Annotated in this window: 36 protein-coding genes and 1 pseudogene; 12 read left to right on the top strand and 25 right to left on the bottom strand. The window is 64.9% G+C overall.

The window, feature by feature from the left end:
• Nucleotides 1–180 (bottom strand): hypothetical protein (locus tag VGE27_RS06800; RefSeq protein ID WP_331048888.1); only part of this gene is annotated, 180 nt, incomplete at its 3' end.
• A 311-nt stretch (nucleotides 181–491) separates the two neighbouring features.
• Complete coding sequence (locus VGE27_RS06795; protein WP_331048887.1) at nucleotides 492–686, bottom strand: hypothetical protein; 195 nt, start codon at nucleotides 684–686, stop codon at nucleotides 492–494.
• Nucleotides 687–829: 143 nt separating this feature from the next.
• Here VGE27_RS06795 and VGE27_RS06790 point away from each other — a divergent pair, with 143 nt between their 5' ends.
• Nucleotides 830–1,066, top strand: a complete 237-nt coding sequence (locus VGE27_RS06790; protein ID WP_331048886.1) for a hypothetical protein — start codon at nucleotides 830–832, stop codon at nucleotides 1,064–1,066.
• A 21-nt stretch (nucleotides 1,067–1,087) separates the two neighbouring features.
• Here the strand turns inward: VGE27_RS06790 and VGE27_RS06785 are convergent, their stop codons facing one another.
• From VGE27_RS06785 to VGE27_RS06775, 3 genes are read right to left on the bottom strand one after another with little or no spacing between them, the layout of a single operon-like run.
• On the bottom strand, nucleotides 1,088–1,621 hold the full coding sequence (locus VGE27_RS06785) for a DUF421 domain-containing protein (protein WP_331048885.1): 534 nt from the start codon (nucleotides 1,619–1,621) through the stop codon (nucleotides 1,088–1,090).
• A gap of 37 nt (nucleotides 1,622–1,658) precedes the next feature.
• Complete coding sequence (gene ligD, locus VGE27_RS06780; RefSeq protein WP_331048884.1) at nucleotides 1,659–3,524, bottom strand: DNA ligase D; 1,866 nt, start codon at nucleotides 3,522–3,524, stop codon at nucleotides 1,659–1,661.
• Entirely contained in the window at nucleotides 3,521–4,450 is a 930-nt protein-coding gene (locus VGE27_RS06775; protein WP_331048883.1) for a Ku protein, read from the bottom strand. The genes ligD and VGE27_RS06775 overlap by 4 nt, the downstream gene beginning before the upstream one ends.
• A gap of 216 nt (nucleotides 4,451–4,666) precedes the next feature.
• Between VGE27_RS06775 and VGE27_RS06770 the strand changes: the two genes are divergently transcribed.
• Entirely contained in the window at nucleotides 4,667–5,137 is a 471-nt protein-coding gene (locus VGE27_RS06770) for a hypothetical protein (protein ID WP_331048882.1), read from the top strand.
• Nucleotides 5,138–5,199: 62 nt separating this feature from the next.
• Here the strand turns inward: VGE27_RS06770 and VGE27_RS06765 are convergent, their stop codons facing one another.
• Entirely contained in the window at nucleotides 5,200–6,114 is a 915-nt protein-coding gene (locus VGE27_RS06765; protein ID WP_331048881.1) for a LysR family transcriptional regulator, read from the bottom strand.
• Between the two features lie 161 nt (nucleotides 6,115–6,275).
• Between VGE27_RS06765 and VGE27_RS06760 the strand changes: the two genes are divergently transcribed.
• A complete protein-coding gene (locus VGE27_RS06760; protein WP_331048880.1) occupies nucleotides 6,276–7,598 on the top strand; it encodes a DUF1343 domain-containing protein in 1,323 nt (440 codons plus the stop codon).
• Between the two features lie 58 nt (nucleotides 7,599–7,656).
• On the opposite strand, the gene VGE27_RS06755 is transcribed toward VGE27_RS06760, so the two are convergent.
• From VGE27_RS06755 to VGE27_RS06740, 4 genes are all read right to left on the bottom strand, one after another.
• The gene (locus VGE27_RS06755; RefSeq protein WP_331048879.1) at nucleotides 7,657–8,592 is read right to left on the bottom strand and encodes a sirohydrochlorin chelatase; all 936 of its coding nucleotides are present in this window, start codon (nucleotides 8,590–8,592) and stop codon (nucleotides 7,657–7,659) included.
• Nucleotides 8,593–8,597: 5 nt separating this feature from the next.
• Complete coding sequence (locus VGE27_RS06750; RefSeq protein ID WP_331048878.1) at nucleotides 8,598–10,790, bottom strand: TonB-dependent receptor; 2,193 nt, start codon at nucleotides 10,788–10,790, stop codon at nucleotides 8,598–8,600.
• On the bottom strand, nucleotides 10,787–11,851 hold the full coding sequence (locus VGE27_RS06745; RefSeq protein WP_331048877.1) for an HmuY family protein: 1,065 nt from the start codon (nucleotides 11,849–11,851) through the stop codon (nucleotides 10,787–10,789). Before VGE27_RS06745 ends, VGE27_RS06750 begins: the two co-directional genes overlap by 4 nt.
• Nucleotides 11,852–11,948: 97 nt before the next feature.
• On the bottom strand, nucleotides 11,949–12,236 hold the full coding sequence (locus VGE27_RS06740) for a hypothetical protein (protein WP_331048876.1): 288 nt from the start codon (nucleotides 12,234–12,236) through the stop codon (nucleotides 11,949–11,951).
• A gap of 196 nt (nucleotides 12,237–12,432) precedes the next feature.
• On the opposite strand from VGE27_RS06740, the gene VGE27_RS06735 reads away from it, so the two are divergent.
• The gene (locus VGE27_RS06735) at nucleotides 12,433–13,308 is read left to right on the top strand and encodes a hypothetical protein (RefSeq protein ID WP_331048875.1); all 876 of its coding nucleotides are present in this window, start codon (nucleotides 12,433–12,435) and stop codon (nucleotides 13,306–13,308) included.
• On the opposite strand, the gene VGE27_RS06730 is transcribed toward VGE27_RS06735, so the two are convergent.
• From VGE27_RS06730 to VGE27_RS06720, 3 genes are all read right to left on the bottom strand, one after another.
• The gene (locus VGE27_RS06730; RefSeq protein ID WP_331048874.1) at nucleotides 13,286–15,460 is read right to left on the bottom strand and encodes a hybrid sensor histidine kinase/response regulator; all 2,175 of its coding nucleotides are present in this window, start codon (nucleotides 15,458–15,460) and stop codon (nucleotides 13,286–13,288) included. The genes VGE27_RS06735 and VGE27_RS06730 overlap by 23 nt on opposite strands.
• A gap of 102 nt (nucleotides 15,461–15,562) precedes the next feature.
• The gene (locus VGE27_RS06725) at nucleotides 15,563–16,348 is read right to left on the bottom strand and encodes a sulfite exporter TauE/SafE family protein (protein WP_331048873.1); all 786 of its coding nucleotides are present in this window, start codon (nucleotides 16,346–16,348) and stop codon (nucleotides 15,563–15,565) included.
• A 54-nt stretch (nucleotides 16,349–16,402) separates the two neighbouring features.
• A complete protein-coding gene (locus VGE27_RS06720; RefSeq protein ID WP_331048872.1) occupies nucleotides 16,403–16,771 on the bottom strand; it encodes a DUF423 domain-containing protein in 369 nt (122 codons plus the stop codon).
• A gap of 73 nt (nucleotides 16,772–16,844) precedes the next feature.
• Here VGE27_RS06720 and VGE27_RS06715 point away from each other — a divergent pair, with 73 nt between their 5' ends.
• Nucleotides 16,845–20,408 carry an amidohydrolase family protein gene (locus tag VGE27_RS06715; RefSeq protein WP_331048871.1) on the top strand — a complete coding sequence of 1,188 codons (3,564 nt, stop codon included), beginning with the start codon at nucleotides 16,845–16,847 and terminating at the stop codon, nucleotides 20,406–20,408.
• 83 nt (nucleotides 20,409–20,491) lie between these two features.
• Here VGE27_RS06715 and VGE27_RS06710 read toward each other — a convergent pair whose 3' ends face one another.
• Together VGE27_RS06710 and VGE27_RS06705 are read right to left on the bottom strand one after the other, a co-directional pair.
• Nucleotides 20,492–22,699 (bottom strand): S9 family peptidase, encoded by a 2,208-nt coding sequence (locus VGE27_RS06710; RefSeq protein ID WP_331048870.1) that lies wholly within the window; start codon nucleotides 22,697–22,699, stop codon nucleotides 20,492–20,494.
• Nucleotides 22,700–22,794: 95 nt separating this feature from the next.
• Complete coding sequence (locus VGE27_RS06705) at nucleotides 22,795–23,091, bottom strand: helix-turn-helix domain-containing protein (protein ID WP_331048869.1); 297 nt, start codon at nucleotides 23,089–23,091, stop codon at nucleotides 22,795–22,797.
• An 83-nt stretch (nucleotides 23,092–23,174) separates the two neighbouring features.
• On the opposite strand from VGE27_RS06705, the gene VGE27_RS06700 reads away from it, so the two are divergent.
• The 3 genes from VGE27_RS06700 (at nucleotide 23,175) to VGE27_RS06690 (ending at nucleotide 24,550) form a co-directional block, all read left to right on the top strand.
• On the top strand, nucleotides 23,175–23,540 hold the full coding sequence (locus VGE27_RS06700) for a VOC family protein (protein ID WP_331048868.1): 366 nt from the start codon (nucleotides 23,175–23,177) through the stop codon (nucleotides 23,538–23,540).
• 120 nt (nucleotides 23,541–23,660) lie between these two features.
• Nucleotides 23,661–24,092 carry an OsmC family protein gene (locus VGE27_RS06695; RefSeq protein WP_331048867.1) on the top strand — a complete coding sequence of 144 codons (432 nt, stop codon included), beginning with the start codon at nucleotides 23,661–23,663 and terminating at the stop codon, nucleotides 24,090–24,092.
• Between the two features lie 140 nt (nucleotides 24,093–24,232).
• A complete protein-coding gene (locus VGE27_RS06690) occupies nucleotides 24,233–24,550 on the top strand; it encodes a metalloregulator ArsR/SmtB family transcription factor (protein ID WP_331048866.1) in 318 nt (105 codons plus the stop codon).
• A gap of 21 nt (nucleotides 24,551–24,571) precedes the next feature.
• Here VGE27_RS06690 and VGE27_RS06685 read toward each other — a convergent pair whose 3' ends face one another.
• From VGE27_RS06685 to VGE27_RS06665, 5 genes are all read right to left on the bottom strand, one after another.
• The gene (locus VGE27_RS06685) at nucleotides 24,572–24,775 is read right to left on the bottom strand and encodes a YgaP-like transmembrane domain (RefSeq protein WP_331048865.1); all 204 of its coding nucleotides are present in this window, start codon (nucleotides 24,773–24,775) and stop codon (nucleotides 24,572–24,574) included.
• Nucleotides 24,775–28,011 (bottom strand): efflux RND transporter permease subunit, encoded by a 3,237-nt coding sequence (locus VGE27_RS06680; RefSeq protein ID WP_331048864.1) that lies wholly within the window; start codon nucleotides 28,009–28,011, stop codon nucleotides 24,775–24,777. The genes VGE27_RS06685 and VGE27_RS06680 overlap by 1 nt, the downstream gene beginning before the upstream one ends.
• Nucleotides 28,012–28,013: 2 nt before the next feature.
• Nucleotides 28,014–29,114, bottom strand: coding sequence for an efflux RND transporter periplasmic adaptor subunit (locus VGE27_RS06675; RefSeq protein WP_331048863.1), 1,101 nt, complete (start codon nucleotides 29,112–29,114; stop codon nucleotides 28,014–28,016).
• Nucleotides 29,115–29,118: 4 nt separating this feature from the next.
• Nucleotides 29,119–30,543, bottom strand: coding sequence for a TolC family protein (locus tag VGE27_RS06670; protein WP_331048862.1), 1,425 nt, complete (start codon nucleotides 30,541–30,543; stop codon nucleotides 29,119–29,121).
• A 144-nt stretch (nucleotides 30,544–30,687) separates the two neighbouring features.
• Nucleotides 30,688–31,770 carry an alpha/beta hydrolase family protein gene (locus tag VGE27_RS06665; protein WP_331048861.1) on the bottom strand — a complete coding sequence of 361 codons (1,083 nt, stop codon included), beginning with the start codon at nucleotides 31,768–31,770 and terminating at the stop codon, nucleotides 30,688–30,690.
• 179 nt (nucleotides 31,771–31,949) lie between these two features.
• Here VGE27_RS06665 and VGE27_RS06660 point away from each other — a divergent pair, with 179 nt between their 5' ends.
• A complete protein-coding gene (locus tag VGE27_RS06660) occupies nucleotides 31,950–32,534 on the top strand; it encodes a hypothetical protein (protein WP_331048860.1) in 585 nt (194 codons plus the stop codon).
• Nucleotides 32,535–32,560: 26 nt separating this feature from the next.
• Here VGE27_RS06660 and VGE27_RS06655 read toward each other — a convergent pair whose 3' ends face one another.
• From VGE27_RS06655 to VGE27_RS06645, 3 genes are all read right to left on the bottom strand, one after another.
• Nucleotides 32,561–33,532, bottom strand: coding sequence for a hypothetical protein (locus VGE27_RS06655; protein WP_331048859.1), 972 nt, complete (start codon nucleotides 33,530–33,532; stop codon nucleotides 32,561–32,563).
• 74 nt (nucleotides 33,533–33,606) lie between these two features.
• Entirely contained in the window at nucleotides 33,607–34,749 is a 1,143-nt protein-coding gene (locus VGE27_RS06650) for a hypothetical protein (protein WP_331048858.1), read from the bottom strand.
• 8 nt (nucleotides 34,750–34,757) lie between these two features.
• Entirely contained in the window at nucleotides 34,758–35,534 is a 777-nt protein-coding gene (locus VGE27_RS06645; RefSeq protein ID WP_331048857.1) for a DUF1028 domain-containing protein, read from the bottom strand.
• A gap of 199 nt (nucleotides 35,535–35,733) precedes the next feature.
• Between VGE27_RS06645 and VGE27_RS06640 the strand changes: the two genes are divergently transcribed.
• Complete coding sequence (locus tag VGE27_RS06640; RefSeq protein ID WP_331048856.1) at nucleotides 35,734–38,667, top strand: M14 family zinc carboxypeptidase; 2,934 nt, start codon at nucleotides 35,734–35,736, stop codon at nucleotides 38,665–38,667.
• Between the two features lie 112 nt (nucleotides 38,668–38,779).
• On the opposite strand, the gene VGE27_RS06635 is transcribed toward VGE27_RS06640, so the two are convergent.
• Nucleotides 38,780–40,264: a serine/threonine-protein kinase gene (locus VGE27_RS06635; protein WP_331048855.1), complete on the bottom strand. Its 1,485-nt coding sequence runs from the start codon at nucleotides 40,262–40,264 to the stop codon at nucleotides 38,780–38,782.
• A gap of 120 nt (nucleotides 40,265–40,384) precedes the next feature.
• Here VGE27_RS06635 and VGE27_RS06630 point away from each other — a divergent pair, with 120 nt between their 5' ends.
• Together VGE27_RS06630 and VGE27_RS06625 are read left to right on the top strand one after the other, a co-directional pair.
• Nucleotides 40,385–41,530 carry an alpha/beta fold hydrolase gene (locus tag VGE27_RS06630; RefSeq protein WP_331048854.1) on the top strand — a complete coding sequence of 382 codons (1,146 nt, stop codon included), beginning with the start codon at nucleotides 40,385–40,387 and terminating at the stop codon, nucleotides 41,528–41,530.
• Entirely contained in the window at nucleotides 41,527–41,967 is a 441-nt protein-coding gene (locus VGE27_RS06625; RefSeq protein ID WP_331048853.1) for a DUF983 domain-containing protein, read from the top strand. The genes VGE27_RS06630 and VGE27_RS06625 overlap by 4 nt, the downstream gene beginning before the upstream one ends.
• An 81-nt stretch (nucleotides 41,968–42,048) precedes the next feature.
• Here the strand turns inward: VGE27_RS06625 and VGE27_RS06620 are convergent.
• Nucleotides 42,049–42,255, bottom strand: a pseudogene (locus VGE27_RS06620) (hypothetical protein); the annotation flags it as partial.

The following is a 42,255-nucleotide window of genomic DNA, read 5'->3' as shown; positions in this document are numbered from 1 at the left end:
AGCCGATTCCTGCGCTTGGCGCTCGGCGCGAAGAAATTGCGTCAGTTCCGTATCCGATGCGAACGGACGAAGTGATTGCTTGGAAGATGCTTGTGCTTGTGCTCTTGCCGAGACCATGATCAATAGGCCGATGGTCAAGAGCCGGCAATGACGTGTAACAGAAGGCGAAAGAGGAATCATCGATCACAATCCGCAATTGGTGAGGGATTCGACGAGCACGTTAACCGATATCCCATCTTCTTGCCGTTTCGTCCTACGTATCATTTGTCATATCGAAGACCAAGGCCTATGGCTTCGCTCTCTCCGTCACGTGAAGCGTGCCATCCGTCCATTGATACTCGATCTCCGGCCTGATGGATTCGAGAATCGTGAGCACCTCCGGTCGCACCCGAGCGACCAGCGGCCCCGCGACCTACGGCCAGAAGGAGAATGACGTGAACAACGGACAATAGAGACCTTGAAGACTCCCGGTGCCAATCAGGGTCGGTCGATCAGGGCTCTTCTGACGGGACTGTTGGTGTGCCTTGCCCGATCATGCTGCGAATGCCCATGGCGACCTGGTCGAGGAACGGCCGCTCCCACGTCTGCTTGGCCGTGAGCCACAGGGAACCGAGCAGCGCGGCCTGCTCGGCGTCGCGGCAATGAAGGAGCGGACCTCCGTCCTGCAAATCCACGACATAGCGCATCCGGACACTCCTGGAACGGGGAATCCCTACAGCCATTGGTCTTGATGTTGATACCCATCAGCCAGGGGCAGGTGTCCGCCTATATTGTGGGCGACCCGAGTCACCCCTCGGTCCCCAGTCGCCCTCGAATCTGCCGAGCCTTCATGGCGCACCTGTTTCGCATCACCGACGTTCGCTGGACCGATCCCGACACGGGCCCCGACGCGATGGGCAGGACTGGCCCGCGCGAGATGGCCAGCGTTGAAGCGGAGTGCCGCAGCTGCAACTACCCGTTCTCGGCGTCATCCATGAACCGCTGGCTGTCCGTGAACGGCACCAGCGCTGTCGTCATGTGCCCCAAGTGCCACATGACCGAGGTCATTTCGGGGTCACCGGACTAAGCCGACCACGCCGGGACATGTTCACGGCACACCGCGTTGCCGGTCGGTGACGGGTGTATCGTCCGGATCGAACTTCACGACACTGAAGTTGCCATCGGGTTCGAGGAAACATCGGCGCACCTCCCGCACGTCACTGATGCCGTGCTCCCGTAGCTGCTGATAGATGTCATCGCGCGTGAGCAGCTCCTGGCGCATGTTGCGGAACTGGAGCTGCCCGTCTTTCACCAGCAGTCGCGGCGGTTCGTGAAAGAGATGACGGAATACCGGCCAGTGAAACGCGAGTTTGTCGAGCGCATAGTTCCAGAAGAACAGCGTGCCGACCAACACGGCACCTTCGGTCAATGAGTTGTACTCGGCCGACATGCCGTTCTGCGCGGCGTCGGCGATCATGATGAGCACCAACATGTCCGCCGAATTGAGGGCGCCCTTCTGTCGGGGCAGGATGCGCATGAGCAACAGGACGCCGATGTACATGGCACTGCCGCGCAAAAACAGTTCGGCCAGGCCGACCGTTGGCGTGAACATGGCGTGCCAATCGATGTGCAGAGGAGACATTGGCGAAGCGCACGGAAGGGTGGTGGCTCAGAAGAAGTCAGTCGGGTGTGGCGCCCAACTGTGCCAGCATGGATCGCGTGATACGCTGCCTGGTGTGGGCGTAGTCCGCCCACGGGTCTTCGCGTTGCTCGTCCAGCCATTGGGCTACCGATCCGATATGCAGTGAGGCCGGATCGTCGAGCATTTCGAGAATGTCCCAGTCTATTGGTACCGACACGGGCAGTCCCGGGCGCGCCCGCACGGAAAACGCCGATACTGTGCTTGATCCACGGCCATTGCGCAGATAGTCCACGAAGATCCGCTTCACGCGGTTCTTCGGGCCCGACTTGGCCACGAAGATCCCGGGCAGGGTGCGTGCAGCATGATTGGCCACGGCCCGTGCGAACCCCTTGAGATACTCCCAGTCTTCGCGGGGGGTGAGCGGCACGATCACATGCAGGCCCGCACCGCCAGTGGTTTTCACAAAGGCCCGAAGATCGAGCGCGCCGAGGAGCTCGCGGATGAGCGTCGCGGCCCGTCGCACGTGATCAAAAGGCAGGGCGGTATCGGGGTCGAGATCGAAGATGAGACGGTCGGGGCGCTCGATGCGCCTCTCGGTGGCATTCCAGGTGTGCAGCTCGATAGTGCCCATCTGCACCGCGCTCACCAACGCATGGGCACTGTCGATGGCCAGCAGTGGTGGGTGCTCCGGATCGAGAGCGGCAGGCAGCAGTCGCACGCCGGGCATGACACGAGGATCGGCATGCTTCTGAAAGAACGTGCCGCCGCCCACGCCGTCCGGTGCACGCAGAAGGGCCACCGGTCGGTGCGCGAGATGCGGCAGGAGGAATGGGGCGATATCGCGATAGAACTGCGCGAGGTCACCCTTCGTGGCACCGCTTGCGGCATCGATCACCCGATCGGCATTGGTGATGCGCACATCTTCCATGGTGTCGTCTCCGGGCAGTGTACGGACGGGAGCACTGCGGCGCACGCTGTGCGTGGTACGGTCTGGCCTGATCCCGACGAACGATGCTTTGCGCACCATGCCCGCAGCGGTGAATCCTGCATGCTCGACGTCCACCACCAGCGTAGGTGTCACCCATTGCACGCCGCGTGCATCGGCGGGCCTGGCGGGTAGCGGCATCTCATCGGCATGCAGCCTGCGCAGTGAAGCAGAGAGATCGGCCAGTGTGCGGTTGGAGAACCCGGTCCCCACTTTGCCGATGTAGCGCAGCGCCTGGCCTTCGCGCACGGCGAGCAACAACGCGCCCAGCCCCGCGCGCGACCCTTTGGGCGACGTGTAGCCCACCACGATGCCTTCCTGCCGGTTCGCGAAGGTGAGCTTGATCCAGTGATTGCTGCGGCCCGAGACATAGGTCGAACCGGAGCGTTTGCCGATCAATCCTTCGTAGGATCCTTCTCGTGCCGCCTCGAGCAGTGCGGCGGCATCTCCGTCGACCCAGGTGCATGGGACGATCAGCGGCGACCGGTTGCGGGTGAGCAAATCGGTCAGCAATGCCCTTCGCACTTCGATGGACATGCCCCGCACGTCGCGGCCGCCGGCAAAGGGCAGGTCGAATACCACGTAGCGGATGTGGGTCTCGTCGCCGCGCGAGAGGGCATCCTGCAGCGCGCCGAAGTGCGAGACGCCGGCGGTGTCGAACACCACGATCTCGCCATCGAGGTAGGTGCCCCGTCGCCTCAAGTTCGCCAGGGCCTTGGCCAGTCGGCCGAGCTTCCCCGTGTAGTCGACGCCGTTGCGCGTGTGCAACTGCACGACTGCCCCATCGAGACGCGCCAGCAGGCGATAGCCGTCGAGCTTGATCTCGTAGTGAAACTCGCCGGCGGGTGGACTGGACACCCAGGTGGCGAGCATCGGTTCGAGCTGGGACGGTAGTGCCCCGCGCGGCGTGTCGTTCACGCGGAACGCCGGGTTCGTTTGGCCGTCTTGGTGACCTTCTTGGTGGACGTCTTGCGCGATGGGGTCTTGGTGGCGGACTTCTTGCGCGGCGTCGTTTTCGGCGAGGTCGACTGGCGGGTACTCGCCGGCACCGCACGCAGGCTGTCTTTGAGCAGCGCCGTAAGCTCCGCGGTAGACGTCGGCGCGGGCAGTCGCTTCTGTGTGGACGTGCCGCCATCGTCGATGACATGCGTCTTGCCTGACTTCACTTTGCGGGCGATGAGACCTTCCACGTCTTCGCGAAACCGGTCGTGATAGTCGGCCGGCTCCCAGTCGACAGTCATCTCGCCGATGAGCTTCTCCGCCATCTGCAGCTCGCGCGCCGTGAGCGCTTCGGATTTTCCGCCGGCGGGCAGATCCAGTGAGCCCGCATCAATCACCTCATCGGCCCACCGGAGCGTATTGAGCACCAGCAGCTTGCCCAGCGGCACGATCGCCGCGAGATGTTCCTTGGTGTGCAGCACCACCTTGGCAATCCCGATCTTTTTGCTGCGCAGCAGGGACTCGCGCAGCAGCGCGTACACCTTGGCGCCCCGTTTCTCCGGCGCGAGGTAATACGGTGTCTCGAGATACAGGAATGGCACCGATGTCCCATCCACAAACGCCACGATATCCACCGTCTGCGTGGACTCGGCGTTGGCGCTCTTGATCTCCTCGTCGGAGAGCATCACGTAGTGCCCCTTCTCGTACTCGAAGGCGCGCACGATGTGCTCATTGTCGACGTCCTTGCCGGTGGTCTTGTTGTACTTGCGGTAACCGATGGGGTCGGCCGAGCGCTTGTCGACGAGGTCGAAGCTGAGCCCACGATGTGCTGATGCGGCGTGCAACACCACGGGGATGTGCACGAGGCCGAAGCTGATGGCGCCCTTCCAGATGACACGTGGCATATGACGATGAGCTTGCAAGGGGCAGGCCAATGCGGGATTCCGTGATCGGGGGCACCAGATCCCGCGCGTGAATAGCGCACACTCATGCGATACACGTCGCATTCCGATTTGTTGTGGCCTGCTTGCTGCACGCAAAACCGATGGACGGAGCGAACCCGCACCGTCGGTGTATCGCCAGTGCTTCACAATTCAGGAGGCCAGGTCATGAGACACCCCATGGAACCAATGCATCGTTCGGGCAGTTTGCTGCTGGTCGCATTTGCCCTGGTGATGATTCAGGTGAAGGTCCTGCCGGCGCAGGCATTGCCGGCCTCACAGGTCATTCGCGACTCGGCGGCCGGTGTGCTGGTGCCCGAGGATACATCCAGTTCAGCCCGGTTCAATCGTCTGATGGCTTCGGTGGAGCGCATCGGATTGCCCACCGCCCGCCCGGATCCGACGCTGAACGCCCGGCACTTCATGCTGGTGGACGTACGTCCATTGCTGACCGGTGAGAACCGGGCACTGCTGAACGAGGCGCTCAAGAAGCAGGAGCGTGAACTGACGGCATTGCGCAGCGCCCTGCAGGCGCACTTCGAGCTGCGTGATGCATTGGTCGCCAGGAACGTGCCCATGTCGCACGTCATCGCCGTGGATGCGCTGACATCGGCTGGTCATGCCACGGTGTACTACTTGCCACCGCAGTAACGTTGTCGAGCGACGTGGCATCACGCGACGGGCCACGCGATTTGTTCCGCGTGGCCCGCTGATCAACCTTTTCGCTTGCGCGCCGCCTTCCGTGTCACACGCAGACGGTCGATGAACGCACGCAACGCCGCCGATGCCTGACGTTTCTGCGGGTAGTGCAGGTAGAAACCCGGGAACGATGTGCAGTAGTCCTGGAGCATGGGGACCAAGCTACCCTGGGCCAGGTCATCCTTGACGTGAAAGTCGAACAGCATCGCCAGGCCGACCCCTTCACGTACCATGCGCAACAGCATGTTGCCGTCGGTAGTGAGCAGGCGTGAGCGCACGGCCACCGAAAAATCACGGCCGTTCTCCGTGAACTCCCACCGATACGGTGGCGCATCGGACGACGGATGCCAGTTGATGCAGGCATGAGCCGCGAGATCGCGCGGGTGCATGGGCATGCCATGTTGTGCCACATACGCCGGCGTGCCCACCACCACCAGCCGTAAATCGCCTGACACGGGCACGGCGATCATGTCGCGATCGATGACTTCGCCCAACTGGATGCCGGCATCGAAGCCTCCCGCCACGATGTCCACAGCCGCGTCTCCCACCGTGATGTCGAGCTCGATGTTGGGATGTGCATTCAGGAACGACGCCAACACCGCGCCACTCAAAAACCCATCGGCAGCTCCCCCGGCGTACAAGCGCAGGCGTCCGCGGGGAGCATCGCTGAACTCGCCGATGGCGGTCAGGGCACTCCGAACATCGTCGAGGGCGGGGCGTACAGCGGCGTAGAGGCGCTCACCCACGTCCGTCAGTCGGGCGCTCCTCGTGGTGCGCTGAATGAGCGCCACGCCAAGACGGTCTTCGAGACGGCGCAGCGACTGACTCACTGCGGACCCGGTCACCCCCAACCGATCGCCGGCAGCTCGCAGGCTACGGTGTTCGGCGACGGCCACGAACACGTTCAGGCTGTCGAGTTCATCAGGCATTCGTAAGGATGGTCTCTTCGGGCAGACATGGCCAGCCGGGGTCCTGCAGACAGTTGTGCGACGAGTGATCGGACGATAGGCATAGAGACGTTCCTGGAAGGCGTTCCTCCCTCGTGCGAGGAGCGCCTTCCGGTCCTTGCCTCCCGCCCCAGAGTCTCGCCGTGTCTCCACGTTTCGTCACCACCGCATCACGGCTTCTGCCGCCGCTGGCCGCTGCCCTGATGCTGGGCATTGCCGCCACTCCCGAGCGTCTCCCCGCGCAGGCTGCTGCCGCGCGTACGCCGGCCCGCGCGCCGCTGGTCATGGGTGCAGACCGCCTGTTCACCGAGTACGGTCAGCTCATCCGCGGCAAGTCGGTGGCGCTCGTGTCCAATCACAGCGGTCGCCTGGCTGATGGCACGCACCTCGCCGACGCCCTGCACTCCGGTGCCGGCAAGCAGCTTGGTGTGCGTCTCAAGGCGCTGTTCGGCATGGAGTACAACATCCGCAGCAACGACTATTCCCTCGCACGCGATCCTGAGCATGCGGTGGACAGTGCGACGGGTGTGCCCAAATACAGCCTCTACGGCGAGATTCACAAGCCAACGCCGGAGATGCTGGAAGGCGTGGAAGTGATCGTGTACGACATTCAGGAAGTGGGCGCGCGCTTTTACGAGCACGTGAACATCCTGGGCTTCGTGATGGAGGCAGCCGCCGAAAAGAAGATTCCGGTGGTGGTGCTCGATCGTCCCAATCCGCTCGGTGGACGTGGTGCCGATGGCTTCGTGGCCGACACCGCGTCGTTCTATCGCTTTGGTTCGTACACGGCCATTCCGGCGTTGCACGGCATGACACCGGGCGAACTTGCGCGCTTCTACGACGGCGAGCGTCTGCTGCGCGGCGGCGTGAAGGGTACCGTGCATGTGGTGCCCATGAAGGGGTGGACGCGCGACATGTGGTTCGACGACACCGGACTGCCGTGGAGCAAGCCGTCGCCGAATCTCGTCGCGTTCTCGTCGCTGGTGGCGTATGCCGGCACCTGCCTGTTCGAATCGCTCAACCTCTCCGAAGGCCGGGGCAGCGACAATCCGTTCGAGTTGATCGGTGCGCCGTGGCTCGACAATCAGCGTGCGGTGGCGATGCTCAATGGGCTCAACCTGCCCGGCACGCGCTTCACAGCGGAGCAGTTCACGCCCACGCAGCGTCCATTTCATGGGCGTCCGCCGGCCTTCTCTGGTCAGTCGCTGGCGGGCATTCGATTGCATGTGACGGATCGTGCCACGTTCAAGCCGTATCGCGCCGGTGTGGCGCTCATGTGGGCGGTGAATGCCCTGCATGCCGATAAGCTGGAGTGGAAAGACGCCGTGATCGATCGCCTGGCCGCTACACCACGCCTCAAGAGCATGATCGTGGCCGGCAACACGCCGCAGCAGATCTTTGCCGCGTGGACACCGGAGCTCACGCGCTTCCACCAGCGGGCCGACAAGTATCGCCTGTATCGCTGAGAACTGTTCGCAACGCAAAGACAAAGGCCCCGGACGGATGTCCGGGGCCTTTGCAATTTCAATGAGCCTTCTGCGCCGTCTTCGCGGGCGCCTTGCCGGCGTCGCGCACACGCATCTCCACCCAGCGTGACATCGCGTCGTGCGGCAGCAATGGTTCGCCCGAATACACCGACGGCGTGCCCTTGATGTCGGCCGGCACCTTGTCGCGGCTCACACTGCCCTTGGAAACCAGTACCGGCACCACGATCACTTCCTTGCCGGTCGCCATCTGCTGCAGGTCGATGAGTTCACGCACACGCTTCACCGCCTCGGCGCGCACCGCCGCGGGCGCGTCATCACGCACGAGCTCCACGCGCACATCGCGGAAGCCCGTCATCGCCTTCACCGTGTCGGCGACCTGACGCAGGTTCTCCATCCACGAGGCGTAGTCTTCGGCCGAGTTGGGGCCGTGACCGACGATCAGCAGGGCACGCTCCTTCGGATTCGGCGCGAGGGCCTTGGCACGGTCGGCCAGCACCTGGGCCACCTGCGGCGCGTTGTCCATCGCCGGCGTGACGATGATCGGCAGTGATGTCTTGGGCTTCTCGATGCCGGCCATGTGCAGGTGATGCGCCATCTCCTTGTCGAGTTCGATCGGCTCACCGGCGAGGTAGCGGATCTGGTCGTAGTGGCCGCTGTGGCTCGAGACCAGCATCGGCACGACGACGATGCGCGACACGCCCTTCGCTTCGAGCTTGGCGACCGCGTCCTGGAAGCGGGCCTGGGCTGCGCCGAAGCTCATGAGGAAGCTGACTTCGACCGGTACGTCGGTCTTGGCCTTGGAGGCCGCGTCCTTCACGAGGGCGTTCCACAGCGAGTCGCCGCCGTGGGCCACGACCACGACACCGGTCTTGCCGGCCTGTGCGGAGAGGGTGGTCGCGGAGAGCGTCATGGCCGCGAGGCCCATGACGACAGTCGCCGATGAACGGCGGAGAGTCGAACGGAAAGAAGACATGGCGTTCATCGCGCGGGGGTGCGGTTGAAGGTCCAGGAGAAGGACGTGTAGATGTGACGACGGTTGAAGCCAGCCCACTGCGCGGGCTGTGTGTCGAAGGCGTTGTCCACGCCCAGGACGAGTTCCGGGGCGCCCATGAGCGAACCCAGACGCCGCGCCGCGCGCAGGTCGAAGCGCGGGAAGGCATCGCGCCAGCCGGTGATGGCACCGGTGGTTTCATCGCGTGACATCGGTGTGCGGCCGGTGTACACGCCCGTCACGCTGAAGCGCACGTCGAGCAGGGCGGGGAGCCCCATGGTGGCGCGCGCCGAGAACTTCGGGCGGCTGAGCAGCTCACGGCCGGTCGCATCGTCACGCGTGGTCAGCATCGAGATGCTGCCTTCACCGCGGAAGCCGGCCAGCGCAAAGCCACTCTCCACATCCATGCCCTGCGTGGAGCCATCCGAGATGTTCGCGTACTGATAAATGGCCGGTTCACCGGGGCGGCTCACGGCCTGCGTCTCGATGAAGTCCACGAAGTCGTTGCGGAACGCCTGTAGGCGCACATAGCTGCGCGGTGTGGCCCACTCCGCGCCGCCCATGAAGTTCGTCGAGGATTCGGGGCGCAGATCGGGATTGCCGTTCACGGCGTAGCCGGCGCTGGAATTCACGAAGCGCATGTACAGCTCCTTGAAGTCCGGCGCGCGGAATCCCGTGCCGTACGACGCGCGCAGCGTGACGTGCTCACCCATGCGTTGACGCGCCGCGACGCGCGGCGTCATGTGCGTGCCCCACTGCGAACTCTGCGTGAGGCGCACACCCGGCACCACCGACAGGGTCGGGGTGAGCGCCGCTTCCATCTGCGCGTAGGGCTCGTACAGCGTGATGTTGCGACGGCCGCCAAGCACGCGCTCCGTTTCCACTTCGTCGCGGCGCACCTGCGTGCCCACGTCGAGCGCCACGGCATCGGTGAGTCGGCCGTTGTAGATCGCGTCGAGCTGGTACACACTCTGGATCTGCCGCGAGCCCGTGTCGCCGGCGATCGGTCGCGTCTCGGAGCTGGCGCGCTGCAGGTGATCGTAGTGCGAGCCGGACACGGTGAGACTCACCCGATGACGACGCGCAGCATCCGGTGACATCGTGCCGTTGAGGCGACCACTCCACTGCCGGTTGTCACCGAAGTTGTAGAGCGAACCGGCCAGCCAGCGCTGACGTTCGTCGAGACCCAGCACACTGGCCTCGAGCGACTTGCCGCTGTCGGGGGCATAGCGGAGCTTGGCCGCCACATCGCTGCGTGCGGTCAGCGCGCCAGCCGTCCCCGACATGCCCGGCGTCATTTCTGTTTGACGGCGCGAGAAGTCGGTGGTGGCACTCAGCGCGCCCTGTGAAAACGTCAGGTTGGCTGCGCCATCGGTGCGGGCCTGCGAGCCGAACGTGCCTCGCACACCCACACCATAGAATGCGCCATCGTTCTTGGGTGCCGTGCGGGTGATGATGTTCACCACACCGCCCATCGCATCCGTGCCATACAGCGTGGACTGCGGGCCGCGCACCACTTCCACGCGCTCGATCATCGTCACGGGAATGCGTGAGATGTCGAACACGCCCGAGATGCGACCGGCGACCGGCTGGCCATCGAGCAGCACCAGCACCCGCTCGGAGCCAATGCCTTGCAGCATGACTCCCGTGCCGGCCGGATGACCACCCTGCAGTTCGATGCCGGTTTGCTCGAGCAACACCGCGGCGATATCCGTGGCGCCGGTGCGCTCGATATCGGCGCGGCTGATCAGCTCTGTAGTGACGACGGCGTCCTTGAGGCGCTGTTCACGCCGGGCGGCGGTGACCACGACCTGGTCGAGTGCGAGCGGCGTCGCGTCGAGCGCGATGGTGCGTTCCACCTTTTGATCATCGGCCACATCAATGGTGACGCTGGAAACGGCATACCCCAGCACACGCGTCCGTACGGCGTAGCGGCCCGGACGTACGCGCGGAGCATGCCAGGCACCACGCGCATCCGTGCGCAGTGTCAGTGTGTCAGGGCCAAGCAACTGCACTTCCGCACCAGCGATCGCATGACGGTCGGAAGCGTCAACGACACGCCCGGATGCGGAACCGGGGCCGGGCAACAGCGCAAAGGCCGAAGCCGATGGCGCGAGCAGGCATGCGCCACCGGCAACGAGGAAGGTCAACCACGACACGGTCTTCGGGACGGTCTTCATTCGGACAGCTGCGCGTACCGGAACGTGACGACGCGCGGACTGCCGGTGGCGCTGTAGTAGTTGATGATCTGCAGCTTGTACGTGCGCGTGCCGCGACGGATCAGGTACACGTCGAACGTCGGCGAAATGCGATTGTCGCCGGCGAGGTTGTAGCGATAGTAGCGCGCAGTGTTGAAGATCCCGGCGTAGACGTCGGCGCGGTACGCGTTGGCGACCGTGCTGGCCGGTGTGGCCGTGGCGAAGGTGAAGTCGGTGATCTTGGCGGCGGCCGACTTGCCCGGACCGCTCGCACCACCGTTCACGCGCACCGTGTAGCCATCGAAGCGCAGCTCCCAATCGGTGGCGCTCGTCGTCACCTGACCGGTGTTCAGGTCGAAGTTCTTGGCACCGGACGCGACATCGATCTGCGCCGTGCGTGTCGCGCCGAACGCCGCGTCGGCGTTGCCGGCGAGTGTGTATTCAATGGTGACGGTGCCGGGCGATGCGGCTGTCGGCGTGGTGAGCGCCGTGACGTGCACCTTCGCGAAGCCGGTGCTGTCCGCGTAGCGCACGAAGAACACCGAGTCGGGGCTGGCCGTCGCGGTGGTGCCACTGCCGCGATAGATGCCACTGACCGCCGGGGTCAGCTGATCAGAAACGAAGGTCGCGCCCGACGGTGTGCGGGTGAGCGAATCGAACGTCGCCTTCTCGCCCGCCGGCGTCATCGCCAGCCACTCGGTGTTGCTCGGATTGCGCGCCGTGTTCTGACAGACGCAGAAGCCTGTCACGCCCCCGGGACCAGCCTGACCGCCGTTCAGCATGACGTTGGTGGCGTTGAACGCGATGTCCCATGCCGAGGACTGTCCGCTGGTCGGGGTCGGCGTCACCACGGCGCTGTCGGCCAGGCTGACGTACACCCACTGCGTGGTCGCATCGACGGTGAAGGCGCCGCCGGCGGGAAGCGGGGCCGACGTGACATCGCTGGTGGAGCAGGCGGCCACCGTCGCGGCGGCAGCGGCAAGGGCGAGGAGGCGGCCGATGGGGCGCCAGACTCGCCGGGCGTTCAGGATCATCATGGACATCGCTCGAGCTAGATGAGAATCGTTCTCGTTTAGTGCAACACGAGAAGTCTAGTCGAGATTGCAGACACAATCAATCGGAATTGACCGACGATGCGGCCTAGGACCCCCCAGCCGCCCGGAGAAATCGCTCGGCCAGCTGCTCCAGACGGTCGTCCCGATCGGTCTGCGCCTGCGCCAGGATGAGACGCACCTCCGGCACCAGCTCCGGTGAACCCCATGGCAGACCCGTCGCGTCTTCCGCCCCTACCGTGTCACCGGCCCGCGCGCCCGCCAGCAACGCCTTGGCGGCGGCGGCCGGAAACTCCACTGCATCCCGCGGTGGCAGATCGTAGTCCGGACGTTGCTCCGGCGGGCCGGCATCCTCGTTCACAAAGGCACGTGACATGCCGGAATCTCGCCCAGGCAAGGATGTGACGAAAGCGTCGCATGCAGAGTACCCCCGAATGCTGCACTTTCTCTGAAACCTGTTCCAGGACTGCGCACGTAGAGGGTGACTCAATCGCACCATCGTGCTGCGACGCTGCCGATGATTGCAGTCATTCAGAATTGCGGCGCAGCTGAACTCTTGTCTTGAGGCATCGATGTCCCATTCCTTGCGTCTCGCCACCGCGTCGATCAGCGTGGCAATCCTTTCCACCTCACTGTCTGCACAGGCAACTCGCACGCCGGCGCAGGCCGCGGCACCTCGCGCAATGGCCACCGCGTCCATTCCGGCCGTTGCGGGCGCCAACGTCGTCTCCGTGGTCGCCAACGACTACGCCTTCGACATGCCCGCCAGCATCCCGGCCGGCCTCACGACCATGCGGTTCGTGAACAAGGGTAAGGAGCTGCACCACCTCTATCTGGTGAAGGTGGAGAAGGGCAAGAAGCCGGATGACGTGCTGGCCTGGTTCAAGTCCGGTGGCCCGCCGCCGGCGTGGATGAAGCCCGTGGGTGGCCCCAATGCATCGGCCACCGAGACGGTCTTCACCAGCACCCTTGAAGCCGGTGAATACGTCGCGCTGTGCGTGATTCCGAGCCCGGGCGGACCGCCGCATGTCATGAAGGGCATGATCAAGGCGCTCACGGTCACGCCGTCGACGAACAAGGCGCCGGCGCCCACCGCCGATGTCACGCTGACGCTCTCCGACTACGACTTCGCGTTTTCGAAGCCGCTCGCGCCGGGCAAGCATATCATTGCCGTGAAGAACACGGGCAAGCAGCCGCACGAGTTCTTCCTCGCCAAGTTGCTGCCGGGAAAGACGCCGATGCAGATGGCGCAGTTCGCCGAGAAGCCGGAAGGCGCACCGCCGGGCATCCCGTTCGGTGGTATCACCGACATCCTGCCGGGTGCTACGGTCTACCTGTCAGTGGATGTGCCGGCTGGCGAGTACGCGATCATCTGCTTCACGCCGGATGGCAAGGACGGCAAGCCGCACCTCGCACATGGCATGATCAAGCAGGTGTCGGTGAAGTAAGATCGGCAATCGCGTCCATCAGCAGCTGACGCGGCACCGGTTTGTCGAGCACATGCGCAATACCCAGCGCATGTGCTCGCGCCGTAGTGGCATCGTCGAGATAGCCACTCACGAGCACGATAGGCGGCGCATGCGGCAGCGTCTGAACGGCTTCCGCGAGCTCGAGACCGCTCATGCCCGGCATGGTGAAGTCAGTGATCACCACGTCGTAGCGCGCCGGGTCAGTGCGTAGCACCTCGAGTGCCGATGCGGCGGAGGGATGTGCCTCCACCTCACACGACGAATGACGCAGGATGCGACTCACCGCATCGCGCACATGCTCGTCGTCATCCACGAGCAGGACCCGCACACCTCGCCCGCGCCCGCCCGCCACGCCGACACCATCGTTCAACCGGGGTGAGGCAATCGGTGCACGCGGCAAGGTCACCGTCACCGTGGTGCCTTCGCCGGCGCGGGATGTCATGGCCAGCTTGCCGCCCAGTGTCTCCACGATGCCGTGCACCACGGACAGTCCCATGCCTGTGCCTTCACCGACAGGGCGTGTGGTGAAGAACGGCTCGATGGACCGCTCGAGCACCTCAGGGGCCATGCCCACGCCGTTGTCGACAATCGTCAGGGTGATATCGGCTTCCACGCGCGCCACGCGTACGCGCAGCTCCGATCCCTGTGTCGCCATCGCATGCAGGCCGTTGCTGGCGATGTTCACCACCAGTTGATGCAATTCCGTGGGGTCGGCCAGTACATCGGTCTCGCCGCGCGGCAGCTCCACCACGATATGCACGTGGGGCGGTGTTTGCGGGCGCAGCAGCTGCACCACTTCGCGCACCGTGTCCACCACCGACACCACCCGCGGCTCCCGCGTTTGACGCCGTGCGAACTGCAGTACGCGACGCACCAATGACGCGCCGCGCTGTGCAGCCGTTTCGATGGCCGTGAGGTCCTCCTGCAACGTCTCCTTGCCGTCGGCCTGCTGACGCGCCAATTGCGCATAGCTGCTCACCGCGGCAAACACGTTGTTCAGGTCGTGTGCCACGCCACCGGCCAACGTGCCCAGCGATTCGAGGCGACGGTTCTGCGCCAGCGCCTGCTCGGCCAGGTGCCGCCGCGTGACATCGACCGCAAGACCGCGACCGCCGCCCATCACGGCGGCATCACCGTCCCCACGCGAGAGCACCTCGCCGCTGATGGCGAGCCAGTGAATGGCCCCGTCGGCCGCACGTACACGAAGCTCGAGATCTCCAAGTGCCTGGCCCGACGTCGCCGCTCGCCGCGCAGCGGCAATCGCCATCGCGCGATCCTCCGCGAGGACGAGGGACAGCGCCCGTCGGCCGATCACCGATTCATGCGGCAGCTCGAGCAAGTCGAATCCCGATTGCGAGCAATAGCGCATGCGCCCCTGGGCATCGACCTCCCACACGATGCCCAGCGACTGATCGGTCACGCCCCGCAGCCGTCGTTCCGCCGTCTCGCGCGCTGCGGTAGACCGCCGCAGCGCCGCCGCGACCACCACCGCGAGAATCGTGAGCAGGATGCTACCGACCAACAACACCGCCGATGTGTTGGTTGATCGACGGCTGCGTGCCGTGAGGCGGTCGGCGCTCACTGTCATCGCGTCGCGCGTGACACGCGTGAGGTTGGTGAGCGCTACATAGGTGGACTCACGTCCGCGGAAGGCGGCCATCGCCGCGCTGCCTTCACCTGTGGTGAGGCTGCGCGAGGCGTAGTGCTGCCGGCGATACATGTTCCACAGGCGCTGCAGTGAACCGGACTGCTCGGCATCGGACGGTGACGCCGAGAGCGCGGTGACACGGACCAGTGCCGTCTCGCAGCGTTCGCGCAGCATCTCCAGCGAGTCGACATGCACACCGCTCCACGATGGGCCGCCGCTCAGAGCGAGGCGTGCCTCCTGCTGCCGAAAGTCGCGCAGGCCATCCTGCAGCGCACCAAGGCTGGCGGTACGGGAGATCCACGAGTCGGCGAGTGACTGTGCATCATTGCCGATGCGCACCAACTGGCGGGCCACGATCACATTCAGCGTGATGGCCAGCACGCCAATACTCACCGCAGCAATGAATCCCGGGCTCGCCAGCCAGCCCGGACGCTGCTCTTCCGACCCAGACACACGTCGCCACAGGGATTGCCAAGAACTCATGGCGCCAAAGAAAGGTGCATGACCACCCTCGCGCCAGTGTACTGCGGGCACATCATCGTACAGGTGCAAGCATCATGCACCGCGAGATGCGAAACGTTTGCCCTATCGTGTGAGAAACAACCAGAGCGCGCTGGCGAATCCGATGCAGGACACCGCGGCACGCACCCACGACTGTGGCACGCGTTGCGCGAGGCCGGACATGAGATACCCACCCACACTCGAACCAATTGCCATCACCAGTCCGATGGGCCAGTTGACCAATCCCATCACCGCAAATGTGATCGCCGCCACACCGTTGAAGCAGAGGCCGTTGAAGTTCTTGAGGCCGTTCATCTGATGAATGTTTGTCAGCCCCATCAGACCGAAGACGGCGAGCATGACAATGCCTGCTCCAGCACCGAAATATCCGCCGTAAGTCCCTACCGCGAACTGCGCGAGCAGCATGGCCATACTGGGATCGATGGGCCGCTCGCCGTCACCTTCCGTGATCATGCGCTTGCGCAGCCAGCGCATCACCGGCCCCTGGACCACGAACAACACCGTCGCACTCAGCACGAGCCACGGCACGATGGTGCGAAAACGCTCTTCGCTGGTCACCAGCAGCAACCATGCCCCGAGACATCCGCCAAGCACACTCGGAATGGCGAGGCGGAGCGCCCATCGCTCCGCGCCAACCAGCTCACGGCGATAGCCCAGCATGCTGGCCAGTGAGCCGGGCCAGAGCGCCACGGTGCTCGTGGCATTGGCCGAGACGGCGGGGATACCCATACCCAGCAGGGCAGGGAAGGTGAGCAGCGTACCGCCGCCGGCGATGGAATTGGCGGCGCCGCTCACGACGGAGACCGCGGCAATCGCGCCCAGCTGCACCGCACTGACGGCAACCGTCATCGGCAGGAGGGCACGGGGGTGGAGTCCGGAGCGTTCAGGGGTTGGCCGTGACGATCAGATGTTGCGCGCCGTAAGCGCGAGGCAAATCCAGCCCAGGATGAAGCACACGCCGCCAATGGGCGTGATCATCGCCAATACGCGCGTTCCCGTGAGCGTGTAGCCGTACAGGGAGCCCGAAAAGAGCACTGTGCCGGCGACGAACAGCCATCCGCTGGCGTTGGTCAGCGAACCGGGCCAACGGCTGGCCGCCCACGCCACCGCGATCAGTGCGAGGGCATGGTACATCTGGTAGCGCGCCGCCGTCTCGAATACCTCGAGCTGCCGCGGTTCGAGCTTCGCGCGCAGGCCGTGGGAGCCAAAGGCCCCGGCCGCCACGCTGATGGCGCCGGAGAGCGCCCCGATCATGAAGAAGAGTCTGTCCATTCCAGATAATCTAAGGACACGAATGAGGGTGTCCCATCGTAGAATTCGGTGTTGGCCACTTCCTGGAGATTGCATGACAGTTCCCGTCCCACCCCGTACCGCTCGGCCTCTACCGGCAGCGGCTCGGAACACGCTCGCACCGGCTGTCGTGGCCGCGGCACTGGGTGTCGCAGGCCTCGTCGCGCCGGCTGCCTCATTGAGCGCGCAAGGCACCCCGGCCGCGCCGACTGCCGCCACGCTCCCCCTCAAGACCGCCCGTACCCACACCTTCACCACGACCAAGGGTACGTGGATGTCGGTGGACGTGTCGCCCGATGGCCAGCAGATCATTTTCGACCTGCTCGGCGACCTGTACACGCTGCCGATTGGCGGCGGCAAGGCGACCCGCCTGACCAGCGGCATGGCCTACGACGCGCAGCCGCGCTTCTCGCCCGACGGCAAGAAGGTGGTGTTCATCTCCGACCGCTCCGGCGGCGAGAACGTGTGGCTGATGTCGCTCGACAAGAAGGACACCACGCAGCTCACGCGCGGCAACAACAACATGTACGTGTCGCCGGAGTTCGATCCGGACGGCAAGTACGTGATCGTCTCCCGCGGCGGTGGCCTCGGTGGCGCCGCCAAGCTGTGGATGTATCACGTCGATGGTGGCAACGGCGTGCCCCTGTCCATCCTGCCGGCCCCCGCGGCCACCCAGAAGCAGTTGGGGGCCGCATTCGGTTCCGGTGGTCGCTACCTGTGGTACGCCACGCGCACAGGGGACTGGCAGTACAACGCCATCGGACCGCAGTACCAGCTGGCCGTGTGGGATCGTGAAACCGGCCGTGCCTCGCAGATGACCACGCGCTTCGGGTCTGGTGCGCGTCCCGCGCTGTCGCCCGATGGCACATGGCTGGTGTATGCCACGCGCTTCGAGACCAAGACTGGTCTGCGCATCCGCAACCTGCAGACGCAGCAGGAAGAGTGGCTGGCGTTCCCGGTACAGCGTGACGACATGGAATCGCGCGCGCCGATGGACGCCTATCCGGGTTACAGCTTCACGCCCGATTCCAAGGCCATCGTGGTGACCTACGGCGGCGAGATCTGGCGCGTACCGGTCGATCGCTCAAACCCGACCAAGATCCCGTTCGAAGCAGAAGTGAAGCTCGAGATGGGACCGGAGGTGAAGTTCGCCTACAAGATCGACACGACGGCGACTTTCACGTCGCGACAGATTCGCGATGTGCAGCCGTCGCCCGATGGCAAGCAGCTCGCGTTCGTGGCGCTGGATCGTGTGTGGACGATGAACGTGGCGGACAACAAGCCGGCACGTGTCTCCAATGCCACGGTGGGTGAGTTCAGCCCGGTGTGGTCGCCCGATGGCAAGTCGATCGCCTACGTGACGTGGGAAGACAGCCGCGGTGGTCAGATCATGCGCGCTGATGTCGATGGCACGCGTGGCTGGCGCACGCGCACGCTGTCCACCATCGGCGGCTTGTACACCGACCTCGCGTGGGCGCCCACGGGCAATCGCATCGTGGCGACGCGTGCGGCGGCGCGTGAAGTGCAGGAAGCTGGTGCCGCGTTCTTCGGACCGGCGGCGGCCGATCTCGTGTGGGTGCCGGCCACCGGTGGCGCGGCCACACTGATCATGCCTGCGGGTGGCATCAACACACCGCACTTCACCAAGGACAGCACGCGCATCTTTGCGTACAGCGGTGGTGGCGGCCTGCAATCGTTCCGCTGGGACGGCACCGATCTCAAGACACACCTGCGTGTCACGGGTCCGCTGCCGCCGGGCGCTGGTGCCAATCTCGACGCGGCGCTTGTCGCGAAGGAGTCGCAGTTCAACTTCGGCGGCCGGTCGGCGCGGCCGGTTGGCGCTGGCACGCACCTCGACGACGCGGAGCCGTCACCGCCGCAGGCCCCGCCCGCCGCGATGATTCTCATGGCGCCGAGTGGTGATCAGGCGCTCGCCATGGTCGGTATGGACTTCTATACCATCACCGTGCCGCAGATCGGTGCCACGGCGCCCTCGGTGAGCGTGGCGGATCCGCGGAGTGCCGCCGTGCCGGTGAAGAAGCTCAACACGGTGGGTGGTGAGTTCGGCACGTGGTCGGCGGATGGCAAGAAGATCCATTGGGCCCTGGGCAACGCACTCTTCACGTACGACCTCGATCGGGCCAAGGTGGTCGAGGATTCGCTCAAGGAAGACGATCGTCGCAAGGCGCGTCTGCGCGCCGACACCACGAAGGCGGTGAAGGACAGCATCACGCGCGCCGACTCCATCGCGAAGGCCGATACCACCAAGAAGACCCCGCCGGGTTACAAGCCGGCCGAGACGCGCATTGCCGTGTCGGCCACGCGTGACGTGCCGCGTGGTGTGGTGGTGTTCCGTGGGGCCAAGGCCATCACGATGAAGGACAAGGAGATCATCAACAACGCCGACATCGTGGTGCGCGACCAGCGCATCGTGGCCGTCGGCGCACGCGGTAGCGTGACGATCCCCGAGGGCGCGAAGATCATCGACGTGGCGGGCAAGGTGATCATGCCGGGCATGGTGGATACGCACTATCACCCGCAGTGGCTCACACCCAACGTGCACAGCACGCAGACGTGGCAGTATCTCACCACACTGGCGTATGGCACGACCACCACGCGCGATCCGCAGACGGCCACGACGGACTTCCTGTCGTATGCTGACCGCGTGGAAAATGGCGACATGATCGGCCCGCGTATCTACACCACGGGCCCCGGCGTCTTTGCGGGTGAACAGGTGCGGGACCTCGACCATGCGCGCGACGTGCTCGCACGCTATGCGAAGTACTACGACACCAAGACGCTCAAGATGTACATGAGCGGCAATCGCCAGCAGCGGCAGTGGATCATCATGGCGGCCAGGGAGCTGGGCATCATGCCCACCACCGAAGGCGGGCTCGATCAGAAGCTCAACATCACCCACGGCATCGATGGCTATCCGGGCATCGAGCACACGCTGCCCATCACGCCGAAGTTCGACGACATCTTCGAGTGGTACAAGGGCACGCAGGTGGTGAACTCACCAACGCTCATCGTGGAGTACGGTGGCCCGTTCGGTGAAGGCTGGTTCTATCAGAGCGAAGACCTGATGAGCGACACCAAGCTGCGTCGCTTCACGCACCCCGTGGACTTCGATACCAAGGTGCGCCGCCGCGGTGCGGGCAATGCGCCTGGACCGGCGGGCTTTGCGGTGAAGGAGGAATACGCCATGTGGCAGCACGCGGAAGACCTCAAGACCACCGTGGAGCGTGGCGGACGCATTGGCATCGGCAGCCATGGCCAGTTGCAGGGGCTGGGCATGCACTGGGAGCTGTGGCTGGTGCAGTCGGGTGGCATGAGCACGCACGATGCGCTGCGTTCGGCCACCATCGTTGGCGCGGAAGCCATCGGCCTGGGCTCGGAAATTGGCTCGCTCGAAGTGGGCAAGTTTGCGGACCTGCTGGTGCTCGACAAGGACCCGCTCGAGAACATCCGCAACAGCAACACCATCAACATGGTGATGGTGAACGGCCGCCTGTTCGACGGCAACACGCTCGATGAGGTGTATCCGCGGCAGAAACCGCTGATGCGCCAGCCGTGGACGTACACGGCGCCGAGCGCGGCGGCCGGTGTGAAGCCGTAACGCTGCGGAAGCGTGCAATGCACACGGGGCCTGCCGTCAGATCGACGGCAGGCCCCGTGGTGTTTCAGGCACACTGATGCGGCTTACTTCGGGCCGATCTGAAATTCCTTCGGCGGTGTGGCACCCATGAGGTGCTGCACGAAGTAGTCCCAGCGACGACGCATCATGTAGTTCGACGCAGCGCCAAAGCCATGCGCCGCATTCGGAATCATGATGAGATCGAAGTCCTTGCCGGCCTTGATCAGTGCGTCGACCACCAGCAGCGTGTTGTCGGGCGGCACGTTGTCGTCCAGGGTGCCGTGCGCGAGCATCAGCTTGCCCTTGAGATTCTTGGCCAGCGTCTGGTTGGCTTCGGCGTCGTAGTTGTCAGTCGCGCCGTTGCGCGTGAGCAGGCCGTGATAGCGCTCGCCCCAGTCGTCTTCGTAGTTGCGGTTGTCGTGATTGCCCGACTCCGCGATGCCCACCTTGAAGAAGTCCGGATAGCGGAACAGCGCACCGGCCGTGGCAAAGCCGCCGCCGGAGTGGCCCCACATGCCCACCCGGTCGAGGTCGATGAAGCGGTACTTCGCCGCCAGTTCCTTCATGCCCGCGATCTGATCGGGGAGCGTGTTGTCGCCCATGCGGCCGTAGTACGCGTCATGGAAGGACTTGGAGCGCATCGGATTGCCCGTGCCGTCGATGGACACGACGATGAAGCCCAGCTCCGCCAGTGCCTGATTGTCGCGTACAGCCGGTGAAAACTGACGGCTACCCACCGAGCCACCCTGCGGACCCGGGTAGATGTAGTTGATGATCGGATACTTGCGCGTGGAATCGAGCTTGGTCGGCGTCCACATGAGACCATACAGGTCCCACTTGCCGGCGCGATCCTTCACCGTGATGCGCGTGGGCGGCTTCCAGCCCGTCGCGGTGAGCTTGCTGATGTCGCCGGTTTCGAGGGTCGCCAGTGACTTGCCCGTGCGCGCATCGCGCAGCAGCGCCGTCTGTGGCAGATCGGGGCGCGACCAGCTGTCCACGAACCGCGCGCCGTCGGGTGACAGCGAGATGTTGTGATCACCGTCTTCGGGGGTGAGCAGCGTGAGGCCCTTGCCGTCCATCCCGATGCGATAGAGATGACGGAAATACGGATCGCGTCCCTTCTCCTTGCCCGATGCCGTGAACCAGATCGTGCGGGCCTTGGCGTCGATGCGCTCGATGCCCAGCACACCACCGTCACCCGTCGTGATCTTGTTCTTGAGGGTGCCCGTGTTGAGATCATACAGATAGAGCTGACCCCAGTCGTCGCGCTCGGAAAACCAGATCACTTCGTTGGAAGCCGGCAGCACGCGCCAGTTCTGGTCGCCGTCGCCGCTTTCGAACTGCGTGGCCACTTCCTCGCGCAGCACATCGCGCACTTCACCCGACGCCGCATCGGCCACGCGCAACGTGGCGATCTTGTGATCGCGGGAGTTGGAGAGGAACGCCACCTTCGAGCCGTCAGGATACCACTCCACGTCGGCCAGCTTGCCGCCGCAGGCGATGTGATCACACACCGAGCTGCGATGTTCATCAGGACCCATGCGGAAGCGCACCACCTTGGGTGCGGCACTCAGGTCGATCACCACGCGATGGATCATCGACACCACCGAGTCGCCGGGCAGCGGATACTTCCACGCCATCAGCTCGGGGTGCCCCACCTTGGTGCGTACCAGGTACATCTCGCCCACGTTGCGCTGGTCCTGCTGGAACGTGGCGATCTTCTTCGAGTCGGGCGACCACATGAGCAGCGCGCGGTTCGAATGCACCCAGCCCGCGTTGTCGGTGGCGTACCCGAAATCCTTGATGCCGTCGGTGGTGAGCTGTGTCTCCTGATTCGACGCCACATCGCGCACCCACAGGTTCCAGTCGCGGATGAACGCGGCCTTGGTACCGTCGGGCGAAAGCACTTCAGGAGCACGCCCACCGGCGCGCGGGGCACCCGGTGGACCACCCGGAGCCGGCGCAGGCGGGCACACGGTGCCCGCCGCGGTGCAATTGGTTTTGGCACCCTTGGCGTCCACCAGAATCATCGGCGTCGAGCCATCGGGCTGCCGCACGCGGTAGGTGAAACGCCCGTCAGGCAGCCACGTGGGCTGCACGCCGGTGTTGGACACCAGCAGGCTGGTATTGAAGCCCAGGTACTTCTCGGCGCGGGCGTAGTCGTCAGCGGTGACGGTACGGGTCTGGGCGCCAAGGGACGCCAGCGGGGCCACTGCGACCACCGCGGCGGTGACGGCTGCGTGGGCGGCCATCCGGGGGGTAGAACGACGCATCGGCAATGGGGGTGGGGGAAAACGTTCGCTGGAAGTTGCCGCGAACGGTCTCGGCAGGGAATGCCTTGACGATTGGAGGCCGAGTCGGGCCGCGGTCAGCTGCGACGCCAGGGACGAAGGGGGCGGTAGGTGGGCACCGCCGTGGCGGCCGGACGGGTCACCGCCACCAGCTTGCGGTGCACCAGCCAGCTGATGGCATTCTGCACGGTACGCTTGGACAGCCCCGTGCTCTCGGCGATGTCGAGCAGGGCCACGGTCACCGTCTGTTTGCCGGCGGCGCTGGTGTGCCGCACGAAGTAGAGGTAGACCAGAAACGCCGAGGGCTGTCGGTCATGCCCGACCAGGTCGGCCATGAGGGTGTCGAGCACATACGGGTCGAGCGCAATGGACACGGGGGCGGTCTCCTGTGGAATTCATTGCCATAGTAAAGCTTGCCCGTCTTGCGCGCGAGTCAGGGAAACGCGATGGTGACGCCATGATCAAACGCGTGAAGTTCATCAGCATTCCCGTCCACGATCAGGACCGGGCTCTGGCCTTCTACACCGAGAAGCTGGGCTTCAAGGTGGCCACCGACGCCCCGATGGGTCCGGGCATGCGCTGGATCGAGTTGCGCATCCCGCGGGCCGAGACGGGGGTGGTGTTGTTCACCGCACCGGGGCAGGAGGCGTGGATCGGCCAGTTCATGAACCTGTCCTTCGAGTGTGACGATGTGGTCGCTACGGCCGCCGCGCTCAAAGCCGCAGGGGTGGAGCTGGTGCAGGAGGCCAAGGTCGAGTCGTGGGGCACGTCGGCCATCTTCAGGGACAGCGAAGGCAACCAGTTTGTGCTGTCCACCGGCTGAGTCCGCGACAGGCCCGGCAACGGTTCGGCGATTCGGGTAGCGGGGACCGGGTTGTGGGGTATCCTTCCCCTCGTCCTGCCCTCGGCATGCGGGGGCCTACCCAGTCAAGGATCCGAAATCATGGAACGCACTGCGACAGCCGTCTGGAATGGCAGCATTCGTGAAGGAAGCGGAACGCTCACCACGCCCAGCGGTGTGCTCAACGCGCAGCCGTATTCGTTCAAGCTGCGCTTCGAAGATGAATCGGGACGGAGCGGCACCAACCCTGAGGAGCTGATCGCCGCGGCACATGCGGGCTGCTTCACCATGGCGCTGTCGGGCCAGCTCACGAAGGCCGGGCACACGGCCACCGAGCTGCGCACCAATGCCGTACTGTCGCTGGTGCAGGAGGCCGGTGGCTACACCATCGCCAAGATCCAGCTGCAGCTGACGGCCACGGTGCCGGGCATCAGCGAGGAGCAGTTCCAGCAGCTGGCCACGATCGCCAAGGAAAATTGCCCCGTGTCGAAGGTGCTGAGGGCCGAGATCACACTCGACGCGACGCTGCTCTGACGAGGAGCGCGCCGACGAGGTGCGCGCTGACGAGGGGTCCCAGGCTACCGGCGCATCACACGGATGCGCCGGTTTCTGGTTTTTGTTATATTCCTATGTGTGTATTTGTGTAACTCTTGTCGGGCGTGCCGATGAAACGCATGAGTCAGGAACTGCTCGACCTCGTCGCCGAACGATTCAAGGCGTTGAGTGATCGCGCGCGTCTGAGCCTGCTGCAGGAGCTTCGCGGCGGGCCCATGACCGTCAACGAGCTGGTCGAAGCCACCGGCATGGGACAGGCCAATGTGTCCCGTCATCTGGCGCAGCTGTTCGCGAATGGTCTGGTCGCCCGGGAACGGGATGGCGTCTTCGTGCGCTATGAGCTGGCGGACCGGGACGTGCTGAAACTGTGCGAGCTGGTGTGTGGTCGTCTCGAGACCGAGCTGACCGAACGACGAAAGGTCGTCACCGGACGGTAGTCAGCCCGTCGAAAGCCGTCGTCAGCGCCTCGGCCTACATCCAAACCATCCGAGGCGGGCAAATATCTTCTCAGGCAGACAGAAGCCTGTGAAGCTCGATTGCAGCAGGTTGAAGGCCGCAAAGGCGGCGAGCCAGAAGAATCGGTCGGATGCGGTGAAGCCGAGGATGACGGACAGCAGGACCACCGAGCCTGCCAAGCGACGAATGATCTTCTCGTGGCACATCAGTCGTGGTGCTCCGTATGCAGAGGGGAATCGACCATCGGAGGCGCGTTCCGGCGCAGCTCCCAGTACAGCAGGGGCACGACGATCATCGTGAGGAGCGTCGCTGCCACGGCTCCACTCATGAGGGCCACGGCGAGCCCCTGGAAGATGGGGTCGAGCACCATCACCAGCCCGCCCACCACCACCGCGGCGGCCGTGAGCACAATCGGGCGAAATCGCACCGCACCCGCTTCCAGTACCGCCTCGACCAGATTGCGGCCGCGGGCTTCCTCGAGCTGGATGAAATCCACCAGCAGAATGGAGTTGCGCACGATGATGCCGGCCAGTGCGATCATGCCGATCATGCTGGTCGCCGTGAAGAACGCGCCACTCAGGGCATGGCCCGGCAGGATTCCGATGAGCGTGAGCGGAATGGGCGCCATGATCACCAGCGGAATGGAGAAACTCTGGAACCAGCCCACCACGAGCACGTAGATGAGCAGCAGCACAATGGCGAATGCGAGGCCCAGATCACGGAACACTTCGATGGTCACCTGCCACTCGCCGTCCCATTTGATGGCGGTTTCGGTCAGTGATGCGGGTGGCACCGCGTTGTAGATCCCCACGGTCGCGCCATTCACGGTCAGGGCGCTGATCTGGCGGTTCATGTCAAGGATGGCGTAGACCGGCGCCTCGATCTCACGCGCGACGTCTCCAGTCACATAGATGACGGGACGCAGGTCCTTGCGGACACGCACGCTCTCGCGCACACCGTCCACCACGGTCACGAAACGACCGAGTGGCTGCAGGCCCTGTTGAGTGGCCACGGGCAGAGACAGAAGTCCCTGCACGTCTGATCGCTGGGCTTCTGGCAACCGCGGTATGAGGGGGACAGCGCTGCGCGCGGTCGTCGAGCTCAGGACACCGCTGGTATTGCCCGACAGCGCCATGTACAGGGTCTGCGTGATCTGTTCGACGCTCGCCCCGCTCTCGGCGGCACGGACCCGGTCCACTTTGAAAGTCTTCCGTTCCTGTGGAGCTTCCACGGTCCAATCCACATCGACCACGCCTGGTGTACGCTCGAAAATGGCCTTCACTCTGGTGGCAGCTTCGACGCGTGCCGCATCGTCGGGCCCGTACACCTCGGCCACGAGTGTGGACAGAACCGGCGGGCCTGGCGGAATCTCCGCGACCTTGGCCGAGGCATGGTACCGCGCGGCAATCGAATCCACCGCGGGGCGCACTGCCACCGCGATGGCATGACTCTGCCGGTCGCGCGCGTCCTTGGGAGCGAGGTTGACCTGTACGTCGGCCACATTGGGGCCTTCACGCATGAAATAGTGGCGCACGAGACCATTGAAGTTGAATGGCGCTGCCGTGCCCGCGTACACCTGCGTGCTGATCACTTCGTCGACGGTGCCGAGATAGGCGGCAATCTCCGACGCGGCCCGATTGGTCGTTTCGAGCGACGTGCCCTCGGGCAGGTCGAGTACCACCTGAAACTCGCTCTTGTTGTCGAAGGGCAGCATCTTGACCTGCACAGCTCGCAGCCCGACCAGCGCCATGCTGCCCAGCAACAGCACGCCCACCACGCCGTAGAAGCTCCATCGGGTGCCACGCCGTTCGATGAGCGGCAGCATCAGACGACGGTACCACCGACCAACTGTCGTTTCGGCCTCGACCGGATGGGCGATCGAGCCGTGTCCGGTCCCCACATGGCCCTCGAGCAGTCGGTACGCCATGTAGGGCGTGACGACGAAGGCCACCGCCAGCGAGGCCAGCATGGCCACCGACGCGCCCACGGGAATGGGTCGCATGTATGGGCCCATCATGCCGCTCACGAACGCCATGGGCACGATGGCAGCAATGACGGTGAAGGTGGCGAGAATGGTCGGATTGCCCACCTCGTCCACGGCGTCGATGGCCGCGACATGGGCTGGACGATTGCCCATGGCCAGGTGGCGATAGATGTTCTCCACCACCACGATGGCGTCGTCCACCAGGATGCCGATGGAGAAGATGAGCGCAAAGAGTGTGATGCGATTGAGCGTGTACCCCAGCGCATAGTACACGAAGAGCGTCAGGGCCAGTGTCACCGGGACGGCCACCAGCACGACCAGCGCTTCGCGCCATCCGAGGAACAGCCAGATGAGCACCGTGACGGACAGCGTGGCGATGACGAGATGCAGGATGAGTTCCCGGGCCTTCTCGCCGGCGGTTTCTCCGTAGTCACGCGTGATGTCGAGTTGCACACTCGACGGCAGCAGTCGCCCCTTGGCCGCGTTCACGCGGGCGAGCACGGTTTCCGTGACCTGCGTGGCATTGGCTCCCCGCCGCTTGGCCACGGCGACGGTCACCGCAGCCTCGGCCGGCGACTCACCCGCACGGTGCGACACGTACGACGTGACTTCGCCAAAATCATCCCGGACGTCAGCCACGCTGCGGAGATACACCGGCCGATCGCCCGGCATCGCGACCACGACGCTGCCGACTTCCCGTGCATCGGTGAGCGGCGCACCCACAGCGATCTGCACCACGCTGTCGTTGGTGGTGAGCGTTCCCGCGTCGAGTCGCGCGTTGGCGTTGCGCAAAGCGACAGCCACCTCTCCCGGCGATACGCCGGCTGCGGTCAATCGCGCGGCATCCAGCCAGACGGAGATCTGACGTACGGCCCCTCCCGTCACGAACGTTTCCGCGACGTCGGGCACCGTGCGGATTTCGTCTTGGAGGTGGACCGCGATCTGCCGCAGGGTGTTCGCGTCCACTTCATTGCCGTGCAGTGTGAGTGTCAGCACGGGAACATCGTCGATGGAGTGCGACTTGATGACCGGCGGCAATGCGCCAGGAGGAAGCGCACCATTCAGCGACGAGCCATTGGCAGATGCCCCAAGGCTGCCCGCCAGCTTGGCCTGCACCTTGGTGACACTCCGCTCGGGGTCTTCACCCACCGTGAACCGCACGGTGGCCATCGCGTAGCCATTGCCCGATGTGGTGTACACGTGTTCGACACCGGGAATCTCCATCATGCGCTGCTCGAGCGGGCGCGCCAGCAGATTCTCTGCCTCGGCCGCCGTCGTGCCCGGCATGGCCGAGATCACGTCGATCATCGGCACGGAAATTTGTGGTTCCTCTTCGCGCGGTGTGGCCAGAATGCCCAGTCCACCCACCGCCAGCGAAGCAATCGTTGCCAGAGGTGTGAGCTTGGAGTGCAAGAAGGCTCTGGCGATGCGTCCGGAAATTCCCCAGGCGTTGGACATGGTCAGAGCGCACCGGGGGTGACGGACGGCGTGGAGACCGGCGTTTCCGACGGCACCACGATGGTCTCACCGGCCCTCAGGCCGCTGAGCACTTCGGCGTGTGTGGACGTCTGCGCACCCAGACGCACCCATCGGCGGTCGTCCTGGCCGTCGTGGCGAACCACCACCCCCACCAGGTCGCCATCACGCACGAGCGCCCGGTGGGGAACGGCAATCACCGGGCGGGTGCCCATGGGCACATGCAGTGTTGCCGTGCTGCCTGCGCGACGTCGTGCATCCCTGTTGCGAATCAGCGCGTTGACGGTGAACAGACCGCCAGCGCCTGCCGGTATGATGCCCTCCACCGTGGCCGTGGAGGAGTCACCATCCACCTGCGCCGCCAGCAAGCGACCCGGCCGCAACGTGCGCGCGACATCCGCCGGCACCGAGGCGGTGAGTCGCAATGACGACACGTCCTGTACGGTGATGAGCGGCGCACCGGGGGCCGCCAATGCGCCGACGTCGGCCATGCGCTGGGTCACCATGCCATCGAAGGGGGCACGGACCGACGCGTAGCTGCGAACGACCTCGAGTTCGGCAGCCCCGGCTCGGCTCGCGCGCAACCCGGCCTCAGCGCGTGCGAGCGCGGTGAGCGCCGACTCGTATTGCGCACGCGTGGCGGCGGAGTCATGGTAGAGCGCTGTGAAACGGGCGGCGTGCGCGGCGGCTTCATGCTGTGCGGCTTCGGCGCCGGCGACGGAAGCGGCGGCCTGGGTCGCCTTGGCCACAAGATCGCGGGCGTCGATGTCGACCAGCGGCTGACCGGCGCGCACCATCTGCCCCTCGTGCACATGCACGCTCACGACGGTGCCCATCAACCTGGTGCTGAGCGTGGCCTGCTGTACCGGTTCGGCCACTCCCGATGCGTCGAAAACGATACTCAGTGTGGTCTCGGCAACGACTATGGGTGTCCCCGCGACGGCTGCCCGCCCGGACCCGGGGCTGCGAGGCACCGCGTCTTCGCCACTGCAGGCAACGAGTACGGCGCTGACGATCGACAGCGCGGCGAGCGTCAGCGAATTCTGACGGGAGACGACGGAACGGGCTGAGAGAGCGACAGTCATCCAACTACTCCCGAGTGGGCTCAGTGATCGAGGCAATGGATGCGGGGGCCAACTGGGCAAGGGCCGCAGGATCCGCACCGGTCGCGCGGCGATGCGCCGCGACCGCGACGATGGCTTCGTATCGCGCGGCCGCATGTTTCAGTGTGGCTTCAGTCGCCATGGCGTCGGCGCCCAGCAACTCGGCGATAGTCGCGAGCCCTCCGGCATAGCGCCTTTCCACCAAGCGGCGCGCTTCACGGCTCTGTGTTGCTGCTCGTGCGGCCAGATCGAGACGGGATTCTGCGAGGGAGAGACCGCGCGCGGTTTCATCGGCTTCGAGCGCCGCCTGCGCCGCGGCGGCTTCACGTCCCACGGTGGCGAGACGCATCCGCGCCTGCGCGCCGGCGATGTCGGCGAGCTCTGCGCCGCCACCGAAGAGGGACCAGGACGCCATGACGCCCACCGTCCAGTTCGGCCTGCCCGCATAGAGTGTGGCGGGTGAGTGCCAGTCGTAGCGCGCAAAGCCGTTCACGCGAGGCAGCACGGTGGCGGACGCCCGATGGGCATCGAGTCGGGCGGCGTCGAGACCGAGTTGGGCCGCACGGACGTCGTCACGTTGAAGAGCGGCCGACTCGGGCGATTCCGCCGTGGAGGTCGGAGGCTGCCGCAGCAGCGCCTGTACCAGGGAATCGTCCGGCAGTGCATTCGGCAGCAGGGGCAGCGTGGCCCCCTCCGGTGAGGTCCGGCCAAGCAGCAGCAGCAGTTGCCGCGTGGCGGTCGACGCGTCGTGTCGCGCGGTAGTGAGTTGCAGGGTCACATCGGCCGCTCGCACCCGGGCCTGCAAGGCGTCGGCGTGGGTGACGAGACCCTGTTCCATCATGTGCTCCACCTGTTGCACCACACTGTGGGCCGCAGCCTCGGCTCGAGCGAGGGCCGCCACCTTCTCCCCGGCCAGTATCGCGCCGTAGTAGGCACGCACCACGTCGTAACGAACCTGACGGTTCGTCCATTGCGCTGCCGCCTCGCTGGCGCGCGTGGCCGTCCGGGCGGCCATCCATCCGCTCAGCGCATCGGCGTTGAGCACGGGGACATCGAGCACCACCCCACTCTGCACATTGTTGATCGGATCGGGGGCGTTGAGCCGTGCCGGGTCGAACGCCGTCGATGTCGCGCGCCGCTGCCGCAGCTGGGTGCCGAAGGCCCCGATGGGATCGGTGGTGCGCAGGAATCCCGTTTCCAGACGGGCCGACGGAAGTATCCCTTTGAGGGGAAGCGCGGCCCGCGCGTCCGCTGCGGCCACCGCGCCGACGGCCTCGCGGTTGGCAAACGCCGCGCGATCAGCTTCCGCCAGTGCATCGGCCAGTCGCAACCGCTGGGGCGACTGTGTCTCGGCCAGGGTTGGCAAGGCGAGCAGGATCGCCCACTGGATGGATCTCTTTGATGTTGGCATATGATCATATTACTAAATATGTATATGTTGACTGTCAAGCCGGGCCCACCCTGACGCGGTGGGCCCGGCTCGACGACGCAATCGGCTATCTGGCGTTCAGGCGCGTGGCAGACGGATCGGGGCGCCCGCGCGGTCGGCGTTGTATCACTTCCCCAGGTGTTTGTCGATGAAGGCCCAAGTCAGGTTCCACGAATCGATCTGCTCCGGCGAATCATCACGAAGCAACGTCTGGCGGTTGGTGCGACGATTAAACGTGTGACCCACGCTCACCGGGCCCGGCGTCGGGTTCACGTAGATCTTGGTCTCGGCCAGCTTCGGCTGCCGTGCGCGCAGTGCGTCGATCAGCGGGCGGGCTTCCTCGAAGTTCACGTCGGTGTCGTTGGTGGCCACATGCACGAGGATCGGCGACTTGAGGCTGTCGACCCAGTAATACGGCGAGCGACGGATGTACTCTTCACGCTGCTCGAAGGGGAGCCCACTCAGTCGCGACTGCGTCGAAAAGGACCGCTGGTAGGAGGGGCCCTTGAACGACAGACGGAACAGCAGGTTGGTCACGGGCACCATGGCCACACCAGCCTTGAACGGCGAACCCTGCGCTTCACGCGTCAGCAGCAGCGTGGTGATGTACCCACCATGGCTCCAGCCCATCACGCCAAGGCGCTCGGGGTCGACATACGACAGGCCCTTGAGCACCGAGACGGCCGACTCCACGTCATCCACTTCGTAGCCACCGTAGTCGATGGCGTTGTGCAGGGCCTTGCCGTGACCGGTGCTGCCGCGGTAGTCGGGGGCGACGATCGCGTAGCCCTTCTGCGTGGCTTCGATGATGAACGGCAGGTACTGCGTGTCGAAGTTGCCGTGCACGCCGCCGTGCACCCACACCATGGCCGGGTGCGCCTTGTCTCCCTTCGTCGTGAGCGGCTCGAACAGGTAGGCGGGGATCTCCAGTCCGTCCGCCGTGCTCTTGTATGTGACCTTGGAGAACTTCATCACCCCCTTGCTGCGGGCGGCGAAGACGCTGTCGAACTTCTGCTTCTCCTTGATCGCCCCGTCGTAATCGGCAACGGGATGGTCCTCGTGCTTGTTGCTCACATAGAGCAGCGCGGCGCGCGCCGAATCCATCTTGACGGTTTGGCGCGGCGGACGGGCACCCTGCTGGGCGTCCAGCGAGGTGGTGAGTCCGGCCGCCAGCAGCGAGGCGGCAATCCAGGGGCGGAGTTGGGTCATCGGACGGGAAGGATGCGGGAGCGAGCGAGGGCGCCGCAGGAAGGGTGGGCGCCGGTGGTGGAACAGTCACACCACCCTGAACAACGCATCAACGGTATCTTTGCTGACATTCCGCGTCCAGCGCAGGCCGCACATCCGCGCCGTGCCCGCTGGCGCCTAGCCGTGTCAGCCCGCTTCCCATGTCCAGCCTTCGTCGCACCACCCGCGTCGTGCTCTCTGTGGCGTTGCTCTCCGCCGTCCGCACGGTGGGTGCCCAGGCTCATGCGCACACCCCAGGCATGACCCATCCGGCTACTCCAGCACCTGTCGAGGCGGGCCAGAGCGCATTCGCCGCGCTTGCGGAAATCGTCAAACTGCTCGAATCCGACCCGCGCACCGACTGGAGCAAGGTGAATCTGGAGCGGCTCCGCCTGCACCTCGCCGATATGGACATGGTGACACTGCGCACGCGAGTCGAGGCGACCTCCGTACCCGGCGGCGCACAGTTCGTGGTACGGGGATCGGGTGAGGTGGTTGGCGCAGTGAAGCGCATGACCGGCGCGCATGCAGCCATGGTCGCCGCCTCCGGTGGTCCGCAGCTTCAGCGTACCGAGCTGGCCGACGGCGTGCGACTGGTCGTCACCGCGCGGGATCCCAACGATGCCACAGCCGTGGCGCGCATCCGCGGGTTGGGCTTCATTGGGCTGATGACCAGTGGCGACCACCACGGCGCGCACCACTTGGCGCTTGCCCGCGGCGACGCAATGGCCGGCCACGGGCACTAGTCACATCATCCTGTGCGGCGAGCGTCCTAGCGCTTGATCCAGCGCGGGTACTGCTGCCGCACGTTGTCGTTCGTGAGTCTGGTGAGCGCCGAGCCGTCGGGATTCACCGTGTACAACTCGAGATCGCCGTTGTCGCTCATGTTGGACACGAAGGCGATGCGGGAGCCATCCGGTGACCACGCGGGATGCCGACTGCGATTGGCGTACTCGAAGCTGCGCTCGGCACCGGTGTTGAGGTCGCGCGTCATCAGGATCTGACGGCTCGAGCTCAGCGTGCGAATGAAGGCGATCGTGCGTCCATCCGGTGACCACGCACCGTCGATATCGCTGGATGCGGCGTTGGTGACCTGCTGAAGCAACGTGCCGTTGGCGCGCATCGTGTACAGGTGCAGCGTTCCGGGCACGCCCGCCGAGAAGATGAGGCGGCTGCCGTCGGGCGACCACGATGGCGACGTGTAGGTGTATTCGAGCCCCGGCGCCATCGCGAGTGCCAGCGGAGCCGTCATGCGTCCGTCGATGTCCGTGAGGTGGATATGCGAGAACAGCGACTCGCCGGCGAGTGCATAGGCAATGTGCCCGCCATTCGGAGCCATCGACGGTGCGTGTTCTGTGCCACTCGGCAACGCAAGCCGACGCGGCGCGGATCCGCGCGTCACCACCCACAGGTCCTGATAGTCGTAGTCGACATCGCCGACCGACTCGCCCACAAACACCACCCGCTGCCCATCCGCCGATACCGACGGACTGGATCCGTGGATCTCCTGCCCGAACAGTGGGGAGATGGTGCCGTTGTCGGTGCGGTATACCATGAGCCGAAGGCTCGGGATGCCCTCGGCGCCGGGCTGGGTGGACTCGAACAACAGGTCGTACGACGGCGTGTCCTCGGCCGGCGGCTCGAGTGGCGTGTCGTAGGTGCAGGCGGTGGCGCTGAGCATGGTGCCGACGAGCGCGAATGTCTGCGCTATCGTGCGTGCCCAAAATCTATGTGTCACAGTCATGGCTCGTCCGGTGATGATGTGCCGCGCGAACGGGCGCGCACATGCGGGTCTGCCATGCTGTACCGCGCGCCCGTTTAGCGCGTCACACCGAAGATCGGCAAGGGGGGCGCAGCCCGGACTTCAGCAGAGCGCCAATTCCGTCCCAGTAGTGCGGCGATGGTTGCAGCCATCTGGGCCTGTTCAGTGGGCGTATTGGCACGCACGCCACGCGATGGTGTGTCCGGTCCGATGACGGCGCTCCACAGGTATTCGGCGCCCGTCACATCTTCACCGTGATCGCTCCATGCGCGTCCGGTGCCACGTCCGTGGTCGGTGGTGAACAGCATCGTCACTTTGCCACGCGTGCGAGCGTTCGACTGAAAGCGTCTCCACAGCTGTTCGAGATACCGATCCACCTGCCGGACGGACTGCAGGTACATGTCGTACTCGCCGGCATGAGCCCACTCGTCGGTCTCGCCATAGCCAATGAACAGCACTTTGGGCATGCGTTCGTCGAGTGCGGTGAGCATGGACTGGTGCATGAGTGCGTCCATGGCATTGTCGGCCCACAGGCGCGTGCTGTTCGCATAGAGATCGCGCAGCAGTGCGCGCCGTACATCACCACCAGGCGGCACGGCACGATCCCATCCATCGTACACCGGCACGCCGCTGCGATCGGTGTTGATGATGCGCCGGAAGGCGTTCCATGTCGCAAAGGCTTGTACCTGGCCGGCGAACTGGGTATCGCGATTCAACCACTCGAACACCGTGACGTTGGGATTCGGTGGATAGCCGTTGCTGTCGATGCGGCGATCCACGTGACCCGTGAACGTTTCGCTGTAACCCGGATAGGAGAATTTGAGCGTGTTCTTCGTGCGGGCGCGGCTGGCGCTGCTGCTGTCTCCGAAGATCTGTCCTTCACGTGCGATGGTGTTCCATAAGAACGGCATCAGCGCCGCGCGACGGGATTCCGGCGTGTCACGCCAGAAATCACGCAGGATGGCGGTGGTGTCGCCCACCTTGCCTTCCTTGCCGATCAGCGCGCGTTCGGCGCCGCGAAACACCTCCTGCCACCGCAGACCGTCGGTGATGACCAGCACCACGTACTCGGTTCTGGGCTTGGCAGGTGGCGTCTGATCCGAGTCCTGCGCCGATGCTGCCCATGGCATTGCACACATCGCCAATGCCAGCAGCAGTGTCGTGATGAGGTGACGCAGCGGGGACATCGTGAAGGACATCGTGAGGCTCATCGACGCGGCCGCCGCTGCGTGGCGGCCTTCTCCACCAGACGGCGCAACTCGCGGATGGGTTCCGGGTTGTCGTCCACCTGCAGCCGCAGCACCACATCGTTGTGCAGCCATACACCCGCGTCCTTCTTCACGATCAGCATGGCCGCTGATTGCATACCGCGTTTGTCGCCGCCCGCCTGCTGACCCGCCTCGAGCGCGGCCAGCAGGCGCAGCGACAGGTGACCTTCCGTGCCTTCGAACGCGCGCACCATCGCGTTGACCACTTCCTCGCCGGCCAGGATGTTGCCCTGCGCCGTGCAGTACTTGCCCTGCTTGTCGCCCGCCCACTCCGATGCCTTGGGGCCGGTGAACGCCGCCACGTTGCCCTTGGCATCGATCACCGCGAACTGGCGCCCCTGCTTGGTCCAGTCGGCTGGCCGAGGGTCGGGGTCGCGCTCCCAGATCTGCCTGACGATGTCCGTGGGCTTCATCCCCTGCCGGAGCAGTGTGATGGCCTGCGGGCCGTAGCTCACGTCCACGATAGCCTGAGTGGCCGCCGCCCCCACGCCGGCCTCGGCCCACAGCACGCCGTTGCCCACTGAAAACACACGGGACTGGACAGCGCCGCCCACCTCGCCCGTGACCGGGTCGTAGCCCAGGATGGAGAAGGTGGCCACCGGTGGCCACGGTGCGGCGGGCTGTGCCATCACCGGGGCCGACGTGGCACCGATCGCGGCACCGAGCGTGGCGACGATGGTGGCGCCGGTGCGGGCGATGCGCTGCGCGAGAGACATGCGACGGTCGGATTGAGGGAGGTCCGGATGCGATTTCACCGCGACTGGGCGGTGGGTTGTGGGAGAATGTCCGCTCCGGGGACGATGGGCGGAACCCGGGCCCGATGCCGAGCGCACGACCCCGCTTGTGCGTACGAAGCATATGGGTGCGATCATACCCTCAATCCCGCTCCTCCCCCCACACATTGCGGAGTCCCCGATGTTGCGTGGCACACCCCGGCGTTGGACATGGCGATCTCCTCGCCATGCGGTCGCTCTGCTGGCCCTGACTGCGTCGCCGTTGATGGCGCAGGGCGGCGCGCAGCAGATCGACCAGGAGTACACAGCGAAGATCAAGGAGTATCTCCAGGATTCTCGCATCACGACCGAGCTGGTGGACCACCTGCCGGCGTCGAGCACGGTGCCGACCCCGCTCAAGTTCCACGGCCGCATTGTCGGCACGCCCGGTGAGCTGACGTACGCGAAGGACATCCATCGCTACTTCGAAGCGCTCGCCAATTCGTCCAAGCGCGCCAAGTACTGGACCATCGGCAAGACGGAAGAAGGCCGCGACATGGCCGTGCTGGCCATCGCCGACGAAGCCACGATCGCCAATCTGGAGAAGTACAAGGGCGATCTCGCCGCGCTCACCGATCCGCGCAAGACGAGCGAAGCCGAAGCGCAGCGCCTGATCGGCAGCACCAAGCCGATCTACTGGATCACGTCGGGCATGCACTCGCCCGAGACAGGCGGGCCGGAAACGCTGCAGGAACTGGCGTACCGCCTGATCGTGCAGGAGACGCCGTACATCCAGGGCATCCGCGACAACATCATCACCTTCATCACGCCCGTCATCGAAGTGGACGGTCGTGAAAAGCAGGTGGACACGTACTACTACAACAAGACGCTGGCACCGGGCCTCGCCCGCCTGCCGCTCATGTACTGGGGCAAGTACGTCGCGCACGACAACAATCGCGACGGCATGGGCCAGTTCCTCGCGCTGACGAAGCACGTCAACGATTTCTTCCTCGCGTGGAAGCCGCAGGTCATGCACGATCTGCACGAAGCGCAGACGTACCTCTACAGCTCCACCGGCACGGGTCCGTACAACGACGCGGTCGATCCGATCACGGTGAACGAGTGGTGGACGCTCGCCATCGAAGACGTGCGCGAAATGACCAAGCGCGGCGTGCCGGGCGTGTTCACGTACGGCTTCTACGACGGCTGGACGCCGAACTACATGTTCTTCGTGGCGCACACGAAGAACGCCATTGGTCGCTTCTACGAAGTCCAGAGCTACGGTCCGGACAACTACGAAGTGCGCCCGGGCCCGACGACCACCAGCAAGGAATGGTTCCGGCCCAATCCGCCCCTCCCGTTCATCAAGTGGGGCCCGCGCAACAACGTGAACATCCAGCAGTCGGGCGTGCTGATCTCGCTCAAGCACTTCGCCGACAACAAGAAGATGTACCTCGAGAACTACTGGCTCAAGAACAAGCGGGCCGTGGCGAAGGGGACGACGGGTGAAGGACCGTTCGCGTGGGTGATTCCGGCGGGCCAGCGTCGCAAGGCCGATGCGGCCGACGCGGTGAACGAACTGCGCAAGCAGGGTCTCGAGCTGCACATGGCCACCAGCGCGTTCCGCGTGGGCACGCTCGATGTGAAGCCCGGCGACTGGATCGTGCGCGGCGACCAGCCGTATCGCACGCTCGCCGACATGTACCTCAGCATCCAGAACTATTCGCCCACGAACCCGCGTCCGTATGACGACACGGGTTGGACGTTCCAGTTCATGCGCAACGTCGCGATCTTCCCGATCGCCGACAAGAGCATCCTGACGCAGCCGATGAACGCGGTGAACGCGAAGGTCGTGGCCGCGGGTGGCATCGAGGGATCGGGCCCGGTGCTCGTGCTCGAGCACACGTCGGACAACAACCTGATGAAGTTCCGCACCACGTTTGCGACGACGAAGATGTTCGCCGCCGAGGCGGAGTTCCAGGCGGGTGGCCGCACGTTCAAGCCGGGCGCGTTCATCGTGCCGGCCGGCGACCGTGCCAAGATCGAAGCGTCGCTCAAGGAACTCGGTCTTTCCGCCGTGGCCGTTGCGACCGCACCGACCGTCAAGCAGCATGAACTCGACCTGCCGCGCATCGGCTATGTGCACGCCTGGCAGCGTACGCAGGACGAAGGCTGGGTGCGTGCGGCGCTCGACACGTACGGTATCCCCTACACGTACTTCGGCGACATTCGCCTGCGTGAAGGCAACCTGCGTGCGAAGTACGACGTGATCATCTACCCGCACGTCGGTGGCAGTGCGCAGTCGCACGTGGCCGGCATCATCAAGAACGGCGACACGCCGCTGCCGTACAAGAAGACGGCCAAGACGCCCAACCTCGGTGCGCTCGAAACAGCCGAAGACATCCGCGGTGGTCTCGGCATCGACGGCCTCACCGAGCTGTACAAGTTCGTGCAGGCGGGTGGTACGCTCATCGTGGAAGGCTCCACGTCCACGATCTTCCCGGCGTACAACCTGACCAGCGGCATCAACATCGAATCGCCGAGCCAGCTGTTCGCGCGTGGTTCGATCATGCGGGGTGTCGTGACGGACAAGGCGAGCCCGCTCGCCTACGGCTTCGACAGCCAGCTCCCGGTGTACTTCAACCAGGACCCGGTGCTCAACGTCGGTGGCTCGGCCGGTCTGTTCGCGGGCGTGCAGGGTGGCGCCGGTGCGGCGCTGGCCCAGAACGTCACGCCGAATGCGGCGCCGCTGCGTCTGTCCACGTGGAACTTCAACAAGCCTGATTCGGTGGGTGCACCAGCCCCGGCCGGTGCAGCCCGTGGCGGTCAGGGCGGTGGTGGATTCGGCGGCGGCGGCGGTGGTGGCGGCATGTTCGGCGGTGCCACGGGCATCGACGGCACGCGTCCGCGCGTCATCCTGCAGTTCCCGGCCAACGCTGGCGACATGCTGCTCTCCGGCACGCTCGCCGGTGGGGAAGCGCTGGCCAATCGCGCGCAGCTCATCGATGCGCCGGTCGGCAAGGGACACGTGGTCATGTTCGCCATCCGCCCGTTCTGGCGCTGGCAGACACAGGGCACGTTCTTCCTCGGCTTCAACGCGCTGCTCAACTGGAATGACCTCGACGCCGGCAAGTAAGGCGATCAGGCAGTCTGGCAGGTAGACAGAAGGGGCGGCTCCGATATTCCGGAGCCGCCCCTTCGACGTTTCAGCGATCGCGCATCAACCGTACGCGCTGATTATTTCCTGACTATTTCGGTGGCACAGTGGTGTCGCGCTTGATGGCCGACGAGTCGACGACGGCGGGAGCTGCACTATCCCGCTTGGGAGTGGTGGGCGTCGAGTCCGCAGCACGACGACGTGTGCGACGCGGAGCCGCCACCGGAGCAGGGGCCACCACTTTCGTGGAGTCCGCCACCGTGGAATCAGAGCCGACCCACCCGGAAATCGTCGAACGTGCCTTGCTGGATACCGCACCGATGCGATCGGACACGTTGTGCATCGTGCTGCCTTCGGGCTGGCTCTCGCCGTACCACCAGAGACCATACGTGAACACGCCAAGCAGCACGATATAGGGGAACACCGACCGACGGCGTCCCATGTGCACCGGATCCTTGCGCGAACGACGCAACGGTTCTGGCGGTGGAGCGTGCTGGCGCTGCGTGTTGTTGCCCGCCGCCGGCGTGCGTACGACGGAACCATCGAGCGGCGTGCGGGACGCCACGTTGCTGCTGATGCGTTGACCCAGTGCATGCCGATAGATCTCGGCGGTCTGCGTTGGCGTCATCTCCGACACGGAGTCAGCCAGCGCGTTGCCGAACTCCCCGATGGTGGCGTAGCGATCCACCGGATCGGGCGCGAGCGCCTTGTCGAACACATCCTGCAGGGACAACGGCCATTCGAGATCGCTGCGCACCTCCTCCAGGCGACGCGGACGGCTCGTGAGACGTGCGATCAGCGATTCCTTCGATGACGCACTCACGAACGCATCGTGGCCGGTGAGGGCCATGAACGCCACCAGTGCCAGCGAGTATTGGTCGGAGCGCACGTCGAGCACATCACCGGACAGCTGTTCCGGCGACATGTACTCCGGTGTGCCCACCGCGAAGCCGGTGCGCGTGACCTGTTGCGCACTGCGGTCCATCGAACGCGCGATACCGAAGTCCACCAGCTTCACGACAAACGTGCCATCGGCACGCTTCGACACCATCACGTTGTCGGGCTTGATGTCGCGATGCAGGATGCCCAGATCGTGTGCCGATTGCAGCGCGTCCGCCGCCTGCACCATGATGTCCGCACCAACCACGGGGTGCAGCGCCACCTCACGCTTCAGAGTGGCCGCGAGCGACTCGCCATCGACGAACTCCATCGCGAGATACACGAGGCCTTCGTCGGTCTCACCGAAGTCGAAGATCGCCGCGACATTCGGATGATTGATCTTGCTGGCGTTCTCGGCCTCGCGCGTGAAGCGCTGCAGCGCCTCCGGTTCATGCAGCAAGGCCTGCCGCATGATCTTGATCGCGCTCTTGCGCTTCATGCGGATATGCTCGGCCAGATACACCTGACCCATTCCGCCTTCACCGATGCGCGAGATCACGCGATAGCGGCCGCCGACCACCTTCCCGACGAGATCACTCTCGTCGACGATGGTCAGCGACGAGCCATCCTTTGCGCAGAACGCAACGGTCTCGTCGTACGTCTCGCCACACTTGGGGCAGCTTCGCCGATAGCTCACAGCAGCGAACCTACCAGTGTGATTGCCGAAGGCAAGCACACCCCAAGGTCGGATTTCGTAACGAGCATACGGTTGAGGTCGCTTGGCTGTTTTTCCATGGGATCCGCGTATCTTGCATACATGCCCACACTGACGCGCCACTTGGCTCGCTCGTTCAAGACGACTCACCTGGGCGCCAAGGCGGCCCGGGCCGCCCTCTTCTTGTTGTTGGTCGGACCTGCCCTCGTGTATGCGCAGCAGCCTGCCGCATCGGGCTGGGCGCAGGCCGGCAAGCAGGGGGAGGCGGTGCTCCGCAACGTCACGTTCATCGACGGCACCTCGCTCCCCGAAGTCCGCGTGCACTACACCACGCTGGGCACCCCCCGCAAGGATGCCCGGGGTACGGTGCGCAACGCGGTCATGATCCTGCACGGCACCGGAGGCAGTGGGCGGTCCTTCCTGACCCCCACCTACGCCGGAGAGCTCTTCGGCCCCGGCCAACTGCTGGACAGCAGCAAGTACTATGTGATTCTGCCCGACGGCATCGGCCACGGAGGCTCCAGCAAGCCCAGTGACGGCGCTCATGCGAAGTTCCCCAAGTACGGCTATGCCGACATGGTGTCGGCCCAGCACCGGTTGCTCACCGAGCACCTCGGCGTGAATCACCTGCGCCTGATCATGGGCACCTCCATGGGCTGCATGCAGGCCTGGGTGTGGGGCTACACGCACCCGGCATTCATGGACGGCCTCGCGCCGCTGGCCTGTGTGCCGTCCCAGATTGCCGGCCGCAACCGCATGATCCGCACGATGGCTATGGACGCCATCCGCGACGATCCGGCTTGGCAGGGCGGTGAATACAAGACGCAGCCGCCCGGCCTCAAGGCGGCCCAGATGCTGTTGTACATGATGTCGAGCGCGCCGCTGGTCCAGCAGGCGCAGGCGCCTACGCGGGACAAGGCCGATTCGGTCATCCGCGCCTACCTCGACGCACGGATGCGTACCACCGATGCCAACGACTTCCTCTACCAGTTCGATGCGTCACGGGACTACGACCCGTCGACGCGGATCGGGGAGATCAAGGCGCCGGCGTTGTTCATCAACTCGGCCGATGATCAGGTGAATCCGCCTGAACTGGGGATGGCCGAGAAATTCGCGGCGCAGATGCCGAAGACTCGGTTCATCCTGCTGCCCATCACCCCGGAAACCCGCGGACACGGTACGCATTCACAGCCGCGCATCTGGGGCAAGTATCTCGCCGAGTTCCTCGGCACACTTCCGGAACGATGAGCCCAACAACGACCCGTGCCACCACCTGGCAGCTGATTACGCGCGCTGTCCGGTTGCGCTGCCCGCACTGCGGCGGTCGCGGCATCTTCAAGAGCTTCTTTGCCCTCAAGACCAACTGCCCCACCTGCGGGCTGCGTCTCGAGCGTGGAGAGGGCGACTACTTCGTTGGTGCGTACCTCTTCAACCTCATTGCGGTCGAACTGATTCTCGCGTTCTGCGTGGGATCCTTTGTGATCGCGACCTGGCCCAATCCGCCCTGGAACGTCATCACCTACGTGACCGGCTTCCTGATGTTGGCGGGCTGCGTGTTGTGTTACCCGTTTTCCAAGACGACCTGGCTGGCCGTCGATCTGGCCATCCGCCCGATGAGTTCCGAGGAACTCAATTGGCATCGGGAAGGTGGCAGCATGGGCGAACGCGAGCTGCCGCACGTTTGAGCAAATCGAATGACAGGAAAGCAAACGCGGCGCGCATCGTCATGATGCGCGCCGCGTTTGTTGATGGGGCAGCCGTCGCGATTACTTCTCGGTGATGATCAGGTAGCGCGAGGCGGCCCAGAACTTCGCCGGATCGGTCACGCGGATGCTCTCACCGCGGAACGAGCCATCCTTTTCCTTCTTCGCCACTTCGATCAGGCCCACGTCGTGGCGCGACACGATGCGATACGGCCGGTCGCTGCGCGGCAGCGGAATCGTCAGCACATCACGACGATCGGCGCGCGTGAA

The sequence above is a fragment of the Gemmatimonas sp. genome, assembly GCF_036405635.1.
GTDB lineage: Bacteria > Gemmatimonadota > Gemmatimonadetes > Gemmatimonadales > Gemmatimonadaceae > Gemmatimonas.
This window is presented reverse-complemented; position numbering and strand designations above follow the sequence as displayed.

Bases quoted from the DNA above. Each gene is read 5' to 3' on its own strand.
- VGE27_RS06795 (WP_331048887.1), bottom strand. From the start codon at position 686: ATGCGCTATGTCGTGGATTTGCAGGACGGAGGTCCGCTCCTTCATTGC.
- VGE27_RS06790 (WP_331048886.1), top strand. From the start codon at position 830: ATGGCGCACCTGTTTCGCATCACCGACGTTCGCTGGACCGATCCCGAC.
- VGE27_RS06785 (WP_331048885.1), bottom strand. From the start codon at position 1,621: ATGTCTCCTCTGCACATCGATTGGCACGCCATGTTCACGCCAACGGTC.
- VGE27_RS06775 (WP_331048883.1), bottom strand. From the start codon at position 4,450: ATGCCACGTGTCATCTGGAAGGGCGCCATCAGCTTCGGCCTCGTGCAC.
- VGE27_RS06770 (WP_331048882.1), top strand. From the start codon at position 4,667: ATGGAACCAATGCATCGTTCGGGCAGTTTGCTGCTGGTCGCATTTGCC.
- VGE27_RS06765 (WP_331048881.1), bottom strand. From the start codon at position 6,114: ATGCCTGATGAACTCGACAGCCTGAACGTGTTCGTGGCCGTCGCCGAA.
- VGE27_RS06755 (WP_331048879.1), bottom strand. From the start codon at position 8,592: ATGTCTTCTTTCCGTTCGACTCTCCGCCGTTCATCGGCGACTGTCGTC.
- VGE27_RS06750 (WP_331048878.1), bottom strand. From the start codon at position 10,790: ATGAAGACCGTCCCGAAGACCGTGTCGTGGTTGACCTTCCTCGTTGCC.
- VGE27_RS06745 (WP_331048877.1), bottom strand. From the start codon at position 11,851: ATGTCCATGATGATCCTGAACGCCCGGCGAGTCTGGCGCCCCATCGGC.
- VGE27_RS06740 (WP_331048876.1), bottom strand. From the start codon at position 12,236: ATGTCACGTGCCTTTGTGAACGAGGATGCCGGCCCGCCGGAGCAACGT.
- VGE27_RS06735 (WP_331048875.1), top strand. From the start codon at position 12,433: ATGTCCCATTCCTTGCGTCTCGCCACCGCGTCGATCAGCGTGGCAATC.
- VGE27_RS06730 (WP_331048874.1), bottom strand. From the start codon at position 15,460: ATGAGTTCTTGGCAATCCCTGTGGCGACGTGTGTCTGGGTCGGAAGAG.
- VGE27_RS06725 (WP_331048873.1), bottom strand. From the start codon at position 16,348: ATGACGGTTGCCGTCAGTGCGGTGCAGCTGGGCGCGATTGCCGCGGTC.
- VGE27_RS06720 (WP_331048872.1), bottom strand. From the start codon at position 16,771: ATGGACAGACTCTTCTTCATGATCGGGGCGCTCTCCGGCGCCATCAGC.
- VGE27_RS06715 (WP_331048871.1), top strand. From the start codon at position 16,845: ATGACAGTTCCCGTCCCACCCCGTACCGCTCGGCCTCTACCGGCAGCG.
- VGE27_RS06710 (WP_331048870.1), bottom strand. From the start codon at position 22,699: ATGCGTCGTTCTACCCCCCGGATGGCCGCCCACGCAGCCGTCACCGCC.
- VGE27_RS06700 (WP_331048868.1), top strand. From the start codon at position 23,175: ATGATCAAACGCGTGAAGTTCATCAGCATTCCCGTCCACGATCAGGAC.
- VGE27_RS06695 (WP_331048867.1), top strand. From the start codon at position 23,661: ATGGAACGCACTGCGACAGCCGTCTGGAATGGCAGCATTCGTGAAGGA.
- VGE27_RS06690 (WP_331048866.1), top strand. From the start codon at position 24,233: ATGAGTCAGGAACTGCTCGACCTCGTCGCCGAACGATTCAAGGCGTTG.
- VGE27_RS06685 (WP_331048865.1), bottom strand. From the start codon at position 24,775: ATGTGCCACGAGAAGATCATTCGTCGCTTGGCAGGCTCGGTGGTCCTG.
- VGE27_RS06680 (WP_331048864.1), bottom strand. From the start codon at position 28,011: ATGTCCAACGCCTGGGGAATTTCCGGACGCATCGCCAGAGCCTTCTTG.
- VGE27_RS06675 (WP_331048863.1), bottom strand. From the start codon at position 29,114: ATGACTGTCGCTCTCTCAGCCCGTTCCGTCGTCTCCCGTCAGAATTCG.
- VGE27_RS06670 (WP_331048862.1), bottom strand. From the start codon at position 30,543: ATGCCAACATCAAAGAGATCCATCCAGTGGGCGATCCTGCTCGCCTTG.
- VGE27_RS06665 (WP_331048861.1), bottom strand. From the start codon at position 31,770: ATGACCCAACTCCGCCCCTGGATTGCCGCCTCGCTGCTGGCGGCCGGA.
- VGE27_RS06660 (WP_331048860.1), top strand. From the start codon at position 31,950: ATGTCCAGCCTTCGTCGCACCACCCGCGTCGTGCTCTCTGTGGCGTTG.
- VGE27_RS06655 (WP_331048859.1), bottom strand. From the start codon at position 33,532: ATGACTGTGACACATAGATTTTGGGCACGCACGATAGCGCAGACATTC.
- VGE27_RS06650 (WP_331048858.1), bottom strand. From the start codon at position 34,749: ATGTCCTTCACGATGTCCCCGCTGCGTCACCTCATCACGACACTGCTG.
- VGE27_RS06645 (WP_331048857.1), bottom strand. From the start codon at position 35,534: ATGTCTCTCGCGCAGCGCATCGCCCGCACCGGCGCCACCATCGTCGCC.
- VGE27_RS06640 (WP_331048856.1), top strand. From the start codon at position 35,734: ATGTTGCGTGGCACACCCCGGCGTTGGACATGGCGATCTCCTCGCCAT.
- VGE27_RS06630 (WP_331048854.1), top strand. From the start codon at position 40,385: ATGCCCACACTGACGCGCCACTTGGCTCGCTCGTTCAAGACGACTCAC.
- VGE27_RS06625 (WP_331048853.1), top strand. From the start codon at position 41,527: ATGAGCCCAACAACGACCCGTGCCACCACCTGGCAGCTGATTACGCGC.